General features: G+C 35.7%; 54 protein-coding genes and 3 pseudogenes (1 of these 57 running past the window's edge). 25 read left to right on the forward strand and 32 right to left on the reverse strand.

Going from position 1 to position 57,671, the window contains the following annotated elements; all coding sequences use genetic code 11:
* Positions 1-563 precede the first annotated feature (563 nt).
* Positions 564-1,343: pseudogene (locus GSY47_RS26355) on the forward strand (recombinase family protein); the annotation flags it as partial.
* The gene (locus tag GSY47_RS26295; protein WP_317197928.1) at positions 1,320-2,114 is read left to right on the forward strand and encodes a zinc ribbon domain-containing protein; all 795 of its coding nucleotides are present in this window, start codon (positions 1,320-1,322) and stop codon (positions 2,112-2,114) included. The pseudogene GSY47_RS26355 and the gene GSY47_RS26295, both read left to right, overlap by 24 nt.
* Before the next feature lie 300 nt (positions 2,115-2,414).
* On the opposite strand, the gene GSY47_RS12020 is transcribed toward GSY47_RS26295, so the two are convergent.
* Both GSY47_RS12020 and GSY47_RS12025 read right to left on the reverse strand, forming a co-directional pair.
* Positions 2,415-2,759 (reverse strand): MFS transporter, encoded by a 345-nt coding sequence (locus GSY47_RS12020; protein ID WP_179003763.1) that lies wholly within the window; start codon positions 2,757-2,759, stop codon positions 2,415-2,417.
* A gap of 270 nt (positions 2,760-3,029) precedes the next feature.
* The gene (locus GSY47_RS12025) at positions 3,030-3,314 is read right to left on the reverse strand and encodes a hypothetical protein (RefSeq protein WP_129022528.1); all 285 of its coding nucleotides are present in this window, start codon (positions 3,312-3,314) and stop codon (positions 3,030-3,032) included.
* Between the two features lie 348 nt (positions 3,315-3,662).
* Between GSY47_RS12025 and GSY47_RS12030 the strand changes: the two genes are divergently transcribed.
* Complete coding sequence (locus GSY47_RS12030) at positions 3,663-4,868, forward strand: hypothetical protein (protein ID WP_129022527.1); 1,206 nt, start codon at positions 3,663-3,665, stop codon at positions 4,866-4,868.
* Between the two features lie 386 nt (positions 4,869-5,254).
* Here the strand turns inward: GSY47_RS12030 and GSY47_RS26425 are convergent, their stop codons facing one another.
* Positions 5,255-5,485: an IS3 family transposase gene (locus GSY47_RS26425; RefSeq protein WP_129022539.1), complete on the reverse strand. Its 231-nt coding sequence runs from the start codon at positions 5,483-5,485 to the stop codon at positions 5,255-5,257.
* Between the two features lie 17 nt (positions 5,486-5,502).
* Here GSY47_RS26425 and GSY47_RS12040 point away from each other — a divergent pair, with 17 nt between their 5' ends.
* Positions 5,503-6,168, forward strand: coding sequence for an IS6 family transposase (locus GSY47_RS12040; protein ID WP_129022526.1), 666 nt, complete (start codon positions 5,503-5,505; stop codon positions 6,166-6,168).
* Between the two features lie 3 nt (positions 6,169-6,171).
* On the opposite strand, the gene GSY47_RS12045 is transcribed toward GSY47_RS12040, so the two are convergent.
* The 5 genes from GSY47_RS12045 to GSY47_RS12065 form a co-directional block, all read right to left on the reverse strand.
* Positions 6,172-6,633, reverse strand: coding sequence for an FAD-binding protein (locus tag GSY47_RS12045; protein ID WP_246611325.1), 462 nt, complete (start codon positions 6,631-6,633; stop codon positions 6,172-6,174).
* Positions 6,634-7,149: 516 nt separating this feature from the next.
* A complete protein-coding gene (locus GSY47_RS12050) occupies positions 7,150-9,384 on the reverse strand; it encodes a nitric-oxide reductase large subunit (RefSeq protein WP_179006578.1) in 2,235 nt (744 codons plus the stop codon).
* A 35-nt stretch (positions 9,385-9,419) separates the two neighbouring features.
* Positions 9,420-9,944, reverse strand: coding sequence for an azurin (azu, locus tag GSY47_RS12055; protein ID WP_179006579.1), 525 nt, complete (start codon positions 9,942-9,944; stop codon positions 9,420-9,422).
* A gap of 109 nt (positions 9,945-10,053) precedes the next feature.
* The gene (locus tag GSY47_RS12060; RefSeq protein WP_246611326.1) at positions 10,054-12,051 is read right to left on the reverse strand and encodes a TonB-copper family protein; all 1,998 of its coding nucleotides are present in this window, start codon (positions 12,049-12,051) and stop codon (positions 10,054-10,056) included.
* 58 nt (positions 12,052-12,109) lie between these two features.
* Positions 12,110-12,961, reverse strand: coding sequence for a FixH family protein (locus tag GSY47_RS12065; protein WP_056205597.1), 852 nt, complete (start codon positions 12,959-12,961; stop codon positions 12,110-12,112).
* A gap of 577 nt (positions 12,962-13,538) precedes the next feature.
* Between GSY47_RS12065 and GSY47_RS12070 the strand changes: the two genes are divergently transcribed.
* From GSY47_RS12070 to GSY47_RS12100, 7 genes are read left to right on the forward strand one after another with little or no spacing between them, the layout of a single operon-like run.
* On the forward strand, positions 13,539-14,015 hold the full coding sequence (locus GSY47_RS12070) for a c-type cytochrome (protein WP_056205596.1): 477 nt from the start codon (positions 13,539-13,541) through the stop codon (positions 14,013-14,015).
* A 35-nt stretch (positions 14,016-14,050) separates the two neighbouring features.
* Positions 14,051-16,024, forward strand: coding sequence for a Sec-dependent nitrous-oxide reductase (gene nosZ / locus GSY47_RS12075; RefSeq protein WP_131423942.1), 1,974 nt, complete (start codon positions 14,051-14,053; stop codon positions 16,022-16,024).
* A 56-nt stretch (positions 16,025-16,080) separates the two neighbouring features.
* The gene (locus GSY47_RS12080) at positions 16,081-17,085 is read left to right on the forward strand and encodes a nitrous oxide reductase accessory protein NosL (protein WP_056205592.1); all 1,005 of its coding nucleotides are present in this window, start codon (positions 16,081-16,083) and stop codon (positions 17,083-17,085) included.
* Positions 17,086-17,121: 36 nt separating this feature from the next.
* On the forward strand, positions 17,122-18,354 hold the full coding sequence (locus GSY47_RS12085) for a nitrous oxide reductase family maturation protein NosD (protein ID WP_179006581.1): 1,233 nt from the start codon (positions 17,122-17,124) through the stop codon (positions 18,352-18,354).
* The gene (locus GSY47_RS12090; protein ID WP_056205589.1) at positions 18,351-19,073 is read left to right on the forward strand and encodes an ABC transporter ATP-binding protein; all 723 of its coding nucleotides are present in this window, start codon (positions 18,351-18,353) and stop codon (positions 19,071-19,073) included. The genes GSY47_RS12085 and GSY47_RS12090 overlap by 4 nt, the downstream gene beginning before the upstream one ends.
* 10 nt (positions 19,074-19,083) lie before the next feature.
* Positions 19,084-19,824, forward strand: a complete 741-nt coding sequence (locus GSY47_RS12095; RefSeq protein ID WP_242412113.1) for an ABC transporter permease subunit — start codon at positions 19,084-19,086, stop codon at positions 19,822-19,824.
* A gap of 23 nt (positions 19,825-19,847) precedes the next feature.
* The gene (locus GSY47_RS12100; RefSeq protein WP_056205587.1) at positions 19,848-20,231 is read left to right on the forward strand and encodes a group III truncated hemoglobin; all 384 of its coding nucleotides are present in this window, start codon (positions 19,848-19,850) and stop codon (positions 20,229-20,231) included.
* A 157-nt stretch (positions 20,232-20,388) separates the two neighbouring features.
* Here the strand turns inward: GSY47_RS12100 and GSY47_RS12105 are convergent, their stop codons facing one another.
* Positions 20,389-20,985, reverse strand: coding sequence for a Crp/Fnr family transcriptional regulator (locus GSY47_RS12105; protein WP_056205585.1), 597 nt, complete (start codon positions 20,983-20,985; stop codon positions 20,389-20,391).
* A 403-nt stretch (positions 20,986-21,388) separates the two neighbouring features.
* Between GSY47_RS12105 and hemN the strand changes: the two genes are divergently transcribed.
* Complete coding sequence (gene hemN, locus GSY47_RS12110) at positions 21,389-22,753, forward strand: oxygen-independent coproporphyrinogen III oxidase (protein WP_179006583.1); 1,365 nt, start codon at positions 21,389-21,391, stop codon at positions 22,751-22,753.
* 246 nt (positions 22,754-22,999) lie between these two features.
* Positions 23,000-23,680 (forward strand): Crp/Fnr family transcriptional regulator, encoded by a 681-nt coding sequence (locus GSY47_RS12115; protein WP_179006585.1) that lies wholly within the window; start codon positions 23,000-23,002, stop codon positions 23,678-23,680.
* Positions 23,681-23,685: 5 nt separating this feature from the next.
* Here GSY47_RS12115 and nadA read toward each other — a convergent pair whose 3' ends face one another.
* The 9 genes and pseudogenes from nadA to ric form a co-directional block, all read right to left on the reverse strand.
* The gene (gene nadA / locus GSY47_RS12120; RefSeq protein WP_219071390.1) at positions 23,686-24,615 is read right to left on the reverse strand and encodes a quinolinate synthase NadA; all 930 of its coding nucleotides are present in this window, start codon (positions 24,613-24,615) and stop codon (positions 23,686-23,688) included.
* A 158-nt stretch (positions 24,616-24,773) separates the two neighbouring features.
* On the reverse strand, positions 24,774-25,208 hold the full coding sequence (locus GSY47_RS12125) for an RrF2 family transcriptional regulator (RefSeq protein ID WP_179006589.1): 435 nt from the start codon (positions 25,206-25,208) through the stop codon (positions 24,774-24,776).
* Positions 25,209-25,241: 33 nt separating this feature from the next.
* A complete protein-coding gene (locus tag GSY47_RS12130; RefSeq protein ID WP_179006591.1) occupies positions 25,242-25,691 on the reverse strand; it encodes a CopD family protein in 450 nt (149 codons plus the stop codon).
* The gene (locus GSY47_RS12135; protein ID WP_184161193.1) at positions 25,688-26,899 is read right to left on the reverse strand and encodes a hypothetical protein; all 1,212 of its coding nucleotides are present in this window, start codon (positions 26,897-26,899) and stop codon (positions 25,688-25,690) included. The genes GSY47_RS12130 and GSY47_RS12135 overlap by 4 nt, the downstream gene beginning before the upstream one ends.
* Before the next feature lie 48 nt (positions 26,900-26,947).
* A complete protein-coding gene (locus GSY47_RS12140) occupies positions 26,948-27,394 on the reverse strand; it encodes a hypothetical protein (RefSeq protein WP_179006595.1) in 447 nt (148 codons plus the stop codon).
* Positions 27,395-27,405: 11 nt separating this feature from the next.
* A complete protein-coding gene (locus tag GSY47_RS12145) occupies positions 27,406-27,870 on the reverse strand; it encodes a hemerythrin domain-containing protein (RefSeq protein WP_179006597.1) in 465 nt (154 codons plus the stop codon).
* A gap of 178 nt (positions 27,871-28,048) precedes the next feature.
* Positions 28,049-28,738, reverse strand: a complete 690-nt coding sequence (locus tag GSY47_RS12150; RefSeq protein ID WP_179006599.1) for an anaerobic ribonucleoside-triphosphate reductase activating protein — start codon at positions 28,736-28,738, stop codon at positions 28,049-28,051.
* Positions 28,722-31,043: pseudogene (locus GSY47_RS12160) on the reverse strand (ribonucleoside triphosphate reductase). The gene GSY47_RS12150 and the pseudogene GSY47_RS12160 overlap by 17 nt, the downstream one beginning before the upstream one ends.
* 33 nt (positions 31,044-31,076) lie before the next feature.
* Positions 31,077-31,805, reverse strand: coding sequence for an iron-sulfur cluster repair di-iron protein (gene ric / locus GSY47_RS12165; protein WP_179006603.1), 729 nt, complete (start codon positions 31,803-31,805; stop codon positions 31,077-31,079).
* A 384-nt stretch (positions 31,806-32,189) separates the two neighbouring features.
* Between ric and nirK the strand changes: the two genes are divergently transcribed.
* The 12 genes and pseudogenes from nirK to GSY47_RS12225 all read left to right on the forward strand — a co-directional run bounded on the left by nirK (position 32,190) and on the right by GSY47_RS12225 (position 46,205).
* On the forward strand, positions 32,190-33,674 hold the full coding sequence (nirK, locus tag GSY47_RS12170; RefSeq protein ID WP_179006606.1) for a copper-containing nitrite reductase: 1,485 nt from the start codon (positions 32,190-32,192) through the stop codon (positions 33,672-33,674).
* A 94-nt stretch (positions 33,675-33,768) separates the two neighbouring features.
* Entirely contained in the window at positions 33,769-34,467 is a 699-nt protein-coding gene (locus tag GSY47_RS12175; protein ID WP_379786626.1) for a formylglycine-generating enzyme family protein, read from the forward strand.
* Between the two features lie 24 nt (positions 34,468-34,491).
* Complete coding sequence (locus GSY47_RS12180) at positions 34,492-35,079, forward strand: SCO family protein (RefSeq protein WP_131423916.1); 588 nt, start codon at positions 34,492-34,494, stop codon at positions 35,077-35,079.
* A 23-nt stretch (positions 35,080-35,102) separates the two neighbouring features.
* On the forward strand, positions 35,103-36,380 hold the full coding sequence (locus GSY47_RS12185) for an alginate export family protein (protein ID WP_160372956.1): 1,278 nt from the start codon (positions 35,103-35,105) through the stop codon (positions 36,378-36,380).
* Positions 36,381-36,622: 242 nt separating this feature from the next.
* A complete protein-coding gene (locus GSY47_RS12190) occupies positions 36,623-38,104 on the forward strand; it encodes an MFS transporter (protein WP_110306883.1) in 1,482 nt (493 codons plus the stop codon).
* Positions 38,105-38,363: 259 nt separating this feature from the next.
* Positions 38,364-39,413: an MFS transporter gene (locus GSY47_RS12195; RefSeq protein WP_110306882.1), complete on the forward strand. Its 1,050-nt coding sequence runs from the start codon at positions 38,364-38,366 to the stop codon at positions 39,411-39,413.
* Between the two features lie 74 nt (positions 39,414-39,487).
* The gene (locus tag GSY47_RS12200; RefSeq protein WP_160372954.1) at positions 39,488-41,704 is read left to right on the forward strand and encodes a molybdopterin oxidoreductase family protein; all 2,217 of its coding nucleotides are present in this window, start codon (positions 39,488-39,490) and stop codon (positions 41,702-41,704) included.
* 17 nt (positions 41,705-41,721) lie between these two features.
* Entirely contained in the window at positions 41,722-42,291 is a 570-nt protein-coding gene (locus GSY47_RS12205) for a 4Fe-4S dicluster domain-containing protein (protein ID WP_056205550.1), read from the forward strand.
* A gap of 5 nt (positions 42,292-42,296) precedes the next feature.
* Positions 42,297-42,815 carry a Rieske (2Fe-2S) protein gene (locus GSY47_RS12210; protein WP_160372953.1) on the forward strand — a complete coding sequence of 173 codons (519 nt, stop codon included), beginning with the start codon at positions 42,297-42,299 and terminating at the stop codon, positions 42,813-42,815.
* Positions 42,816-42,834: 19 nt separating this feature from the next.
* Positions 42,835-43,089 (forward strand): DUF6755 family protein, encoded by a 255-nt coding sequence (locus GSY47_RS12215; protein WP_082577852.1) that lies wholly within the window; start codon positions 42,835-42,837, stop codon positions 43,087-43,089.
* A 51-nt stretch (positions 43,090-43,140) separates the two neighbouring features.
* Positions 43,141-43,700: pseudogene (locus GSY47_RS12220) on the forward strand (helix-turn-helix domain-containing protein).
* Positions 43,701-43,787: 87 nt separating this feature from the next.
* A complete protein-coding gene (locus GSY47_RS12225; protein WP_179006608.1) occupies positions 43,788-46,205 on the forward strand; it encodes a heavy metal translocating P-type ATPase in 2,418 nt (805 codons plus the stop codon).
* A gap of 583 nt (positions 46,206-46,788) precedes the next feature.
* Here the strand turns inward: GSY47_RS12225 and GSY47_RS12230 are convergent.
* From GSY47_RS12230 to GSY47_RS12290, 14 genes are all read right to left on the reverse strand, one after another.
* Positions 46,789-47,985, reverse strand: coding sequence for an alginate export family protein (locus GSY47_RS12230; RefSeq protein ID WP_073414691.1), 1,197 nt, complete (start codon positions 47,983-47,985; stop codon positions 46,789-46,791).
* Positions 47,986-48,449: 464 nt separating this feature from the next.
* The gene (locus GSY47_RS12235) at positions 48,450-49,238 is read right to left on the reverse strand and encodes a cation transporter (RefSeq protein ID WP_035691042.1); all 789 of its coding nucleotides are present in this window, start codon (positions 49,236-49,238) and stop codon (positions 48,450-48,452) included.
* A 4-nt stretch (positions 49,239-49,242) separates the two neighbouring features.
* A complete protein-coding gene (locus GSY47_RS12240; RefSeq protein WP_008463705.1) occupies positions 49,243-51,423 on the reverse strand; it encodes a TonB-dependent receptor in 2,181 nt (726 codons plus the stop codon).
* Positions 51,424-51,496: 73 nt separating this feature from the next.
* Complete coding sequence (locus GSY47_RS12245) at positions 51,497-51,820, reverse strand: DUF6660 family protein (RefSeq protein ID WP_012025079.1); 324 nt, start codon at positions 51,818-51,820, stop codon at positions 51,497-51,499.
* Between the two features lie 564 nt (positions 51,821-52,384).
* Positions 52,385-52,591, reverse strand: coding sequence for a GDCCVxC domain-containing (seleno)protein (locus GSY47_RS26195; protein ID WP_012025078.1), 207 nt, complete (start codon positions 52,589-52,591; stop codon positions 52,385-52,387).
* Positions 52,588-53,187: a mercuric transport protein MerTP gene (gene merTP / locus GSY47_RS12250; RefSeq protein ID WP_072953533.1), complete on the reverse strand. Its 600-nt coding sequence runs from the start codon at positions 53,185-53,187 to the stop codon at positions 52,588-52,590. Before merTP ends, GSY47_RS26195 begins: the two co-directional genes overlap by 4 nt.
* Entirely contained in the window at positions 53,184-53,558 is a 375-nt protein-coding gene (locus GSY47_RS12255; protein WP_008463711.1) for an ArsR/SmtB family transcription factor, read from the reverse strand. Before GSY47_RS12255 ends, merTP begins: the two co-directional genes overlap by 4 nt.
* 133 nt (positions 53,559-53,691) lie before the next feature.
* Positions 53,692-53,865: a hypothetical protein gene (locus GSY47_RS12260; protein WP_157498527.1), complete on the reverse strand. Its 174-nt coding sequence runs from the start codon at positions 53,863-53,865 to the stop codon at positions 53,692-53,694.
* A gap of 129 nt (positions 53,866-53,994) precedes the next feature.
* On the reverse strand, positions 53,995-54,558 hold the full coding sequence (gene sigZ / locus GSY47_RS12265) for an RNA polymerase sigma factor SigZ (protein ID WP_179006610.1): 564 nt from the start codon (positions 54,556-54,558) through the stop codon (positions 53,995-53,997).
* A gap of 33 nt (positions 54,559-54,591) precedes the next feature.
* Complete coding sequence (locus GSY47_RS12270; RefSeq protein WP_179006611.1) at positions 54,592-55,155, reverse strand: hypothetical protein; 564 nt, start codon at positions 55,153-55,155, stop codon at positions 54,592-54,594.
* Positions 55,156-55,228: 73 nt separating this feature from the next.
* Complete coding sequence (locus tag GSY47_RS12275; protein WP_179006613.1) at positions 55,229-55,801, reverse strand: Crp/Fnr family transcriptional regulator; 573 nt, start codon at positions 55,799-55,801, stop codon at positions 55,229-55,231.
* 21 nt (positions 55,802-55,822) lie between these two features.
* Positions 55,823-56,557: a metallophosphoesterase family protein gene (locus GSY47_RS12280; protein ID WP_179006615.1), complete on the reverse strand. Its 735-nt coding sequence runs from the start codon at positions 56,555-56,557 to the stop codon at positions 55,823-55,825.
* 7 nt (positions 56,558-56,564) lie between these two features.
* A complete protein-coding gene (gene arsB / locus GSY47_RS12285) occupies positions 56,565-57,650 on the reverse strand; it encodes an ACR3 family arsenite efflux transporter (RefSeq protein ID WP_129053268.1) in 1,086 nt (361 codons plus the stop codon).
* A 1-nt stretch (position 57,651) separates the two neighbouring features.
* Positions 57,652-57,671 carry the end of an arsenate-mycothiol transferase ArsC gene (locus GSY47_RS12290; RefSeq protein WP_219071072.1) on the reverse strand. Its footprint extends 595 nt past the window's final position, so the window shows 20 of its 615 coding nt (coding positions 596-615); its start codon lies beyond the right edge, outside the window; its stop codon occupies positions 57,652-57,654.

Below are 57,671 nucleotides of genomic sequence, written 5' to 3' on the forward strand. Positions count from 1 at the left end.
TTCTCGAATTATGGTTTTCCGTAATAAGGAATGAAAGTTATTAAGAATATTTGTGATGAGTACAAACAAATTATTTAATAATCTAAAACAGTTTGCTATGGAAATTCAAGCCATTAAACCGGGACCGAAACCTAAAAAGAGGACGGTACTCCCGATAGAAGACCGCGTGTCAATCCACCCAATAAGGAAAAGCATCCGGAGCTTAAGCCACATAAGCATAAGCCCAGGTGCTTAAAAGAGGTTGTTTTAGCCCTCTAAACCGACTAAATGGTTTAGAGGGCTGTATTTAAGACAAAATCTGAGGTATAATTGCACCCACTGCCAGGATCTTTCCTGTATTGTACGAAGCAATGTTGCGTAATATATTTAGCAGTTTTTCAAGAATCACACATTAAAATATAAGATTATTTTAATGCTGGCGGGCAGATTTTTATTTTTCAAAATACAATTTACTGATAAACTTGTAAGTACAGGTAGTTTATATTTAGCATTTTACACATCTAATAATTTCCTAAATTTTACGTTTTAAATAATAATGATTTCCCCGTAAAATCTACCTGCTTATGCCTGTGGTTTATCTGTACATACGAGTAAGTACCGATGAGCAGGCTGTAAAAGGATATTCCCAGCGCAGCCAGTTAGAACGGCTTGTGCATTACTGTAAATATAACAGTCTCGTTATTGCTGAAACGATATTTGAGGATTTTTCGGCTAAAACATTTAACCGTCCGGCGTGGAATAAATTAATGACAAAGATCAAATATCTTAAAAATTCTCCTGCAACTATTCTTTTTACATACTGAGACAGATTTAGCCGTAATATTACAGATGCCTACATAATGCTTGAGAAACTTCAAAAATTAGGAGTATCGCTCCAAGCCATAGATCAGCCGATTGATTTTTCCATACCCGAAAGCAAGATCATACTTGCAGTATATCTGGCCACATCTGAAGTTGAAAATGATAAGAAAAGCCGGAACGTAAGTCTAGGTCTTCAGAAAGCGAGACTGGAGGGACGCTGGATAAATAAGGCTCCTTTAGGATATAGGAATAAAATAATAGCAGATGGAAAAAAGTATATTGCTGTCTATGCTCCTGAAGCTTTTATAATTAGGGAAGTGTTTGAAGAAATAATTAAGGCAAAAAGAGTTACGCTGTCAGAGATATATAAAGAGGCTTTGGCTAAAGGCTTAAAATGCAGCAGAAGTGCCTTTTATATATTAGTGCGAAATCCTATTTATTGCGGACAGATCAAAATTCCTGAAACTGGAGATGAAAAGAGCAGGATTATTGACGGACTGCATGCAGGAATTGTATCAGTGGCACTTTTTGAACAAGTACAAAAAAAATTAAGAAATCTAATAAACTCTAGACTTGTTAAAAAGAAAAGAGTTCTTAATGAAAACTATTTATTAAGAGGAATTCTGCTATGCCCTGATTGCGGAAAAACACTGACAGGAAGTTCTTCACAGGGAAGGAGCAGGAAATACTATTACTATTATTGTACCGGAAAATGCAAATATAGAATCAGGGCTGACTATATTAATGCGGGCTTTCAGATGTTTCTTCAGGATATCAAGATTGATGTTTCTTTCTGCAAAAGAGCAAATGATTTATTGAAAGAGATTGATAAGGGAAGACAGCAGGACTATCAAATAAAAAAGCGTGAGATTGGAAAAGCAATGGACGGATCAATTGATAGAAGCTTAAATGCGCATAAGCTTTTTTCAGAAGGAAAAATTGATTATGATGATTATTTTCTGATAAAGGAAAACTGTAAAGCTTATTTGAAAAAATATGCTTCGGAATTGCGTGAGCTGGCCTTAAATGCAGGGGCAGGGATTTATGGAAAGAATGCAGGAGATAGTATATTCTATCGCTTAGCAGAGGTTTATAAGCTGTCAGATGTTTTAATGAAACAAAGAATCGCGAGGCTTTTTTTTCCTGAAAAAGTAATTGCTGACGAAAATATTCTCAATATGCTTCCAGAATTTATAAAGAAAATATTCGGGTTAGAATTAGTTAAAGATAGCCCAATGAAAGAGCGGGATTTTAATAATGATGAGATAGAAATGAATCAATTTTTATCCTCAGTTGGACAACAAAAGGCTTAAAAAATCTACACATTAGTGCATAAAAAAAGAGACAACTATTATATAGTTGTCTCTTTAAGTGACCGACGGGATAAATTCAACATTTTTTTGGATGATTTGAAGAAATTGGCTTATTATATGTAGATATTTGTCTTTCAGTGGTTTTGGTGATTTGGTTTAGATGTGGCTTAAGCATTTGTTTAAAAATAGAATCAAGTCCATCCTGAGTATGCTATACAAAAGAATCAAATTATATACACTTTTCTCAAAAAAAATGCGGTCTTCAAAGACTTCAATTTTGAATAATATTTTTTACAAATCTTAAAGGTACTCAGCTTTAATAGCTCTATCCAGCGAGGCTCTCCAAAAAATTACAATTACAGCCAGTGCACCGAAAGCCAGACCAATCCATGGCGTAATTGATATTCCGTAATGATTAATAAACCACCCGTCTATAGAAGTACCTAGGGAAACACCAAGATTTCCAAACGAAGTCTGAAGACTGTTCGCAAATTCTTTTGCATCAGATGCAGCCGATACCATATGGCCGACGCCAATTAGGAAGCATGGTCCATACATAATACCCCAAAATCCCACCACAATTGAAATGCTGAGCAGTGAACTGCCGGTATATTGAAATGCAAATGGAAGCAGAAATGTGCCCAATGTTTCGTTATCATAATCATAAGGCTGGCAGCCGTACCCAGACAGCTCAAAGCCGCAGTGCCGCCATCGAAGATTCCGTCTTTAAGGTCAGGTAAATTTGTGGGGATGGTCGCAGATAATCCCGACTGTAAGATCGAGCTCAAAACCTTTCGTTCTTCTATTGTCAATGACCATGAGGCTCAATCTGGTGGTAAAAAAAAGAAGGGTTGACCGCGTAGCGTTTCATTCCAATTAAAGGAAAATGAGCTGGGCAGCTGCATCATTCTGAAGTTAATTGCATAAAATACTATTATGGATTTTAAGCAGTCCTTTTATTGTAATCACGCTTCTGTCTGTAGCGGAATCTAAAAAGATTAAACCTCGATCGTGGAGCAGGATGAGAGTTTCCAGTATTAATGCCTGTTTTTCCTTTTCAGCCGGATTGCCGCTCGAGGTTTGCTTGGAGGTGTCAACGGCCGGGCCAATTAATTGTGACAGTTCTTCCAGAGAACAGCTCATCCCATATCTGACAGAAAGAATTTGAAGGATTTCTTGTATAATAGATGAGGTTCCCATGATGCGGAGTCTTTATTTTAAATATACGTAAAATTATGCCTTCTGGTTCAATTTAGGTTTCATTTTCTGTTTTTTGATGCTGCTTCTGCCAAGATAGATTTTTTTAGTGATGATTTTGCACTCTGTAAATCGGAATGTTTTGTTTTTTGTATTTGGGATCCGGCAGACTTTGCCGCTTTGAATAAAAATAAATGTTTTTTTTTCTTTTTTTTAGTACAAAAATACGTATAAATACTCGTTGAATCATTATCTTAAAAGTATATATTTGAACTGTAAACCAGTGCTATAGCTCCTTATGGACTAATGCATAATACTACGAGCAAGTAACCCTTAAATAACCAAAATAACATGAGAAAAAATTACATTTCTGCTGTACTTCTCATCTGCTTTGCTTTAAAGCTGCAGGCCCAGACACCTTCCATTAATGAAGCACAGCGCGTGTCTTATTTCAGCGATTCCTACACCAAAAAAATTGATGATAAGGTAGAAACATTGAAGGCAAAAAATGATGCGCTGGACGCGGAAGCTAAGAATGAGAAAGACATAAATAAAATAGCCGCCATCACAGCCGAAAAACAGGTAAACACCGATCTGATTAATGCCCTTCAGATTTACGGAAATGTAGATGCGAAAAAAGATTATAGCGAACTTTTCAATAAATTGATCAATCAGAAAAGGGATACCATCAATAATGTATACGCCCAAGGCCTGAAAAGCGACAAGCTTACGCTTGGACAGATAGATTCCATTTACAATCTGATAGCAAAAAAGAGAAAGGAAATAGCGGCCCTTGAGATTGAAAGGGATGAAACAGTGGCTGCTTTCGGTAAATTTCCATGGTTTTTTCCTTCATGGAAAAAAATTAACCGTAAAAAGTTTTTTCACGATATGTACAGCAATAAGACTGATAAAACCATACTGCTGAACTCTTTTGCCTTAAACGCCAACAGTGATGCTTCCGCAGTACAGACAGAAGTGGTAACAGATAATATGTGGGCGCTGCGCGTATCCTTTGGCAGTGTGCTTTCGATTTCCAACAGCAAGAGCGCCGATACGCAAGAAGCGCCAGATGAACAGACAAAGAAGAAAACCGAACAGGAAGCTTTCAGCCGCCTGATAAACGGAGGGGGCAACTTTTATCTCGACGTAATCCTGCCAGTTTTTACAACAAACCAGAATAACGGTGACCAGATCACATTTTATGGATATGCCAATTTAAGAGGAGCGATGGATCTGGAAGGGTTTAGCAGCAATGTCAATACGTCTACAGGAAATGGCACAGCTGGGCTGAATGCCTATCTTGGTATTTCTTCCGATAATAAGAAGTTCAATTTTTTTCTGCAGGGAAATGCAAATTATACCGTAGGAACAAATGAATTTTATAATAATCTGGGACTCCATAACGAAAAGCCATTTCTCAACGGGAAGATAATAGCAGGAGTGACGATGCTCAACCAGTTCCGAATATCGGCAATAGTGAATGCTTTCGGAAGCGATGAGAAAATCAGAAGCAGCAAAGTGGTGGTCGGTGTTCAGGTGCTGCCTGGATTTTAGAAAAATGGGACCGATAAATGTATATGCATTTTTAGATTTTTGTAGACATGCCAGACAGATACCTTGATATTATTGCGTCAGAAAAGGCTGCACTCAAAGCAAGACTGGCTCAGATTAGGCGACGGCATAAAAGAGAGCTTTTTGTGCTGTTTGCCATTTACGGCCTGATTATGTTATGCGTTATACTGTTTTTGCCGCCGCTTTAATTACTGCGATTTTGCTGCACAAGGAAAGAACATTGTTTTTTTTGAACGTGTTCTTTTCTTTCTTTCTTTCTTTCTTTCTTTCTTTCTTTCTTTCTTTCTTTCTTTCTTTTGCAGCTTTCGGCTTGAGGGGCACATGTGATAAACGCATTCGCTATAGGGATGTTGCACTGCTGATAAAATTCAATGCCCGCTCAGATTCCTTACAGATATTTGATATGCCGGATTTCCTTTAATTTTTTTTGTCTTGACAGGCAGATCCAGTTCGTGCATGTATTTGTAGACTGTCGTGGATGATATTTTATATCCCATAAATTGGAGTTCTGCAGCAATACGTTTGGAACCGTAACGCTTTTTGTACTTATGATAGATAGTGGTTCTGTCGCATCTGGGAATAACTTTTATCTTTAGAATTTTAAACCGATCAAAAGATGAATACTAAAGGTCATTGTTATCCAAAATACATAATTCTTCAGGCAGTATATTTCAAGCTAAGATTTACACTTAGTTACCGTGATGTTGAAGAACTAATGAAGATTAGAGGAGTCATTGTGGATCATGCGACGATTCAGCGTTGGGTTTACAAGTTTGCACCTTTGCTTGAGGCAGAAATGAAGAAGAGAAAAGGCAGAGTGGGGGAGAGTTGGAGATTGGATGAGACCTACATCAAAGTAAAAGGTATTTGGTGTTATTTATATAGGGCAGTAGATAAATTAGGCAATACGGTTGATTTTCTTTTGACCAGAAAAAGACAAAGAATGAGTGCGCAGTCATTTCTAATTAAAGCAATTAGTAATAACTACAGACCAAGAGTAGTAAACATTGATAAAAGCGGTTCTAATACTGCCGCTATCAAAGTCTATAACAAACGTTCATTCACAAAGATTAAAATCCGGCAGTGTAAATATCTCAACAATATTGTCGAACAGGACCATCGATTTATAAAATGGAGGATACAAAATGGGTTAGGCTTTAAAAGTTTTGAATCGGCAAGACGAACATTGAGCGGAATTGAAGTTGTGCATATGCTGAGAAAGAATCAAATGGTTAGACCAGGGATGACTATGTTTAAATCATTCTGTAAATTGGCGGGCTAACTTTTAAATTACTTCAATTTTTATATTTGATTCTGACAGATGCGACAGAACCTTTTTTTCAATTTCTAATCCTGAACTGTCTTTATGATGTAGAATTCGATGTTGTGAATGGCCACCTTCTAGACCTAAATCCCATTGGCCTTCCTGATTTTTATCAAATGTGGCACCAAGTTCTATTAGTTCTTCTAATCTTTCGGGAGCTTGTTGAATAACCATTTTAACAATTTCTTCATCACAAAGTCCAGCGCCAGATTTCAGCGTATCTTTTATATGCTGTTCAAAACTATCCTTCAATTGATTGGTGACTACAGCTATTCCTCCTTGCGCAAGTTGCGTATTGGTGTTGTTAGCTTTTTCTTTTGTCATGATACAAATAGATAAATCGGGGCGTTTTCTTGCCGTTTTAATGGCAAAAAATAGACCTGAAATACCAGAACCTACTATTAGAATATCAGTTTTAGGCATGTTATTTGGTTTAAGAAAGTTTATGCATTTTTTATGGATTTGAGCATTTTAAGCTTCACTTATTATGTATCTTTTAAAATATAAATAAGTTTTCCCTGTATTTGTTTTAATAAAGATGTATTTACTACGTATCAGTCTTTGTGGAAAGGAGTCGGAATCAGCTTTTTATAAAATACTGCTTTTAAAGACTCGCACACGATTCCGACTTCTGTAGCCACAATGAAAACGGTAGTAGGGGCCCGTTTTAATAAATTAAATAATGACTTATGTCAACCAATATCAAGCTACCTTTAAAATATGAATTCATATTCTTGATGTGCAACATTTTTAGAGGTTCGGTATTTTTTGAATTTTCAAACATCTAAAGCACTAATAATACCGAGTTTTTTTTGAACATCACTCCTTAAATGTTCGCCAAAGATCATTTTTTATTTTAAGTACAAAACAAGTTGCTCAAGGCTTTGATTGAAAGAACATCTGGGAGTATATTCTCCCAGATGTTTCTATTTTAGTTTACTAACTTTTTTTTCTAAGGGTAAGGTCAAAGACAAACCAGCACAATGCCAATACTCCAAATCCGAAAATAGTATCGCCGATAGCCCTAAGCCATTTCAAGGTTACCATCGCTGGCTGCTGCATTAGTTCGGCCGAACGTGCATACCACATTCCGTGCTCGATACTTTCTATAGCTTGCCAAATTCCAACAGGAAGAAGACTCAATAAAGCCATAGCCAGCAATCCAATATTGGTAGACCAGAATATGAATTTCATTGCTTTTTCATTCCATATCTCATGTCTGTACAAACTGCGGAGCACAAATAGCATCAAACCAATTCCGAGCATTCCATAGACTCCAAATAAGGCAGTATGTCCATGCAAAGGCGTTGTGTTTAAGCCCTGAACGTAATATAAAGCAATAGGCGGATTAATGATAAAACCAAATACTCCGGCTCCTAAGAAATTCCAGAAAGCAACAGCAATCATAAAATAGATAGGCCATTTATAATCCTTGATCCATTGTGTTGATTTTGAAAGTTTGTAGTTATGGTAGGCTTCATACCCAATTAAAACCAGAGGCACAATCTCCAAAGCGCTAAAGGTTGCCCCAAGAGCCATCACAGCAGTTGGCGTTCCTGAGAAATAAAGATGATGAAATGTTCCTAAAATTCCTCCAGACATAAAAATGATAGTAGAGAAAATAACATTCAGCGTTGCTGTTTTTGTTTTTAACAGACCTAAACGAACAAATAAGAAAGCAATTACTACAGTAGCAAACACTTCAAAAAAGCCTTCTACCCATAGATGCACAACCCACCATCTCCAATATTCAGCAATTGCCAGATTGGTCTGTCTTCCCCACATTAGGCCAGCTGCATAGAAAGTAGCAATAGCGGTACATGAGATTAGGAACATTATGATAAGATTTCTTTCGCCTGTTTTTTTCTTCAGTACCGGAAGTAAAGGACGAACCATTAATGCCAGCCAAAGAAACAATCCTACAAGAAGGAATATTTGCCAGAATCGACCTAAATCTACATATTCGTAACCTTGATGACCAAACCAGAAGTTTTCTACCAAATTAAGTTTCTGCATTACCCCAAACCATTGTCCGGCCATTGAGCCTAATACAATTAGAATTAAAGCATAGAATAAAAAATCAACACCAAATGTTTGAAATTTTGGGTCTTTCCCTGCAACAGCCGGTGCAATGTATAATCCAGTTGCAAGCCAAGCGGTTGCTATCCAGAATATAGCCAGTTGAGTATGCCAGGTTCTTGTTACTGCGTAAGGCAGAATCTGATCCAGAGGAATACCAAAGAATCCGTTTCCTTCTACGCCGTAGTGTGCAGTAATGACCCCCATTACAACTTGCAATACAATTAAAAGACTTACGACCCAAAGATATTTTTTTATTCGAAACATCGAAGGTGTCATTCCTTGTTTTAATAGTGGATCCTGAACTGGTATTTCGAAATGCTCATCTTCGCCTGATCGCACATGATAAAAAATTAGAACACCGATGCAAAATAACAGCAGTATGATACTAACTCCTGACCATACAAGAAGATCTTTGGTAGCCACATTTCCAACTAATTCATCAGATGGCCAGTTGTGTGTGTATGAAATTTTCTGATTTGGTCTTTCTGTTACAGTTGCCCAGGTTGCCCAAAAGAAAAAAGCGTTCATTTTATGCATTCTTTCCGGATCTTTTATAGACATTTTTGGAATCGCATAATTATGGCGTAGTGTCTCAAATTTGGGATCATCCATAAACAACCCTTCATAATACTTACTCAAATAGGCTATGGCTTCAATCCTGTTTTGAGAAATGGTTATGATGCCAGTACTACTGTCGTAGGTGTTTTTGCGAACATCATTTTGTAGCCTGATTTTCATTGTGGCCTGCTGCTCTTCTGTCAGTTCTGCAAAAGTTTTTGCATATTCCTTCTCGGATAATTTATCCAAAATAAACACGGCTTCTCTATGCAGCCAGTCTGCAGTCCAGTCTGGCGCTACATAAGCACCATGTCCCCAAATAGTACCAACTTCCTGTCCACCCATACTTTGCCATACATTCTGCCCATCCTTAATTTCCTCAGCGGTAAAGATTACGTTGTTGTTTGGCCCGACTATTTCGGTTGGAATAGGAGGTGCTTCCTGATAGATCTCGTATCCGTAATATCCTAAGACAGAAAAAGAGATACTCATCACAAGTGCAAAACCTATCCACAGTTTTTTTTCCTTGCTCATTATAATGATTTTAGTTTTTTTATTAAAAAAATGCTTTATTCTACAATTAATTTTCCTTTCATCATCGATACATGTCCAGGGAAAGAACAGATAAAATCGTAAGTTCCTGGTTCGTCTATTGTAAACTCGATAACATCACTTTCGCCGCCGCCAATTATTTTTGTATGGGCAATTACTTTTGCTTTTTCAGATGCTGGTATGTAATCTGTGTCTTTAGCCTCTACAGCTTTAAGTGCAAAATCAGAAATATCAGTTCCAGGTTTTAGAATTACTAAATTATGTCCCATTGCGATTTTTTCCATCTTGCCGACATGTTTTAGTGTAAGGGTAATTTTTCCTGCGGGAGCTCTTAATTCAGTTACAGAATATTGCATTTGATCATTGCTCTCAATCTGAAGATCATTTGTAGCGACTGGGGTTTCGATCGGATTTTCTTCGTAAGTTTCTTCAGTTGTGGGTGTTGCAACTGTTTCTATGTCTTTTGAATCTTTTTTTCCGCATGAGAATAAACTGAAAATTGCAAAGGCTGCTACGAGGGTAATCTTGAAAGACTTTTTCATTGTTTTTGGTTTTTAAATGTTATTGAAATTTAATACTGTAAAAGTATGGCTAACGTTTTTTTTGGTTTATGATTCTAATCATAAAGGCGGATTAATTTTGCTTCAAATCTTAGTGAAAACTATAAGTAAGATTTATAAAAGCATTGCGTCCCATTCGTGGTATTTTGTTCCAGTCTGAAAAAGTAGCGTAATATTTATCAAAAATATTTTCAATACCTGTTTGCGCTTTTATTTTGCTTTGATTCCAATTAAAGCTATAACCTGCATTGATATTAAATATCAGGTAATCGGGTGTTTTGGTTTGCCCGTATACTTTTGCGAAGTCATTTTGTGCAAGATTTCCAGAGGCAAATATTCCCGCATTGATTTTTTCTTTTTTAAACTCTATTCCGGCATTATATCGGAGCGGACTTATAAATGGAAGGTTGTTTTCCTGATCATCTTTCCCCAGACTGTAGGCGATCTGTGTTTTTAAATTCCAGTTTTGCAAAAAGGAGTATTCAAGATTAAAATCAGTATTAAAAATTATAGCATAATTAATATCGTCGTAGATTTTTATACCCGATGCTCCAATCGTCATAGGCAGCGTGCCTGGGTCAATTTTTCCGATGATATAATCTGAGATATAGAAATACGAAGCCGTAATTTTAGACGTTAGCCTGCCATTTTTATAACCAAAAAAAAAGTTTCCTTCTACTGCTTTTTCATTTTTTAAATTTGGATTTCCTATATAATCGTAAAAATCATTGCTGTTATACAGATAAAAGCCATAGCCTTCAGAAACAGAAGGTGCTCTTTCGGCATAAGCCAAACCAAATCCAAATTCAAACTTACCAGTATTTTTGGTATAATTTCCGGAGAGGCTTTTTAAGGATCGGTTTTTTGTGGCATCCATTTCAGGATAAAAAATACGAAGGCTTTGTAGTCCAAAATCATTGGCTACTGTATTAGAATGAAAACCTAGATTAATGCTGATTCTAAGAATGGTTTCGGGTGAGATTGTAATAATATCTTCTAATGATAATCCGTTATATAGCGTTCGAACATCAGGCCAGGTGTACATAAACATCAGATTTTCAGTTGGATCAACAGGATACATTGTCATCTCGGCTACAGCCTTATTATAAAAAGAATTCAAATCGGCTAGAAATTCATGATTTTCGTGTTTTCCTTTTATTTTAGAATAAAAACCATAGGTGTCAGACCAGCCCGGCATATCCATATGAATAGAAATTGCTGGTCTTTTAGTATCATCCATTTTATGGGTAATGGTATTAAAATATCCTTTTGTTTCCCAACCAGAAATAACAGCAGAATCTGGAATGTACTTGTAACTCAATGAAATGATTTTAGCTTCTGCCAATAAAACATCCATTGGAAGCGCCGGATAGCCAACATTCACAGCTTTATCATAAATAATCGAAGTTTCGAGTACATTCTTCTTATCGATAAAATAGCCAGCATTTGCCGAAATATTGTACTTGGTAAATTGAGAAAAATTAATTTCTTTTTCGTTTCCCGCTTTGTAGTTTTCGGCATCACGATGCATAAAATCAACATACGCAAAAAAGGTACTGTCAGTATAACCTAAAGCGGCACCAATAATCTTTTGCTGGTTATTGCTTTCATAACCAGAAGATAAACTGCCATTCCAGCCGTTTTTTCTGTGTTTATATTGATTTCGTTTTAGATCTATCGAACCTCCAATCGTAGCGCCATGACAGCTGGCCTGCTGACCTGAGGCAACTGTTGCCTCAGATAAATTTGAAATCTCGACATAAGAAGTCACGGGATCCATTTTATCGGTACAGGCACCAAAAATCCGCATACCATCAATGGTAATTACAGTACGCTCGGTTGACATATTGTTAATCGTAGGTTCCCATGCATATGCACCTCTTTTAATCATATTCATTTTTGAAGAACCCATCAGATAATCTTCTACAGACGTTAACGATTTGGGCTGTTTAAGATGTAAAGGTGTTTTTCTTCCTATAACTATAATTTCATGGAGATTTTCAGCTGCAAGACTATCATTCTTTTTTTCCTGTGCCCAGCAAGCTGTCGAAAAGATAGCTAAAAGGACTACGGTTATATTTTTCATCATAAGATAATTGTAAGAAAGAGCCAGTCAAAACCATCTCTTTCTTGTTAGTATTCAATATTTAGAATTCGATTTCTAAGAAAAGACTGCTTGCAGGATTTTCTGTCGTTACAGGCTCTCCTTTAAGTACATTATCTGAAGCATTTAAAAGTTGAAGATTAATTTTCCAATAGCCAGTCATTGTCAAAGAAAGTTTTCCGTTGTAAAAGCCATCGGTTGTAGATTGTGTTAAATCGGTATTATTAGGCGAACCGTGATTACCCATGCTGGGCATTCTTGGATCCATTTTTATTTTGAAATTATTCACGACAGGAAACGTCATCATATCCTGCATTTTATAAACACCAACGCTAATAGCGTTCGTGGCTACTTTAGGATTTTGGGGAGCGACATAGGCAACCAAATAACGAATGCCATCAGTACCTGTAAAAGTACTTACAGTTTTTTTTGCAGATACCAGAACTTTAATAGTATCAGCAGCTGTGTAAGAAAAGGTATTTACAGTATATGTAATTGTAAGATCCCAGTATTCAGTATCATTTTGAGCCATTTGAAAGATAATGTCACCTTCATATAATGTTTGTTTGCCAGAAGTTTTCATTACTTCGGATTTTGGGCAAGAATGCTTCATTGTAACCATATGCATAAGAGGTGTCCAGTTTATTTTGGCATCCTGAATATAGCTGTTCGTCTTTTTGTCCTTAATTCTAAGTGTGATATGATTGTAACCCTGGAGTAAAATACCGCTTTGAGAATAAAGCTCTATAGTATGATTGTCATTGGATATTTCCTGAATTTTTTGCAGCCCGGTGATTTCATCAATTGGAATCTGAGTGGAGGTATTATCATCTGAGGAGCATGAGAACAGAGAAATGGACAGCACTAAAATGGCTATGTGTTTTAAAATTTTCATTTGAATATTAATTTAAATTATGGATGTAAGGCTTCTGTCGAATGCAAATCCGAAGGAGAAGAAATTAGATAAGCGAAAAATTAATACTTGAAAATGGGGGGATGGAATACAAAGTAAGTGTTCAGATAAACGTAAAGATTTTTATATCGTGAGTTTATTTCTAAGATGACTTTTTGGTTGTTTTGAAAATTAAAAACGGGAATGTTTTCAAAGTATAGCAAAATAGTTTCAGTGATTTCAACTTTTTTCTCACTCGAGGAAGGTGTTTCATTTTTTAAGGCTTTTGCCAGCTCTTTCTTCAAATGGCATTTGCCATTACACTCTAGTTTAGGAGTATCCCTGTTTTCGCATAATTCTGCAGAAATATAATTGTAATTCAGTGCGTAATCCAAGATTGGAAATAGCGGTCTGAACAATACTGCAAAAAGGAATATGTAAATACAAAATTTCATTACCTGTATTTTGAAAGTACGAAGGTATCATGATCTTTTTTTTCATGTTATGATTGTGATCATACTTTATGTAATACAAGTTTTGGAATTTTGCTCTAAAGTTTAACAAATTAAAAACCTTAGTAATGAACAGATTATTTTTATTAACGATGTTTGGTTCTTTCTTGCTCGTATCGTGTGGGAAAGAAAAATCGAATACAGATCAGGATTTTTCAACTCCTACAGCTACAGAAAAAACAGCCGACGCCGAATCATACGATCCTAAACGAGGCTTGGGAAAATTTTCTACAGTTGAAGTTGGTACTTCCTTAGATCAGCCACTGGCTGAAAAAGGATTAAAAGTGGCCGAAGTAAAATGTACATCCTGTCACAAAACTACAGATGAAAAATTGGTAGGGCCTGGATGGAAAGGCGTTACAGGACGCAGAACTCCTCAATGGATTATGAATTTTATTACCAATCCTGATCCTATGATTGATAAAGATCCTGAATTGCAGGCTCAATTAGAACTCTGTATGATTCGTATGCCTAATCAAGGTCTGACCGATGATGAGGCCAGAAGTATTCTTGAATACATGCGCCAGAACGACGGCGTGAAATAACCAGAATAAAAAATTCAAATTCAAATGAGAATGTTATGAAAAATAAATTATTAAAATCAGTTTTTGCCGTTGCGTTAGGCTGTGCCTTCTTTGTTTCCTGCAAGCCCAAGGATTCCAGCGATACTGTCGATGGAGATGCTGCGCAAAAAGTTTACGTTGCTCCAGGTAAGTATGATGAGTTCTACAATTTTGTATCTGGTGGTTTCAGCGGTCAGGTAAGTGTTTATGGACTTCCTAGCGGTAGATTGTTAAGGGTTATGCCGGTGTTCTCAGAAGATCCACAAAGTGGCTATGGTTACAGTGAAGAAACAAAAGCCATGTTGAATACTTCGCATGGTTATGTGCCATGGGATGATCAGCATCATTTAGATTTATCTCAAACCAATGGAGAAGTTGACGGGCGCTGGCTTTTTGCCAATGCCAATAATACGCCAAGGATTGCACGTATTGACCTGAAAACTTTTAAAACAGCTGAGATAATCGAGCTTCCAAATTGTGGAGGAAACCATTCTTCTCCTTTTATCACGCAAAACACAGAGTATATTGTGGGGGCAAGCCGTTTTAGCGTTCCCGCAGATAATGACGATGGAGATGTACCCATTAATACATATAAGAAAAACTTTAAAGGACACCTTAGTTTTGTAAAAGTGGGTAAAGAAGGAGAGTTGGATCTTGCTTTTCAGATCGTAACTCCGGGTGTTAATTTTGATCTTAGTCATCCGGGGAAAAAAGAATCTCACGGTTGGTTCTTTTTCTCCTGTTACAACACTGAGCAGGCCAATACCCTGCTTGAGGTAAACGCTTCTAAAAATGATAAGGATTTTATCATGGCCGTCAATTGGAAAAAAGCTGAAGAGTATATTAAAGCTGGAAAAGGAAAACGTGTACCGGCAAATTATGTTCATAATACCTGGGATGAGAAAACCCAAACGGCTAAATCTGAAATCAAGAAAGAAGTATTGATTCTGGATGCTGCTGAACTGAAAGATATCTGTTATATGATTCCCTGTCCTAAATCTCCACACGGGTGTGATATTGATCCAACTGGTGAATATATTGTTGGAAGTGGAAAACTAGCAGCCCTTATTCCTGTATTTAGTTTTACGAAACTGAAAAATGCTATTGCCAAAAAACAATTTGATGGTAGTTATGCAGGAATTCCTGTGATTAAGTATGAGGCCGCTCTTCATGGCGAAGTTCAAAAACCGGGTTTAGGACCACTACATACCGAATTTGACGGAAAAGGGAATGCCTATACTACAATGTTTGTTTCTTCTGAAGTAGTAAAATGGAGCATAAAAGATTTAAAAGTTTTAGATAGAAAAGCCACCTATTATTCTCCAGGGCATTTAATGATTCCGGGAGGCAATACAGAGAAACCATTTGGAAAATATATGGTGGTTTATAATAAAATCACTAAAGACCGCTTTTTACCAACTGGCCCGGAATTAGCGCAAAGTGCACAATTATTTGACATTAGCGGGGATAAAATGAAGCTTTTATTGGATTATCCAACCATTGGAGAACCTCATTATGCGCAAGGTATTCCAGCTGATAAAATACGCAATAACGGTCAATTGAAATATTACAAAATGGCAGATAATCTGCATCCTTACGTTGCCAGAGGTGAAAAAGAAACCAAAGTGGTCCGAGAGGGAAAAAAAGTACATGTTTATATGACTTGTATACGTTCGCATTTTGCTCCCGATAATATTGAAGGTATACGAGTAGGGGATGAAGTTTATTTCCACGTTACCAATTTGGAACAGGATTGGGACGTTCCTCACGGATTTGCTATTAAAGGGGCAAATACTGCTGAGTTGCTGATCATGCCCGGAGAAACGATTACACTAAAATGGGTTCCTCAGAAAAAAGGAATTTTTCCATTTTATTGCACGGATTTCTGCAGTGCACTTCATCAGGAAATGCAGGGTTATGTTAGAGTTTCACCTGCAGGAAGTAATGTGCCAATTACGTATAGTTTGGGTACGAATTTACCAAAGGAATAACTAATAACCAGTGAAGGGGACAAAGTTTTCTTTGTTCCCTTTTTATTTGAATCATCATGAAAAATAAAATACTTTCAATTTTTTCAAGAGCAGTACTTTTTGTGTGTGGCTTTCTGTTAATAGGGTCCATTTTTGTTCCCATGTGGAAAATTGAACTGACAGCTCCACAATATCCTGAAGGTTTGGTTTTAAAACTTCATGCCACAAAAATTGCAGGAGATGTAGATATTATCAACGGATTGAATCATTATATAGGTATGAAAACACTTCATACCGAAGATTTTATCGAGTTTAAAATCCTGCCTTACATTTTAGGATTGTTTGGCATCATTGCTTTAAGCTGCTCTTTTTATGCTAAGCGAAATTCCTTGTATATATTGTTTTGTTCTTTTGTGCTTTTCGGAGTTTTAGCTGCTATTGATTTTTACCGGTGGAATTACGACTATGGCCATAATTTAGACCCGAATGCTGCCATACGGGTTCCAGGTATGGCATACCAGCCTCCATTACTGGGCTATAAACAGTTGCTGAATTTTGGCGCTTATTCTATACCTGATATAGGTGGATGGATGCTCATTACAGTTGGTGTCTTGCTTTTTCTGGCTATAATTAAAGAGAGGAAATCAGCTTTAGGATTTAATAAATTTTTTAGCGTTTTAATTATTGCTTCTTTTCTTTTTTCATGTTCAGGAGATAGACCAATTTCCATCAAAATAAATACAGACAATTGTGATTATTGTAAAATGGGAATAAGTGACGGTAAATATGGCTCAGAAATTATTACCCAAAAAGGCCGGGCATATAAGTTTGATGATATTGCCTGTATGGTCAACTATTGTAAAGAACATTCAGATATGAAGGTTAAGAGTTATTATGTACATGATTATACAAAGGAAAATGAACTAATTCAGGCAGAAAAAGCTTTTTTTATTTCAGGCGGCACAATAAAAAGTCCGATGCATGGTAACATTGCGGCATTCTCGACTGAAAGCCAATCACAAGCATTTGGAGCAGAATCAAAGGGAACAGAGATACAATGGGCGTCAATTTTAGAAAAATAATTTTGGGACGAAAATGCTAATTACAATCAATTAAACATGAAAATACTTCTCTGTCTTTGCTTCTCATTTTTTTTTACCTGTCTTCATTCTCAAAAGATTGAAGTAGGAAAAAATAGAGCCATAAAAACCATAAAAAAAGCTATACAACTGGCCAATCCCGGCGATACGGTGTTGGTTTACAAAGGTGTTTATAGAGAAGGAAACATAGTGATAGATAAAAAAATAATACTGCAGGGAATTGGCTTTCCTATCCTCGATGGCCAAAAAAAATATGAAGTGGTTTCTATCAAAGCTGATAGTGTAACCATTGAAGGTTTTAAAGTCATAAATTCAGGGTATGCCTCCCTGAATGATCCCTGCGGTATTAAAATATATAACAAAACAGGGGTTACCATAAAAGAAAATATTCTGGAGAATAATTTTTTTGGTATTTATGTTCAAAAAGGAATTGGCTGTATTATAAAAAATAACACAATAAAAGCCCATCAAAAACAAGAGCAGCGTATTGGGAATGGCATTCATTGCTGGAAAAGTGAAAACCTGCAAATTGTCGGAAACCAAGTCTCAGGACATCGGGACGGGATTTACTTTGAATTTGTGTCTAATTCTATTATTTGGAGGAACATCTCAAAGAGTAATATTCGATACGGACTTCATTTTATGTTTTCTAATGATGATTCGTACATCTCCAATGTGTTTAAAAATAATGGGGCAGGAGTGGCAGTCATGTTTACCAAAAATGTAAAAATGTTCCATAATTATTTTGCAGAAAACTGGGGAGATGCCGCGTATGGTTTATTGCTAAAAGAAATTTCTGATAGTTACATCATAGGAAACAAATTCATCAGAAATACTTCGGGAATTTATATGGAAGGAACCAGCCGGGTAGCCCTCTCAAAAAATATTTTTAGAGATAACGGGTGGGGAATGAAAATTCAGGCAAGCTGTATGGAAAACGAAATTTCCTTTAATAATTTTATCGCCAATACATTTGATATAAGCACCAATGGCAGTTTAGTTCTTAACCATTTCAATAATAATTATTGGGATAAATATGAAGGTTATGACCTTAATAAGGACGGAATTGGAGATGTACCTTTTCACCCTTTGAGCCTTTTTGCAGTGCTTACAGAAAACAATCCCTCTGCAATGTTATTATTCAGGAGCTTTATGATTACGCTTCTTGATAAGTCAGAAAAGATTCTGCCAAGTATTACCCCGGATAATTTTGTTGACCAAACCCCCGAAATGAAATCTCTTGTGTTATGATTACTTTACAAAATATAAACAAAAAATTTGGCAAGCTTCAGGTATTGCAAAATGTAAACCTGAAATTTAACGCAGGTGAGTGCATTGCACTTATTGGTCCAAATGGTTGCGGAAAAACGACCTTGATAAAATCCATCCTGGGAATGGTTTTACCGGACAGCGGTGATATTTTATTCAATAAAGAATCTATTCTTAGAAAGTTTGAATATAGAAATAATATTGGCTATATGCCTCAGATAGGCCGCTATCCAGATCATATGACTATTGGACAAATTATTGCCATGATCAAGCAAATCAGGAATTCGAAAGACATTCTGGATGAAGATTTAGTTAAAGCTTTTAAACTTGATAAGATGGATGATAAACAAATGCGCACGCTTTCCGGCGGAACAACCCAAAAAGTAAGTGCAACATTAGCCTTTCTTTTTAACCCTGACGTCCTTATACTTGATGAGCCAACTGCAGGATTGGATCCCCTGGCATCAGAAATCCTGAAGGAGAAAATTATTAAAGAAAAGGAAAAAGGAAAATTAATTTTGATTACCTCTCATTTGTTAAGCGAACTTGACGATATGATTACCCAGATTATTTTTATGCAGGATGGTAAAGTGCATTTTCATAGAAATATAAACGAACTGCTTGAATCAACGGGTGAAATCAAAATTTCAAAAGCCATATCTAAAATTTTAAAGCAAAAGAGTCATGAACAGGATCATTAAAATTGTATTGTTGGATATTCTTAAAAATAAAATCGTTCTGAGTTACACTTTTGTTTTGGCCTTGCTCTCCTGGGGATCTTTTGGCCTTGAAGACAATTCTGCTAAAGGGCTGTTGACAATTTTGAATGTAATTTTATTTACAGTTCCATTAGTTTCGATACTTTTTTCGACGATATATATTTATAACAGTTCTGAATTTATTGAACTGTTACTCAGCCAGCCATTAAGGCGAAAAAAAATATGGATCAGTTTATTTGCCGGGCTTTCCATTGCAATGATTTTGGCTTTTTTGCTGGGTGCGGGAATCCCCCTTGTAATTAATGCGCCTGATGCTTCAGGTGTTATGATGCTTTTGTCAGGATGTTTAATCTCGGCTGTTTTTGTGTCTTTAGCTTTTTTGAGCTGTATTTTGACTCGTGATAAAGCAAAAGGAATTGGTGTAGCGATTATGTTTTGGATGTATTTTGCAATACTATTTGACGCTTTGGTTTTATTTCTGTTGTTTCAGTTTGCCGAGTATCCTATTGAAGAGGCAATGGTGGGGGTAACGGCCCTGAGCCCAATAGATCTTGCACGTATTCAGATTCTCTTACATCTTGATCAGTCAGCTATGATGGGTTACACAGGCGCAATTTTTAAAGATTTTTTTGGGACAACTATTGGATTGATTATCTCTTTTTTTCTATTGATTTTATGGATTGCGATACCTTTTTTTATTTCAGTCAGAAAATTTAATAAAAAAGATCTTTAACAATTAATATTTAATACTCAATTATGAAGGAGAAGATAAAAACAGATATTAAAAACAGACAGGATATCAAAATATTGGTTGATGCTTTTTATGGTAAGGTTCAGACAGATGCTACTATCGGATATTTATTTACCAAAGTGGCGAATGTTAATTGGGAAAAACATCTTCCAATTATGTATGATTTTTGGGATAATATCCTTTTTCATTCCGGAAATTTTGAAGGAAACCCGATGATGAAGCATCGGATTTTAAATCAGAAAAGCCCCTTAACTGAAACTCATTTTAAACATTGGAATAAGTTGTGGAAAAAAACTGTTGATGATTTATTTGAAGGACCAAAAGCATCAGAAGTAAAGATTAGGGCTCAGAGTATTTCGAAAATGATGATGAATAAAGTAGTAAAATAAAGTGATAAAGTAAAAAACGGGCGCTCGAAGAGCGCCCGTTTTTAAATTAAATGCTATTAGAGCTGAATTAATAATTTTCATTTAACCTCCACAAAGAAAGAAAAATATTTAAAAAAGATATATGATCTGAATCATATATTAAAGTATTTAAGAAATTTCAATAAAATATTTTATGATCTATAATTTCTATTTTTTTTTTCTTGTTCATAATAGAAATTGTCCGAATGACCGTCTCAACGCGCAAACCAGTAAAATCTGCAATTTCCTGACGGGTATACTGAATTTTCAGTCTTTGATTTGGGGGAATATTCTGCTGTTTTTTTAAATTATCGAGAAAATACTGTACCCGGTACTCAGGTTTATGATTAATTATATTTTTTGAAAATACTATTTTATTGTAAATTCTCCAGGCAAAGACTTTTAATATTTTCGATTGGATTTTTGGATTTTCTTCAAGAAGTAAAAAGAAGTTGGCTTTTGAAAGTTTTAAGAGCACACAATCGGTCTGTGCTACTGCTGAGGCTGGATAAGGCTGATCAATAAAGAGGGGCGGTTCGCCAAAACTGCTTCCATTTTCAAAAATTCCTACTGTCAGGTCTTTTCCGTCTTCATTGGTATAGGTCATTTTTACAGTCCCTTCAAGAATCTGATAGAAGTATAGGGGAGGATCATTTTCGTAAAATATGATACAGTTTTTGGGTGTTTTTTTTGCAACAGCGCCCCAAGTGAATAGCAAATCTGTATCAATATCCATTTTTTCTAAAGTTATATGTATTTATAAATGATGCGAAATATTTCATCGCTTGAAGACAGCGCCTGCGGTTATTATTGATTTTCATGAAAGCGGAGGTATATGTTTTAAGCAAAGAAAAGAAATCAGGTATAAAAAAAACATGATAAATATTAGGTTTTGAAAGTTTTGTTGAAGCTAGAATAGGTGTTAAATTAAAGATTTATAAAAAGATATTTTTAATTTAAACTGGTAGCTAATCTTTTGGAAGTCATTGTGTAATCTGAAGTGTTATGATATTTATCATATTACAAAAGCAGTATACTTCGGATATTTGTAATGCATTAGAATGGTAATAGCTAAAAAGATTCATTTCAATTAAAAAAAGTTCTATTTCATTTTCTTCCTAATTTCTAAAATTAAAATTATGTCAAAGTCTTTAATTCAAAAATATAATGTTCCAGGTCCCAGATATACCAGTTATCCAACTGTTCCGTACTGGAATGAAATACTTTTTTCAATAGAGGCATGGAAGATTTCTTTTCAAAAATCATTCTTGGAGAGCAATTCACAAAATGGGATTAGCCTATATATTCATTTGCCTTTTTGTGAAAGTTTGTGCACTTTTTGCGGATGCAACAAACGAATTACTAAAAATCATTCAGTAGAAGAAAAATACATCATGGCTGTTTTAAAAGAATGGAGTATTTACTGTGGACTGTCTTCTGAAAGACCAATCATAAAAGAAATTCATCTGGGAGGTGGAACTCCGACTTTTTTCTCATCAGAAAATTTAGAAAATCTTATAAACGGTATTTTTAGGTTAGCTGATAAAGCTGAAAATCATGAGTTCAGTTTTGAAGGACATCCCAACAATACGACTTATGAGCAGCTTAAAAAATTATATAATCTAGGGTTTCGCAGAGTAAGTTTTGGTGTTCAGGACTATGCGGAAAAAGTCCAGAAAGCCATTCACAGGATTCAGCCATTTCACAATGTGGCAAAAGTCACCTTTTGGGCAAAAGAAATTGGTTATACCTCAATAGGACACGATATTATTTTTGGATTGCCTTTTCAAACAATTGAAAACATTGTGGACACCATCGAAAAAACAAATTCTTTAAAACCAGATCGATTGGCTTTTTACAGCTATGCGCATACGCCCTGGATCAAAGGAAATGGACAACGTGGATTCAATGAGGCAGATCTTCCAAAAGATGTAGAAAAAAGAAAATTATATGAGACAGGAAAAAACCTGCTTTCTCAAAACGGATATCACGAAATTGGGATGGATCACTTTGCTTTAGCTTCGGATAGTTTATATAAGGCTGGTCATACTGGGGAATTGCATCGCAATTTTATGGGATATAGCTCGTCAAAAACCCAGTTAATGATTGGATTGGGAGTTTCAGCTATCAGTGATAGTTGGTACAGTTTTGCTCAAAATACAAAGAGATTGGAAGAATATTATCAACTTTTGGAGTGCGACAAACTGCCTGTTGTCAAAGGACATATTCTTGATAATGAGGATTTAATTATTCGAAAACATATTCTCAATTTAACCTGTCAATTTGAAACTTCGTGGAATGATAAAGCTTTTTATTTTGACGAATTACCAAGTGTTTTGTCCGATTTAAAGGAAATGGTAAATGATGATCTGGTAACTATTGAAGAAAATAGAATCAAGATCACAGATGCAGGGAGACCTTTCGTCCGTAATATTTGTATGGCTTTCGATTTGCATTTGAAAAGAAAATCTCCCGAAACTAATCTTTTTTCAATGACAGTCTAAACGATTAATAGAATTCCTTGCACAAATTGACTCTGAAATTTTCTAGGTATGCTAATTATTAAACATGATATCCTGGCAGGGTTGATTCTTTTAACTACTTTCTGGATTTAAGATCACATCGATATGCCAGTAGCCACTGTATCAATCTTTCAAGAATAATTTTGCTGGAAAAGAAAATTATTCAAATTTTTCAAGTAATGTAGTGTAGTAACTCTAATTATTCTACTTTTGCAGCAAAAAATTACTATGAATAAATGCGATCAATGTATTGTAAGACAGCTTAGTGCATTGAAAGCACTAAACAAAGAGCAAATCATACAATTGGCAAATAGTAAAAGCACTCAGGTAATTAAAAAAGGGGAGGCTATAATAGAGGAAGGAGAAGTAATTAATGGGGTTTTCTGTATAAAAGATGGTATTGGAAAACTTTCTAAATTAAGTGCCAATGGAAGGGACCAAATTGTTAAACTTGTAAAGTCAGGTGAACTTCTGGGGCAACGTTCAATGATCAGCAATGAACCTGCAAACTTGTCGGCTACAGCAATTGCTGATATGGAAGTTTGTTTCATTCCAAAATCTGAAATCATTCAATTTTTTAATAATAACAATCAGTTTTCAATGAACTTAATGCAGTCTGTTTGTGATGATTTGAAACATGCTGATGATCATACTGTGGATATGGTCCAGAAAACTGTTAAGGAAAGACTGGCTGAAAAGTTATTATATCTTAGTGACACCTTTGGTGTAAATGCTGATCAATCCTTAAAAGTGCAATTATCAAGAGAGGAACTGGCCGGAATGATCGGTACAGCCACCGAGAGTTGCATCCGATTGCTTTCTGAGTTTAAAAAATCAGGGTTGATCGAATTAAAAGGAAAGCTGATTTTTTTAAAGGATATTAAGGGATTAAAAAGAGAAGCCAGCTAACATCATCATTTGGATAATTCCAGCATTCTTTCAATAGGGACAAACGCTTTTTTCATTATATCAGCAGGAACTTTAATTTCAGGCGTTTCATTAAGCAAACAGTCATGTAATTTTTGTAACGTATTTACTTTCATGTAGCCACATTGGCTGCAGGCACAAGTGTTGTCTTCGTTTGAAGGTGCCGGTATCAATATTTTATCAGGAACTTCCAGTTTCATTTTATGAAGAATTCCCACTTCTGTAGCCACAATAAATTTGGTGCCCGGATTGGTTTTAACATATTCAATCATTCCTGCTGTCGAACCAATATAGCTGGCTGTTTTTAAAATATGGGTTTCAGATTCAGGATGGGCAATAATTTGCGCATCTGGATTTTGTTTGTACAATTCAATTAATTTATCAAATGAAAATGCTTCATGAACCACACATGCACCGTCCCAAAGCAACATTTCCCTGCCTGTTTGTTCCATTACATATTTTCCCAAATTTTTATCGGGAGCAAAAATAATGGGTTTGTCTTTCGGTATAGAATTGACGATTTTAACGGCATTAGAAGAAGTTACCACAATGTCAGTTAAAGCTTTAACCTCTGCAGAACAATTCACATATGTAATAACAATGTGGTCTGGATGGGCTTGGGTAAATTGTTGAAATAAATTGGCGGGACAAGAGTCAGCCAACGAGCAGCCTGCATTCAAATCAGGAAGAATAACTTTTTTACCTGGATTTAAAATTTTTGCAGTCTCAGCCATAAAATGTACTCCTGCAAAAACAATTATATCAGCATGCACCTGCATTGCTTCTTGTGACAATCCCAGGCTGTCGCCCACATAATCTGAAACATCCTGAATATCGGATTCCTGATAGTAATGTGCCAGAATAACTGCATTCTTCTCTTTTTTTAGTTTCAGTATTCGCTCTTTAAGGTTTTTCATTATTAAATTATTTTTAATTATTCTCTTTTGTTTTAAAACAAAAGATTTGATGCTGATACTTATGTTGGGTTTTTAAAATCGGTAAGTTTTTTGAAAATTAAGTTTTGTTCGTTTTTCGGAAAATCCAATCAAACAAAGCTTTTATTATGACACTAAAATTAATACCTAAGGAAGGTCTCTCCCGATTTAATACCCAAAGCCAATTCTTCAAGATTGGTATTTTCAAGCGTGAAAACCAAATCGTTTCGAATAGATATAAATTTATCGTGCATCGGACAAGGATGGTCTTCAGAACAATTACTTAATCCTAATGCGCAACCGGTCAAAATGCGATCGCCATCCAAAGAATTGACTATTTGCGCTAATGTAATTTCTTTCATATTCTCTTTGGAAATTTCAAAACCTCCGCCCACTCCTTTTATAGATTTAATAATATTGTCTCTCGATAGGATTTGAAGAATTTTGGCTGTAAAAGCCTCCGGAGAATCGATTTTTTTGGCAATTTCTTTCAAGCCGATGCGATTGTCCTGATAGGATTGAAAAGCAATAAAAATAGCTGCACGAATGCCATATTCACATGTTTTAGAGAACATAATCTTTTTTTTGTAATGTATAAATCATATAAATCAAAGCCCGCCATAACGCACAAAAGATCCAAAAACAACCATCAAAACCCCAATTATGGTAACTGATAGAATATGAAAGGTCATTTCAGGCAACTTCTCAGCACCTTTTTCTAGCTTTGGCAACACTCTAAATTGCGCACTCAAAGCAAAAAGAACCGTCAATAATAACAGAGCTAATTTTGTTGAAACAACTTTTTCTATAGGTGTCTCGAACTGAAACCAATATTCGATGCTAACACCATATTTATAGGCCATTAAAATTCCGGTAATGACCAGCAAAACCAGAGCAGTCATGCCAACAGGTTCATACTTTCTTTCATAATCGAGAATTATATTCTGATTTTTTTCTTTTAATGCTTGTGGCAAAAAACCAAAGACAAGCAACAAATGACCACCAACCCAAATGGTGGCACTCAAAAGATGGATGATTAACAATAAATGGTGGCTCATATAGTTTTAGGTTTTAGTTTCACAATTTTAACAGATAGCATTATAAGGCCTGCTGGCATAAAAATACTGGATAAGAATAGATTTTGATAATAATTCGGTAAACTACCTTTACCCAAGAAAAACCAAATGCCCTGAAGAAACAAAAGAATTTCAGTTGTAAAAAATCCGAATAAAAAAATTGCGATTCCCCATGTTTGAATACGGTTTCTCGAATTTAAAAAATCATTTTGTAATGCAAATCCAAACAGGAAACCTGTAATAATTCCCAACATGGTCAAGTGAATGTATCCAATGACAAAATTACGAATCTGATGGGATACATGTGCCAATTCCGGAAACAAAACCACCAGTTGAATAAAGACTTTTAAAGCCAATGAAAACAAAGCAAAACCATAAACTATTTTTGTGATCGTTGGTAAAACAGCAAAAAAGGACTGAAACTGCGGGCGGATAAATTGTATAAAAAGTACCGCAGCATATAGCTGAAGCATTACTCCAAGAGCATTTAACCAATAAAAAATCGGGTTAGGCAAATACCAACTTACCGGCAAAGCCAATGTTAAAAAAGTAGAAGCAACAAATAAATTATAAAATATCCTGAATTTTTTAGCTTCAATAATAAGTTTTGCCTGTTTGAAAAACAAAGCCAAAATGGCAAACAGGAACCAGCCATTAAATTGAAAATGAAGAAAAAACTGAATCGCAATTTGATAAAGAGCGCTTGCTTTACCTAACAATGAAACTGCAGGACCCAGGCACCAGACACCCAAAGTAGAAAAAATCATGAAAAACAAAGCCGCACGAAGCAGCTTTCTTTCAGCCAGAGTTGTTGGATTGGCATCCTTTATAATTAAATAACAAAAATAGTAGCTGCAAAAAATATGCAAAGTCGAAAAAAGAATAGAAACAAAAGCATATCCTTGAGCAGGAAAATCAATCATCATTCCGACTACGGCCAGTTCTGTTGTCCAAAATAATTGGTTGTAGATGGGTTTTTGCTGTTTTTCTTTTGGAACAAAAAAATGAAAAATCAAACAGTACAACATCATATAGACCCAGCCTAACATCGCCACGTGTGAATGGCCGTGCATTAAAAACTGAAAATTGACTCCGGTGATCGGTGAAACATACATCCATCGAAGCAACAGTCCCATCAATGAAGCGATGAAAAAATTAGAAAAAGTACAGAGTAACCAACTCTTCTTCATGATTTTATAAAGGATTTAATTCTTGATGCTTAAAAGTGTGTTCATACTTTAAATGAAAAAAAGCTTATATTGCTCTAAATGAGCCAGGATCTCTTTTTTAATTTCAGCTTTATTGGAATCCTCAAGATTATCGATTTTTAATTTTAACGGAATCAAATAGTTGTGTAACTGATTGTGGGCTTCACCTTTCATTGTACATTTTTTAAAAATCATGGCAAACTCAGATTTCAGTTTCTCTTTCAAAATCAATGCGCTTTCTTCTTCGCCTGATTCCAGAATTATTTTTTGTAAAGTAGTAATCCCTTCAGTAGTTTCTGGGTTGGCTTCCCATAATTGTCCTTTGTTCAGGCTCACTTCCGCGGCTGTTTCGGTATTTTTTTCCGAAACTGAATTTATTTCATTTGCTTCTTTAGATGTTTGATCTTCTTTGTTTTTTTGGCATGATCCGATAAATACAATGGCCAATAAAAATAATATTAGTTTTATTTTTTTCATTTTGTTAAATTTTAGCTCCAAAAATCAGCATCTTCATTTTCTATAAAAGCTTCCTTTGAATGTATTTCTTCTATTTTTTTTAATTGTTCCTCTGTGGCTGCTTTTTGAATTTCAGCAAATAAAACACGCTCTTCAAAGCGGATATGAGAGTCTAACTCTTTTTCGATTCTTTTTAAATTTATTTCCAGATCCGAAGTACTTTCGAATAATTCGTTTAACGTTCTGTGTTCTTTCAAAGCCTGCTCAATGAGCGCGTTATCTGCTTCTAAGATCGTGAAAACGTATTTTTCCTCCAGCTCAAAATGCGTCTTTAAATAAATTTCATAAAACCAATCGACGTATTTTTTGATGCGCTGCAGGTCAATATTTTTCGCCATTCCAGTTTTAATTTTCCAGCAAAGCAGCAGACCATGATGGTGGTCGTGGCTTAAAGGTCTTAATTCCGGAGCTCTTTTGATGGGAGTAGTTGATTTCATTTGATTAAAATTGATTGATTGATTAAAAAAACATTTAAAAATATTCGATTAAGTAACCAACATAGTATAATGTCGTGTTTTTAAATTAAACGAAAATACACAACAGGTTGATTTAAAAAGTGTTATTTGTAATATTACTTCTTTTGACTTTACGACTTTTAAACTTTCGACTTACTTACTATCCTCTAAAATGAATTTTAATTTTCTCTGTACCAATATTTTGGTTTTCCAATTCTTTAAAAGAATGCCCCAGTTTTTCTATTGTTGAGGATCCATTAATAAAATGCTGAATGTAATAATTTCCTGAATATCCCAAATTTTCCAGAAAAAACACCATTTCCTGAATATCTCTTTTGTTTAATAAATCAGAGTGCACTGTTGTACGAACTTCAAAAGGTACTGTATGATGAAGCAATAAAAGTAATGATTTTGCAAAGGGAATGAAAAGTTTTGATTGGGTTATCTTTGCAAATTTCGCAGGCATTGCTTTAAAATCAAGTGCTACATAATTAATGAGTTCTTTTTGAATCAGTTCTTCCAATATGTCCGGTTGTGAGCCATTGGTGTCAATTTTGATCAAAAAACCCATTTTTTTGACTTCTTTAATAAACGAAACAGCCTTTTTATGTAACAGACATTCGCCTCCGCTAAAAACTACGGCGTCCAATAGATTAACCCTGCTTTTGAGGAATTGAAGTGCTTTATCAAAAGTAATACGTCCTTTTCCGTATACAATTTCTGGATTATAGCAATACAAACACCGCATATTACAGCCTGCAAACCAAAAAATGCAAGCTGATTGGTGCGGATAATCTAATAAAGTAAACGGTGTAATACTGTAAATAGGGGCACTAACATTTTGCTTCATTGAAATGGGTTCGCTGTTTGTGTTCACCTTTTTTTCCGATATTAAAACTTTCTACGGGTCTGTGGTAGCCCATTACTCTTGTGTACACCAGGCATTTGGTGCGAACTTCTTGATTTTGTTCTAAAATCGCGTTGGTTGTTAGTTTCATATTTGCTGTTTTTTTAGTTATGAATTGTGTAAAATTTGCGGTGTGGTTTTTTCAAATCTCTATAAGCTTTGTTTTTTCTTCAATGATAATTTCATCGCATTTTGGGCAATATTCATGCTCTCCGTTTAGATAGCCATGAACAGGGCAAACACTAAATACAGGTGTTACTGTGATGTAAGGCAATTTAAAATTAGTAATCACTTTTTTTACAAAATTTTTGCAAGCTTCAGGTGAGCTTATTCTTTCGCTCATATACAAATGCAAGACGGTTCCTCCTGTGTATTTGCATTGCAATTGGTCCTGAAGCATCAAAGCTTCAAATGGATCCTGGGTAAAATCGACAGGGATTTGGGAACTATTTGTGTAGTAAATATTTTTTTCTGCTCCCGCCTGAATAATATCATCAAAACGTTTTTTATCCTCTTTGGCAAATCGGTATGTGGTTCCTTCTGCCGGAGTGGCTTCTAAATTATAAAGATTTCCAGTTTCTTCCTGATATTGCTTCATTCTGTCCCGGATGTGTTCCAGAATTTCAGAAGCGAGTTCAATACCAGTTTCAGATGTTATGTCGTCTTCATTATGGGTAAAATTCTGAATCATTTCGTTCATTCCGTTTACACCAATAGTTGAAAAGTGATTTCTGAAATGTTGTAAATACCGTTTGGTGTAGGGATACAATCCACGATCGTACATTCCCTGAATAAAAGTTCTTTTTTTCTCTAAAGTTGATTTGGAAATCAATAAAAGCTTGTCCAATTGTTGAAATAAAGCTGCTTTGTTTCCTTTGAATAAATAACCTAAGCGAGCCATATTAATAGTTACCACGCCAATACTTCCTGTCATTTCAGCGCTTCCAAAAAGTCCGTTTCCACGTTTTAATAGTTCTCGCAAATCGAGTTGTAAACGGCAGCACATACTGCGAACGGCATTGGGCTTGTAGGCATTTTCATTTTCTATTTGATTGCCATTTTCGTCCAAAACATATTGGCTTCCAATGAAATTTTGAAAATAAGAAGAACCAATTTTCGCTGTGTTTTCAAAAAGCAGGTTTGTGTTCTCTCCATCCCATTCAAATTCCTCGGTAATATTAACCGTTGGAATAGGGAAGGTAAAGGGCTGCCCATTGGCATCACCTTCTGTCATTACGGTATAATACGCTTTATTGATTAGATTCATTTCTTTTTGAAAATGCTCGTATCGTAAATTAGTAACTTCAGAAACTCCTCTGCTTTTAGCCCTTGTCAATAGGTCTGTACTATTGTTCTTTTCAAAAATATGACAATCATTTTTAGTCGGAATTTGTGCTTTTAAATCCTCAGGAACAACCCAGTCTAAAGTGATATTGGTAAACGGAGATTGTCCCCAGCGTGCGGGAACATTCAGGTTGTATACAAAACTTCGTACCGCTTTTAAAACGTCATCATAAAGGAGATCGTCTTTGAATACATAAGGAGCCAAATAGGTGTCAAAAGAACTAAAGGCTTGTGCACCCGCCCATTCGCTTTGCAAAATACCCAGAAAATTGGCCATTTGTCCCAAAGCTTCCCTAAAATGAGAAGGTGGTTTGCTTTCCACCCGGCCTCTTACTCCATTGAAACCTTCATTGAGCAACACACGTAAACTCCAACCCGCACAATAGCCCGTTAGGCAATCCAAATCGTGAATGTGAATATCACCATTGCGGTGTGCATAGCCTTCTTCTTTAGAGTACACTTTATCCAGCCAATAATTAGCGATAACTTTTCCTGCTACGTTGCTAACCAATCCTGCGTTCGAATAAGAGGTGTTTGCGTTGGCGTTGATTCGCCAATCTGTTTGTTGAATGTATTCTTCAATCGTTTGGGTGCTGTCAACATACGTTGTATCATCATTCAATCCTTCAAGATGTTCACGTTGCAGCTTTCTGGTGTGTCTGTATAGCATAAAGGAGCGCATGGCATCAAAATGTTTTTTTTCGAATAATTTTTTTTCGATTACATCCTGAATTTCTTCAACGAACCATACTTCTTTGTTTTCGAGTTGTATAGCCACACTTTCAAAAACACTTTCGTCAACAACTATAGAGACGCTCTGAAAAGTTTTTTCAATTGCATCTTTGATCTTATAGCTTTCGAATGGCTGATAATTTCCACTTCTTTTGATGACATAATTTTCCATAGTTGTTGGTTCTTAGTGATTGAAAGGTACTTATTATTGAGCTGTAAAGTCTTTTTCAAGTTTGGCAGCTTTTGGAAATAAAATATTATTCTCCAAATGAATGTGTTTATGCAAATCCTGCTCAAATTCTTCTAGCATTGCAAACGTAACTTTATACGTATTACAGCCATCGGCTGGCGGCGTATAATTGTTACTTAGTTCTGCTATTTTTCTAAAACGGACACCTTCGGCATCGTGCTCGTGCATCATCATAGCAATTGGATTTTGAATGGTTTCAAAATGAGGCAGCTCAATTAATTCATCAGATAAGGTAGCATGAACCAATTTTTTTATAAATGGGAACAAAATCAGCTCTTCTTTTTTCATATGTTGTGCTAATTCTCCTGCACAGCCTTTAAAAAGCTCATTTATTAATAATAGTTCAGGATGTTTTGCACCATGCACTCTGCTGAGCTTATCTAAAAACTGCAGTAGTACTGGTGTTTTTTCTGATACATATCTGTGATGCGTTTTTTCAATATAATCAGCCAATAAATCAATCGGCCAGGCATTGTAATCAATTCCTGAATCGCTTTTTGATGATAGAACTGTTTCAATTTCCTGCAATAAAATATCTGCAGTCACTGCTTTTTTCTGGCAGGCTTCTTCAATGCTTCTGTTTCCGTTACAGCAAAAATCTATTCCGTATTTTGAGAATAAGGCTGCTGTTCTAAAATCTTTTGCCACGTATTCTCCGATTGTAATTTGTTCTAAAGTTTCCATAATTTTTATTTAAATTAAAATTTGTAATGATTAAACGATGATGATTTTAATAAAAGAGTATTTTGTCTTTTAATTAAACACACTTCATCATTTTTTTGTTATCCAATTCTCTTATTATTATTTAGTGTATTATTTGATATTGTAAAATTCGTATAATTATAAAATGCAGTATATGATTTAAATCATAAGACTGCATTTTTTAATTTTTTTTTTAAAAGTATTTTAATCGCTTTTGTTTTTTAAGGACAAGTATCCAGTTTTAAATTCACCTTCTTTTGAAGATTTATGAAAGAAAGCAGTGAATATGACAAATATCATAATAAAGGATGTTTTTATCTTTTATTTTTACATCATAAATTTAAACAATTTCAAAACCAAGATAATATGGAAACCAAAGCTAAATTAAACACACAAATAAGGGAGTTTTTTATAATCTTAGTTGTTTTAATCGGACTTTTTTCTTGCAAAAGAGGAAGCGACGAAGCAAAAAACTATGAAAATATTGAGGTCAAAGGGCAGCAAACAGCCGAACTCACGGCACCTCCGTTTGTTCCGAAAGCAGTAGGAGACCGCGAAGCTACAAAATTGGTGGTCAACATGGAAATCAAAGAAATTGAAGGAGAAATGGTAGATGGGGTAAAATATATCTATTGGACTTTTGGCGGCTCTGTTCCCGGAAGTTTTATCAGAACAAGAGTGGGTGATGAAGTAGAATTTCACCTAAAAAACCATCCGGATAACAAAATGCCTCATAATATTGATTTACATGCTGTTACCGGACCCGGCGGAGGAGCTACTTCATCGTTGGTTGCGCCAGGTCACGAAAAAGTGTTTAGTTTCAAAACCTTAAATCCCGGTTTATACGTGTATCATTGTGCTACAGCACCAGTTGGAATGCATATTGCTAACGGAATGTATGGGTTGATTTTGGTTGAACCAGAAGGAGGCTTGCCACCAGTAGATAAAGAATATTACATCATGCAAGGTGATTTTTACACCAAGGGCAGTTATGGGGAACAAGGTTCTCAACCTTTTGATATGGATAAAGCCATTAAGGAACAAGCTGATTATGTGGTCTTCAATGGGAAAGTTGGAGCTCTCGCCGGAGATAAGTCTTTAACGGCCAAAGTTGGTGAAACTGTCCGTATTTATATGGGAAATGGAGGTCCTAATTTGGTCTCATCTTTCCATGTTATTGGAGAAATTTTCGACAAAGTGCATATTGAAGGAGGGGATATGATCAACGAAAACGTACAAACTACCTTAATACCTGCAGGTGGTTCGGCCATTGTGGAGTTTAAAGTAGATGTTCCGGGAACTTTTATACTGGTAGACCACTCGATTTTTAGGGCCTTTAATAAAGGAGCACTTGGAATGCTGAAAGTTGAAGGCGAGGAAAATAAAAAATTGTATTCTGGAACCATACAAGATGGAATTTATTTACCAGAAGGTGGGACAATTCAAGGTATGCCAAAAGGCAAAGCAGTTCCTAAAACTACTGTTGCAAAAACTGTTCCTGAACAAATTAAAGCCGGTAAAGATTTATTTGACCGTACCTGTTATGCCTGTCACCAATCTGAAGGACAAGGTATTCCGAATGCTTTTCCTCCATTGGCAAAATCAGATTACCTGAATGCGAATCCAGATAGAGCTATTGGCGCGGTATTGCACGGATTAAGTGGAGAGATCACCGTTAATGGCAAGAAATTCAATAACGTGATGACCAGTCAGAACCTAACTGACGAGCAAGCTGCTGATGTTCTGACATACATATACAACAGTTGGGGCAATAATAAAACAGTAATAACTCCGGCAAAAGTAAAAGCTGTTAGAGCCAAACCTGCTCCAAAAGTAGCCCAGGAACATTAGAATAAATCAAAAAAAGTAACAGATGGCAGTATTTAAAACAATATCAATCCTATTTATATTCTGTGTAAGTTCTCTTTTTGCTCAACAAGAAAAAATGGCATCCATAAAGGGCGGTAGTTTTGTGCCCCTTTATGGTGCTACTTCTGAAAAACCGGTCAACATACCTTCTTTTACTATTGATGTGTATCCAGTTACCAATATACAATTTCTTGCTTTTATCAAAAAATACCCAGAGTATAGTCGTTCTAAAATCAAAGGTATTTTTGCAGATAAAAGTTATCTGGCACAATGGACAAGTGATTTCGATTATGGTTTAAAGAATTTAAACAATGTCCCGGTTACCAATGTTTCCTGGTTTGCTGCCAAAAAATATTGCGAATGTCAAGGCAAAAGACTGCCAACAATGGACGAATGGGAATATGTAGCCATGGCCGATGAAAAACGTATTGATGCACGTTCTAAAAAAGAATTCAATAAATACATTTTGTCGTGGTATGAGAAGCCAAAAACCTATTTAAACCCTGTAGGTCAAACCTTCAGGAATTACTGGGGCGTTTATGACATGCACGGTTTGGTGTGGGAATGGACAGGCGATTTCAATAGTATCTTTCTTTCTGGCGAGTCCAGAAAAGATAAAGCTACAGATAAAAATCTTTTTTGCGGCAGCGGATCCGTAAATGCCACCGATTTAATGGATTATGCGGCTTTTATGCGCTATGCTTTCAGAAGCAGCCTGAAAGCAAATTATACCACCAAAAACTTAGGTTTTCGCTGTGCCAAAGATTTAAAATAGGTTCTAAACTATTTATATAAAAAAATGAAAAAACTGTTCCTGGGATTAACATTAGTCCTTTTAGTTTTACAGGGATGTAATACTAATAAAAAATCCGAAGATAAACCGATTTCAGATTTATCCATATACAATCTGCCTTCAAAATGGACCAATCAAAATGGGCAAAATCTTGAAATGAAGGATTTAAAAGGCAAAGTGCTCGTTATGGTAATGATTTATACTTCCTGCAAGGCAGCTTGTCCCAGAATAGTGGCCGATATGCGAAATATAGAATCTCGTTTGTCTGAGAACATCAAACCCGATGTAAAGTTCCTATTGGTAAGCATAGATCCGGAAGTTGATACTCCGGCACGATTAAAAGAATTTGCTATTGCTAATAAAATGGATGGGGAACAATGGGAATTTTTGAGATCCACAGAAGAAAATACCCGAGAGTTTGCAGCGGTTTTGGCAGTCAACTACAAGAAAATTGCTCCTTTAGATTTTTCGCATTCTAACATAATAAGTGTTTTTAATGCCGAAGGGGAATTAACATTTCAGCAAGAAGGTTTGGGTGTAAATTCTGAAGCAACGATTAAAAAAATTACTGAAGAAGCTGAAAAGATAGAGTAAACTTCTTTCTTAAAACTTACAAAATGAAAATCTTGAAAATTATTGTTATAACACTTTTACCAGTGTTCAGCTGTATTGCTTTTGCTCAGGAACTGGATGCAAATTTACAGATCAGACCTCGTTATGAGTTTAGAAATGGTTATAAAGCCCCAATTCCTTATGGAGAAACGGCAGCTCAATTTGTTTCATCCAGAACTCGTTTGAATCTGAACTTCAGGCAAGATCAATTTATTACCAGACTTACTATGCAAAATGTTCGTGTTTGGGGAGATGTGCCCACAAATACCAAATCAGATGTAAACGGGATTCAGTTATATGAAGCCTGGGTGCAATATAACTTTAGTGAAAAATGGAGTGCGCGTTTAGGCCGTCAGGTGATTTCGTATGACAATCAACGCATTTTTGGTGAAGTCGATTGGGCACAACAAGCGCAAAGTCACGATGCTGCGATAGCAACTTTTAAAAGTAACAAAAATCATCTGGATGTAGCGATTGCATATAATGCAAATGCTGAAACCGAACTTACAACACCTTATACCGTGCTAAATTACAAATCGATGCAATATGCTTGGTACCATACTGAGTTATTGAAAATAAATATGAGTTTCTTGTTTTTAAATACAGGTTATGAAAATAAATTAACAGATCCAGTTCCAACACCAACACCCGAATTGAAAGTAGATTACATGCAGACTTTTGGAACGTATTGGAAAACCAAAGGGAAATCCTGGGATGTAGACTTATGGTTTTATGGGCAAACAGGAAAAAATGCAACTAATACAGTAAATGCTTTTGACGTAGCTCTTAATTTTAATTATGACCTGACCGATAAGTTTAAAGCTGGTTTTGGATACGAATATCTTTCCGGAAAGAGCCAGGAAAATACTAGTTCAGCAATAAAATCCTTTCATCCTGTTTTTGGAACCAATCATGCCTTTAATGGATATATGGATTATTTCTATGTGGGAAATCATAAAAATTCGGTTGGTTTAAAGGATGCTTTTTTGAAATTTGCATACAATGTCAACAAATGGCAATTTGCGTTATTTCCCCATGCTTTTAATACTGCGAATACCGTTTTGGATGCTAATGGAAATGAAATGAAGAACTATCTTGGTACGGAAATCGATTTTACATTTGGCTATTCAGCGCATAAATTTGTGAATGTAACGGGAGGTTATTCCCAAATGTTTGCTACCGATACCATGCAAAGATTGAAAGATGGCCACGTTGATCACGTTAACAATTGGGCGTGGGTAATGATTAATGTAAATCCTCAGATTTTTTCGCATAAAAAATAATTTTTAATTCACTTGAAAGCTGTCTAAAATGCTATATTCTAGAAAGTTTTGCATAACCCCAATGGGCTGATTGGATTAGTATTTGTTTTTTTCATTTTGTGAAATACTGGGTTTTATAGCTTATTTTTATTAATTTCATCTTTATTTTCTGGTTATTTTGACTTGAAAACAATAAATGATTTATATCATGTTTTAGGATTACGGACTATTTTATCTTTGTTTAAGAATTAATTAAAGTAAGTATGAGCAATTTATCACAATCACACAGAATATTATTTTTAAACACACTTGCTTTTGCAGTCTGTTTTGCTTGTTGGACTTTAAATGGTGTTTTAGTCACTTTTTTAGTTGACCAGGAAATATTTGATTGGAATGTAGTTCAAATCGGATGGTTATTGGGAATTCCAATACTTACAGGCTCGCTCATGCGGTTACCAATGGGTATTTTAACAGATAAATATGGAGGTCGAGTGGTGTATTCTGCTTTGCTGATTTTGGCATCTATTCCATTGTTTTTGCTTCCTTTTGCTGCCAATTTTTGGATGTTCGCACTATTGAGTTTTATGTTCGGAATGGTAGGAACAAGTTTTGCTGTTGGTGTGGCCTATACTTCACTATGGTATCCTAAAGAATGGCAAGGACGTGCCTTAGGAATTTTCGGAATGGGTACTGCAGGAGCTTCTATTACTCCCTTTATAGCACCCAGTATGCTAAAATACTTTTCAGAGTCAGATCCAGTAAATGGGTGGAAATATTTGCCTGTTATTTACGGTGTAGTATTGTTGACGATGGGTATTGTTTTTATTCTTTTTTCGAAAACTAAAAAAATAGAAGCAAAAGCAAAAACAGTTAAAGAACTTTTACAACCGCTTAAAGAGGTGCGTGTTTGGCGCTTTGGAACCTATTACTTTTTGCTGTTTGGTTCGTTTGTGTCATTTTCCCAATGGTTGTTGCCTAATTTTATGAATGTTTATCATACAACTTTAATTTTAGGAGGGCTGTTTACTACTTGTTTTAGTTTACCAGCTGGTATTATTCGTGCTTTTGGAGGATTTTTATCCGATAAATTTGGAGCAAGAAAAGTGATGTATTGGGTATTGAGTACTTCGGTAGTGTTGAGTTTTTTACTTTTGTTTCCAAAAATGAATATTACTACTTCCGGTAGCGGCTTGATGGCAGCAAAAGCAGGAACGGTTACACAAGTTTCACCATCTAAAATAGTTATTGGAGAAAAAGAATATTTAGTTACTTCAAAAGATGTTAATGCAGAGCACAATCCGTTTTTTCCATCTAAAAAAACATGGCAGGAAGTTGTTGTAGCAGAAAATCAAAAAGTTCAGAAAAAAGAATTAATTGCAGACGGAATCACGCAAATTCATTTTGAAGCGAATATGTGGGTTTATCTTGTCTTGGTTATTTTAATTGGGACTTGTTGGGGAATTGGTTCGGCAGCAGTTTACAAACACATTCCTGAATATTTTCCAAATCAGGTAGGGGTTATAGGAGGAATGGTTGGAATGATTGGTGGTTTGGGAGGATTTATTGGTCCGATAGTTTTTGGATACCTGCTTGCTTTTACTGGTTTTTGGACCAGTTCATGGCTCTTTATCTTTGTCTTATCCATTATTTGTTTGATTTGGATGCACCGTGTAATTGTAAAAGTGACTAAAGAAAAACTACCTGAATTTGCTCAGGATATGGATAGAAAAGATGTTTCAGAATAGCCAATGAATATAAAATATTATTAATTTTTATTATAAATTAGAACGAAATTAATCAATTGATCTTGCAATCGATTAGCCTCTTGCTTTTTTTTTGTAAATTAACCTTCTTTAGTAGTACAACATTTTTAAAAGCTGTTTTTATAAATAGTCAGAAAATGAAAGCTATTTCATGTATTTGGTTCGGATTGTAATTTGTAAATTAACAGTTATTCTTTAATAATTAGGGTTTAAAAGTGACTTGAAGTAATGATAATTTAAAATGAAAAATAGAAACTACAATATAAAGGCTTTACTAATTGCCGCTTCCATGTCCGTGCTAATGATCATATTAGTATTTTATGGATCCAGAAAACTGCAAAATTTTGATGCGGCATTAATTACGTATTTATTTGGGACAGTATTTGCTTTTTTTGGTATTGTATACCGTTATTCTGTTTGGCTGCAAAGGCCGCCAACGTGGATTTATTTCAAAAGAGGAGTTAGTTACTTATTTACGGGAAAAGTGTTTTCACACTTTTGGTTTGCTTCAAAAGAAACCATCGAAAATATTGCATTTCAAAAATTTATTTATCCCAGGGGAAAATACCGATGGATGGCGCATTTTTTAATAGCTATTGGCTGTACATCCGCTTTTTTAATTACGATTCCACTGACTTTTGGATGGATTCATTTTACTATGGCCCCCGATTCAATATCGGTCTATGAAGCACACTTTTTCGGTTTCAAGGTCATGGAATTTAAATTGGGTTCCATTATGGCCTTCCTGACTTTTCATGCCCTGAACTGGTCTTCTTACTTGGTTATTTTCGGTTCGTTATACTACTTAAGAAGACGTTTGACCAATCCTGGTTTAATTGCTACTCAAACTTTTGAAGGCGATTTATTACCCCTAATTTTATTAATTGCTATTTCCGCTACAGGATTGGGGCTAACCTATTCCTATCAGTTTATGAAAGGTTTTGCATTTGATTTCCTAGCTGTTCTGCATGCAGTAACGGTAATTATGTTTTTAATCTGGATTCCGTTTGGAAAGTTTTTTCATATCATTCAGCGTCCGGCACAAATTGGGGCACATATATATAAAAAGCAGGGGATGAAAATGGGAATGGCAGTTTGTGAGCACACCGGAGAGGAATTCGCTACCAATTTGCATATAAAAGATCTTAAAACAGTAACTAAGGAATTAGGTTTCAATTTTGACAGACCGGATGGAACATCGCATTTAGATTTAAGCCCTGAAGGTAAAAGATCCCGTTTGGCACAAGCCCACTTAAAAGCACGACTGGAAGGCGGAAATTTATTTGGCTAATTTTTTTTAGTTGAATTGAAAATTAAAAACAACACTGGTGATTTTTTTATCGCATCGGTTAAAAAATATAAAACATGGCAAAATTACCTGTTTCGGAACAAAACATTATCACGCAATTTGGACCTCATAAAAACTACACACCGAAAGATGGTTATGAGGGCAGGGATGAGCCAGATGAATTGGTAAAAACACATTGTTGTTTTTGTGGAATGCAGTGTGGTATTCAATTGTCGGTTAAAGACAACAAAGTAGTAGGTTTTGAACCCTGGATGGAATTTCCGTTCAACGAAGGGCGATTGTGCCCTAAAGGGGTCCAGCGCTATTTACAGAACAATCATCCGGACCGTCTCTTGTCCCCGCTAAAAAGAGTAGAAGGGCAAGGATTTGTACCAACGTCCTGGGATGATGCGATGGGTAAAACAGTTTCTGAAATTAAAAGGATTCAGGCGCAATATGGAAACGATGCCTTCTCAGTCCTTTCGGGTGTTTCGCTAACCAATGAAAAAAGTTATTTGATGGGTAAGTTCGCCCGTGTCGCTCTAAAAACAAAAAATTTAGATTATAATGGACGCTTGTGTATGGTAAGTGCAGGAGCAGGAAATAAAAAAGCATTTGGTCTGGACCGGGGCTCTAATAACTATTCGGATCTGGAATATGCGGAAGTAATTATTGTGGCTGGTGCTAATGTTAGTGAAACTTTCCCAACATTAACCCACTGGATTTGGAAAGCCAGAGACCGTGGTGCAAAATTGATAGTTATTGACCCAAGAATGATTCCATTAGCCAGAACAGCCGATCTTCATTTGGATGTCCGCCCGGGAACAGATTCGGCTTTGTATGGTGCAATGCTGAAATATTTGGTGGATCATGACATGCTGGATCACGATTTTATTGCCAACCATACCTCAGGTTTTCAGCAGACTATAGATTCCGTAAAAGATTATACCCTGGAATGGGCAGAGCAAGTTACAGGGATTAAAAAAGAAAAAATTCAACAGGCAGCCGAATTATGGGGCAGAGCCAAAACAAGCTTTTTACTTCATGCCCGTGGTATTGAGCATCATTCTAAAGGCGTAGATAATGTGTTGGGATGCATTAATTTGGTACTCGCAACAGGAAGAATTGGTAAGCCATATTGCGGTTATGCCACTATTACCGGACAGGGAAATGGGCAAGGCGGTAGAGAGCACGGTCATAAATGCGATCAGCTGCCAGGAAATAGGGATATTGAAAATCCGGAACATCGTAAATATATTTCAGAAGTTTGGGGTATTAATGAGAAAGATATGCCCGGAAAAGGGTTGTCGGCTTATGAAATAATCGAAGCCATTCATCGTGGGGAGATTAAAGGGCTATTATCGATTTGTTTTAATCCGCTAGTTTCCCTGCCTAACAGCAATTATGTTCGGGAGGCTTTAGAAAAGTTAGAATTTTATGTTTGTATTGACTTTTTCTTAAACGAAACGGCCCGTCATGCCGATATTGTTTTGGCAGGATCATTACAGGAGGAAGAAGAAGGTACAACCACTTCAGCCGAAGGGCGTGTTATCCGAATCCGTCAGGCAGTTACTCCTCCGGGAGATGCCAGAACCGATACTTCGATTATTTTGGAATTAGCCAAACGCTTAGGGGTGGAGGATAAATTTACGTATGATAGCAGCGAAGCCGTTTTTAACGAATTGCGGGTAGCCTCAAAAGGAGGAACTGCTGATTATTATGGAATTACCTACCAAAGAATTGAAGACGAAATGGGTGTTTTTTGGCCTTGTCCTGAAATAGGACATCCGGGAACACCGCGTTTATGGGAAGATAAAAAATTTAAAACCTCAGATGAAAGGGCTCATTTTAATCCGGCACCGTACAAAGTTCCAGGTGAGGTGCCAGATGCCGATTATCCAATAATTTTGACGACAGGACGTGTGGTTTCTCAATATTTGAGTGGTACACAAACACGAAGAATTGGAAAATTGGTTGATCAGTATCCGGAGCCTTTATTGGAAATTCATCCAAATTTAGCCCAACAATACGGCATCAAACAAAGGGAATTAATAAAAGTTACTACCCGGCGTGGTGAAGGCATTTTTCCTGCAAACATTGTAGAAACGATTCGCGAAGACACGGTTTTTATACCGTACCACTGGTCTGGAAAAAAATCAGCAAACCAATTAACTCCCGGAACATTAGATCCTATTTCTAAAATTCCGGAATTCAAAGTTTGTGCCTGTCATCTGGAACCTTTGCGTGAAATAGCACCACCTTCGAGCGAATCTATGGCTTACGCTAGTGTTTAACAACTAAAAAACAAAAAATGAATTATACCAATTTTAATAAAAATGAAGAGTTTTTTGTAGATATGCAACGTTGCATTGGCTGTAAAGCCTGCGAAATGGCTTGTGCTGAATGCGAAACCAATGGTCAGGAATCTTTAATTCACGTAAATTATGTCGATAGGGCATCAACTGTGCAAACTACTGTACAGGTGTGTATGCATTGTGACGATCCTGTTTGTGCAAATGTATGTCCTGCTGATGCTATTTCAAAAGACGAATTCGGAATTGTTCATACTGCCAATACGGAAAGATGTATTGGTTGTTCGAATTGTGTGATGGCCTGTCCATTTGGCGTGCCTAAAAAAGAAGAGTCCTACGATTTGATGATGAAATGTACGATGTGCTACGACAGAACAAGCGTGGGCAAAAAACCTATGTGTGCTACGGTTTGTCCAAGTGGGGCTTTGTTTTACGGCACCAGAGAGGAAATACAGGAAATGCGTCCAAATAGTTCGCCAGTAAATACTTTCCTTTTTGGAGAAGAGGTAGTGAATACAAAAGTTAATATTATGATGCCAAAAGGCAGTAATCAATTAATAATTTATTAGAATTCATGTCTAAAGAAGATAATTTAAATAAAAACTGGAAAAAAGATTTTCCAATCGAAAAACAACAGGCAACCAATGTGAGCCGTCGCGATTTTGCTAAATTCCTTACACTAGTATCAGGCGGGTTAATGGTTGGGAGTGGTCTGGTGGCAGCCAAAGCGCACCTATTTCCAAAAGATGAGCTGGATGGAGAGCACTTTGTATGTAAAAAAGAAGAGGTGCCTGTAGGGGGTACACGTGCTTTTGTTATCGAAGGAAGTACAATCCCTTATATATTGATTCATCTGGAGACGGGAGAATTCAAAGCGTATGAACAAAAATGCACCCATCTTTCCTGCTCTGTTTTTTATAAGCCTGGCACGGGAGTTATTCATTGTCCTTGTCACGAAGGTTCTTTTGACGCTCAAACCGGAGATGTTATCGCTGGCCCCCCGCCCAGAGCTTTGCCTAAATTGGAAGTGCTTTTTAAAGAGAATGCCATTTATGTAAGAGCATCAGAGAATCTGGAAGAGAAACCAGGATAAATCCCTAAAATAAAAAACCATGAGTACTTTTAGAACTAGTCAGAATCAAGCCAATCCAAATAAATTAAACGCGATACTTTCTACTATTATTTTTATATTAATACTAAATGTGACTATTCAAATTTGGTTATTATATGCCGCCTTGAACAATGCTTTGGATAATAATAAAGAAATCCTTATTCCTGCATTTATAGCTTCATTGATATTATTTCTGATAGGAATCGGTTTACTTTATTACTTACCAATTGGAAATTTGAAGAATAAACGGTTATAAATTTATTTTAGAGTTTCAAATTAATATTTTCTTTAGATGTGAAGCAAAGTGATGTTGCTTATTATAAAAAATATGGTTTGTGACCGCTGTATTATGGTGGTGCAGAATGAATTGGGAAAGTTAGGCTTAAACCTAAAGAGCATAAAGCTGGGGGAGATTACACTTAGCAGCGAACCTACGACTCAAGAATTATTTAAATTGGAAAAAACGCTGCTTACATTAGGATTTGAAATCATTGACGATAAGAGAAACAGAACTGTAGAAAGAATAAAAATATAATTATTGATTTAGTACATCATCAAAAAAATGGTGTAAAAACCAATCTTTCCGATGTATTAAGCGACAAACTTCAACATGATTACAATTATTTGTCCAACCTGTTTTCCGAAGCGCAAGACACCACCATTGAAAAGTACTTCATCGCCCAAAAAATAGAAAAGATAAAAGAACTATTGGTTTATGACGAATTGTCCCTCAGTGAAATTGCATTTCACCTTAATTACTCCAGTGTTGCTTATCTAAGCAACCAGTTCAAAAAGGTAACCGGGCTTACTCCGAGCTATTTCAAGCAAAGACGGGAGGATAAAAGAAAACCATCGGATAAGGTCTAAGTAAATCTTACAAATCCATTTCATAATTCCACAACGCTTCCCACCCATATTATCCCAATTTTGTATTGTTAATTAAAGCAAAAAAAAATGGCAACAGATAAAAAGAAGCAAGTCATTTATCTTCCCTTGGAAGATGTAGAAAGCGAACATTGTGCACTCATCGTTGAAAAGGGACTGGCAAGATTGAAAAGCATAGAAACACACCAGGTAGAGCTGAACAACCGCAGGGCTGTTATCACGGTTGACAACACACAAGCGGTAGCGGAAGCGATCAAAGCAATCAAGGACTTGGGGTATGGCGTTTCGACCGTAAAAAACACGTTTCCAGTATTGGGCATGACGTGCGCCTCTTGCGCGGGCAGTGCTGAGAGCATTGTTACATACGAGCCAGGAGTGGTAAGCGCTGCTGTAAATTTTGCAACGGGTAATCTTACCGTTGAATACCTGCCCAATATGACCGATGCGGCCAAACTGCAAAAAGCGGTACAATCTATCGGTTACGATTTATTGATTGAGGATGAAACCAAACAACAGGAAACTTTAGAAGTAATCCATGCTCAAAAATTCCAGAATCTAAAAATCAAAACCATTTGGGCAACTATCTTGTCTTTTCCTGTGGTTGTTATTGGGATGTTCTTTATGAATATGCCCTACGCAGACCCTATAATGTGGCTGTTTTCTACACCTGTTGTCTTATGGTTAGGCAAAGATTTTTTCATCAATGCATGGAAACAAGCTATACACCGTTCAGCCAATATGGATACACTGGTGGCACTCAGTACAGGCATTGCATATCTGTTCAGTGTATTCAATATGTTGCTGCCTGAATTTTGGCACAGGCGCGGATTACACGCCCATGTTTATTTTGAAGCGGCGTCTGTTATTATTGCATTCATTCTGCTGGGAAAATTACTGGAAGAAAAAGCCAAAGGGAATACCTCTTCAGCAATTAAAAAGCTGATGGGCCTACAGTCCAAAACCGTCATCGTGATACTACCGGACGGAACCCAAAAACAGACTGCTATTGAAGAGGTAGCTACAGGTGACGTTATTCTTGTAAAGCCGGGCGAAAAAATTGCAGTGGATGGTATAGTAACCTCAGGGAGTTCCTATGTTGATGAGAGTATGCTTAGCGGCGAGCCGATACCAGTACTAAAAAAAGGAAGTGAAAAAGTATTTGCAGGAACGATTAACCAAAAAGGGAGCTTTCAATTTAAGGCCGTTAAAGTAGGAAAAGAAACGATGCTTGCCCAAATTATCAAAACCGTACAGGATGCGCAGGGAAGCAAAGCACCTGTACAGAAATTGGTAGATAAGATTGCCGGTATATTTGTTCCTGTTGTGATAGGAATTGCCATCCTGACATTTATGTTGTGGTTTGTTTTGGATGGCGATAACGGAGTGGTACATGGATTGCTCGCAGCCGTTACGGTATTGGTTATCGCCTGTCCCTGTGCCTTGGGTTTAGCAACACCAACCGCTATTATGGTAGGTGTTGGTAAAGGTGCTGAGAATGGCATCCTGATTAAAGATGCTGAAAGCCTTGAACTGGCAAAGAAAGTTGACGCTATTGTTTTAGACAAAACCGGAACCATTACTGAGGGGCGGCCAGAGGTTACGGGTTTCAAATGGCTGAACAATGATGATGCAGCCAGCAATGTTTTATTGAGCATTGAAAAACAATCGGAGCACCCATTGGCAGAAGCCGTAGTGAAACATTTTGACGGCATACCGACACCCGCATTGTCCGGTTTTGAAAGTATAACCGGTAAAGGTGCAAAAGCCGGCCATGACAATGACACCTATTATGTGGGCAATAAAAAGTTATTGGCAGAAAACAATATCATTATTGATGACCAATTACAAATCCAGGCCGAACAATGGGGCAGCCAGTCCAAAACTGTTATTTGGTTTTTAAACAGCAGACAAGCTCTTGCTGTAATTGCAATATCTGACAATATAAAAGAAAAATCAGCACAGGCTATCCAGGAAATGCAGGCTATGGGCATTGACCTTTATATGCTTACCGGAGATAATGAAGCCACTGCGAAAGCCATTGCTGAGCAAACAGGTATCAGACATTATAAGGCAGAGGTGCTGCCCCAGCATAAAGCCGCTTTTATAAAAGAACTCCAGCAACAAGGAAAAATCGTTGCAATGGTGGGCGATGGAATCAATGACAGTACCGCCCTTGCAACTGCCGATGTTAGTATAGCAATGGGAAAAGGAAGTGATATTGCAATGGATGTAGCCAAGATGACCATTATATCATCGGATCTTACCAAAATTCCACAGGCAATAAGATTATCCAAACAGACAGTAGCTACCATAAAACAAAATCTGTTTTGGGCATTTGTCTATAATCTGATTGGTATTCCCATTGCAGCGGGCATTCTCTATCCGATAAACGGCTTTTTGCTTAACCCTATGATTGCAGGCGCTGCAATGGCATTCAGCAGTATAAGTGTGGTAAGTAACAGCTTGCGTTTAAAATGGAAAAAGTAAAACAGTAAATCTCACAAATCAATAAATAAAACAATACATGGGGCATCATACCGAAATTTGTATTTATAAATAACTTTCTAAAAAAGTAAAAAATGGAGAATAATAATCTTCAATTAAACAAATATCAATTGGCTGCTGAGTAGCCCGGATCTTTAAACTAATAAAAATAAAGTGAGATTATAAAAAAAATTGGCGTCTATTGTCTTCAATTGACGCCATTTGGCTTGTTGTGACCCTTACTGAACAATTTACAAACCATTTTATGAACGATTTAAAGAAATTGGCTTATTTTCAAGTGAATTTGTAAGATAATTTTTTGATTTTTTGTTTTGAAGCGGTTTGCATGTATCGTTAGGGTATGTATTGAAAAACGTTAAATAACTTTATGCTTTTATCTTTTAGCTGTAATAATTATTTGTTGGGTAGATACTTGCATATCCAGATAAAATATAGTGATTAAAAATAAAATATTTATTTAAGAAAATGAATATCAAAATTTGTTGATGATATAATTCAACCTTTCAGATAAAACAAACTTTAGATTTTTTAATTGTGTAAGATTTAATACAGGATATTATTTTATTTAATTTTTATAATGCTTTAAATTGATCGCGTTAAAAGAATATGAAATCATTAAGTAGCTCCAAATAGCAAGTTTATTTTCATCTTGTATTTTTGGCAGATATTGCATTGCGTTTGTTGATTTATAAAAAGAAAAGGCATAATTAATTTCCAGTTCTTTGACAGGTAAGTACTTCAAAGAAAAATCATTTTCATATCCAAGAAACTTTGTCATTTTTTGACCCAAATTATTTAAAAGCGGGTATCGAGTATAAAAAAGGTGAAAATCAGAACGAAGAGATAGTTTACTATTTAAGGGAATTACGGTAAATAGATAAGGATTTACTAAACCTTTTCCGTTAACGTCGGAGGGAAAACGGGTAAAGACATTCATATTTCCATTGAACTTCCATGTCACGCCATATAAGACATCAAAATCTCCCGAACTATTATCTGATAGATTAGGACTGCTGCCACTAATTATTTCTGCACCTAAACGCCAAGTAGATTTCAATAGAGATAATTTAACTTCAGGTTGAAAATAGTAAGCAAATAATTTTTGACCTTTTGAATTACGTCCAAACTGCCAATATGAATTTAAAGTATAATACCATTGTTTCGTTTTAAATTCTATTCTTCCGCCTGCTGTTGCACGAGTATACAATTTCCCTGAACTTGAGTTTTCTAAAAAATCAACAGCATTCAATGAATTAAATGAAAATCCATGATTGTTATTGTAATTGAGACTATTTACCAACAGGTATTTATACCTATTTGATGCAACAGGAGAGTAGGCTGACTCAAATTCAGTGCTGTAGTTTCTGGTAAACAAAAAGAAAAAATCATTAGAGAAATATTTTGAGTATTTCATTATCCGTATTCCTTCATGGGCTCTCCCTTGCTGTGCCCAAGGAGCATCAGAAAATAATCTGCCATTATCTAATAAAACACTTTGCCTTCCCAATCGTACATTTAGAGATTTAATCTTAGTCTCAAAATACAATTGATAAAAATTAATGCTTCCAACTTTGGAAGCTTTGCTGTTTTCATCCCAAAGATGAATTTCCTGTAAATCGGATTTAATAAGCCATTTTTCTCTAGCATACTGCATAGAAATTCTGTTTCTCTGGGTAATAATAAAATAAGGATCAATTGAATCGTTGGGAGGAAGAAAATAATTTGAAGTATATTCGACTCTTGGTCTGATTTCAATATTCATTAGAAACTGTTGGGATAAGCTATTTTTTTGCTGTGCGTATAATTGAAATACACATAAATTAATAAAAAGTAATAAGATTTTTTTACTCGCAAGTATTTTGACTATCATACTTCTAATATCCTATAGAATTAGTGTATAAAAGTAATAATAGTATTCATATTTACAATATTATAATTACGTTTGATAATCCGCATTTATAATTTGTTCTGTTAAATCAGTAATGCGATTAGAGCCGGCACTTCTACCAAAGAATCTATGACAAATGCAAAAGCCTGAACGATGATTATTACCAATACTCCATGCATGCAGCAATGTTAAGCTGGAAAATACTGCCCGTCGCTGTTAAAGAAGATCAAAATCTGTCTCACAATTTGTGTGAAACAGATTTTTTTTGGTTTCTCTATTGGTGCAGCGATAAAAAAAATAATTTTGAAGAACATTCTATACTTTTAAATTACCAAATATCATAACTGTAATATTTTTAATGCTCCTCTAGCGACTATGAAAAACACACAAACACCAATAATAAGATCGGGTACCATTGAATTAGTAAAGTATACTAATATACCAGCAATTATGACTCCCATATTAATTACAATATCATTCGAAGTAAAAATCATACTAGCTTCCATATGTGCCTCTTTACTTTTAGATTTTTGAAGCAGGTAAAGGCATAACGAATTACCTACAAGTGCAAATAATGAAACTATTATCATAGTTCCGTATGCAGGAATATGGTCTGAGTCTACAAATCTTCTTAAAACTTCAATAAGTCCCAAAACTGCAAGACCAATCTGAAAATAACCACTTATTTTTGCTACACTTCCTTTTCTTGAAGCTGTGCTCCCGACAGCAAACAGAGCTAAACCATATACAATGCTATCGGCGAACATATCCAAACTGTCGGCAACCAATCCCATCGAATTGGATATAAAACCTGTAATTATCTCTATTAGAAAGAATGAAAAGTTTACAATGAGAACCTGCCATAATAACTTACTTTGCTGTGAGTCACTGTTTGTCTCTACATGTTCTGATGTATGTTCTGATGCCAGCAGAGTGCTGTCCAGATTAAGAGTATCAATTGCATTTGTTATAAGAGTGTCGTCGTCCGTATGATAGATCTTTAATCTTCTGTTTGCAATGTCAAAATCAAGCTGTTTGATTTGTTCTAAACCAGCGAGCTTCATTCGTATTAATTGTTCCTCACTGGGACAATCCATTTTTCTTATATTATATATACTTTTTTTCATAAGACTATATTTTAATCTTAATACCTGCATTTACAACAAATCCGTCTAACGGTGCATAAATATCTTTGAAAACAGGATTTGAAATTGGTCCTGTGTAGATACTTCCAAATTTTGTCTGTCTGGTATCAGTAAAATTTTCAAAATTGGCAAAAATTGAAAAATTTTCCCAAAGCTTTTCTACCATGAAGCCGAAAATCCAATATTCCCTTCCAGTTGTACCATCACTTAACTTTTGAGGACTGTAATAATAAGCTTCTAAACCAGCTTTCCATTTATCTTCGACTTCATACATCAAAACATTATTTAATCTGTGTTTAGCAGTTAAAGGATTTTGAGATTTTATGCCATTGTTGTCTATCGAAGCATCAGTAAAAGTGTACCCAACAAATAGTTTAAAATCTTTATAGCCTAATTTCACATTTGTTTCTGTTCCTTTTGTATCTAAATATCCATTAATATTTACAAATTGGTAAAGGTCATTAGGAAGCGAAGTTAAAATCAGTGGATTATCAACATTTGTATAAAAGAATAATTGATTCAATGATAATGAAATATCTTCGGTAATTTTAGTTTTATAATTCACATCAAAGTTAAGTCCGTAACTTTTTTCAAGTTTATTGAAATCACTATTAATAGGGAGTACATTTTGATATTGAATACGCTCGCTTTCTTCGGTAAAAATAGTTGGTGTTTTGTAGCCTAAACCGCCACCAAGTCGTGAAGTAAGTTTGGAATTAATTTTAAATAAAGCTGAGATTCTAGGTAATAATGAGAATCCGTAATCAACAACATAATCACCTCGAAGACCAGTCTCGATATCCAGCCATTCTTTAGCTTTGACGGTATTCTGAACAAAAGCACCATAAGTGATCTGATTATAGTTTCTTAATGGAAAAGCTGTCTGGCTGTTTTCAGTAAACTTGTCAGTATATAAATTTCCACCAGCAACCCATTCTGCAATTTCTCCATTTTTAGAATAGCTGATTTCTGAGAAAGTACTGTTCTGCAGGCCATCAAAAATATAGTCAGGAATAGTTATAATGCGGCTGAAATTATTAAAACTGTTTTTAATGGTAATAGATTCCTGATCATTAAATTTATGAGTAAGGGTGAACTGAGTGCTTATTCTCTGCGTTTTATTTTTTTCGAAATAACTGTCAGGGTATTTATTTTCGTCTTTTATATAGTCAATATTCCCGCCGATACGATTTTCAAAAACTGTATTAATGCCAAAATTTAGTTTAGTGTTTTCATTAAAATTGACAAAAAGTTTTGGATTAAAATTAAAGCGTTCGAATTTTGGAATCGCAGTAAGCTGTATATCAGCAGGGTCATAAGGAGCGTTTCGGTCATGAGATGCAAAAACAGTCAATCCAATTTTATCAAACTGCTGGGAATAAAAACCATTAATATTCAAACCAAGAGCGGAAGTCCCATTAATTAGAAATCGCAATTCTCTTTCTTCGGTAGGGGTTTTAGATACAAGATTAACCAAACCTGCAATTGCACCACCTCCGTAAAGGGTAGAGGCAGAACCTTTAATTATCTCAACCTGTTTTAAATCTAACGGAGGAGTCTGCAGCAATCCCAGTCCGCTTGATGCACCTGAGTATACAGGAAAACCATCTTTTAAGATTTGTGTATATCGTCCGTCTAGTCCCTGAATTCTGATTGAAGAATTTCCAGAAGTAGCTGAAGTCTGCTGGGTCTGGATTCCGGTACTTTCATTAAGCATCATACGGATATCCCCCGGTTTCATATTTGCTTTTTCTTCAAGTTCTTCTCCTGCTATAAACTCAACTCTGGTTGGAATATTGCTGATTGTTCTTGTACCTCTTGTAGAAGTTACCACTATTTCTTTCATTTCTTCGGCTTCTTCTTCCATTTCACTTTGCAATGCAATTTCTATAAAATTGACAGCTGCAGGCACTTTAAAAAGTGTTTTATTGGGAGCATAACCCTCTATTGAGATCGATAATGTGTAGTCTCCATTTTTAAGGTTTTCGATAATGATGTTACCATTATTATCTGATGACAAAACTTCATTGGTTTCTTCAATTTTAGCTGAAGCACCTTTTACAGGTTCATTGGTTGATGTATTTTTTATATGGAATGTGATTTTATTCTGTGCCTGTACAGTGCCAATAGATGCTATTGCCACAATCAATAAAATATATTTAAACATTTGTGATTTCTTAATGTTAATAAAGGTGATAAGCCCGCTTAATTGAAGTTAAGCAGGTAAAAGCGGTATTTTATTAAGAAATTTTAGGAGGCTGCCAGATTTTGCAGATGAAAGAAGAATCGACAAATTTATAGTATGATAGTGTCTGTGAAGCTTCTTCAATTGTGAATTCTAATTTTTCGGTAATAATTGAAGAATTAAAGTTTATTGTAAAACCAATACAGGTTCCACAGGAATAAAATGGCGAACATTTTCCATTGCATTCATCACCGCAGTCATGAGACTCACCCTTGCAGTTTTTTTCCACTCTACACTCAGAGTGTTTAGCAAACGCAGAGCAAGGTACTGTCGAAAGAAACAGTACAATGAACGATAATATTGTTACCCATATTTTCACGCGTCAAAATTATAAATATTTTACTTAGTAATTTCATGTAATTGTTTTTCTTTCGGCTAAGTTTTCTGTTTTTTTGTTAATATAAATATAAAATTATTGTGCTAGTCTTATATAACAAGGATTAAAGTGGTTTGTATTCTGTCAAGTCACCTTTTAAAATATTCAAACCATATATATTTATAGGTAAAAGTCTGGTTAAATACAATTTAAAAGCATAAAAAAAACGCTAATTCCTCGGAATTAACGTTTTTTTAAGAAGTGACGTTTAGTTCACAATTTACAAATCATTTTATGAACGATTTAAAGAAATTAGCTTATTTTTCAAGTGAATTTGTAAGATAATTATTTTAAAAGTTTGTTGATAAGCGGTTTGTATGTATCGTAAGGGTTAAATGTTAAAAATCGTTAATTCAGTAATAGATGTGATTTCTGTCATAATAACTTATAGATTTAAGTTGAAGAGAGCGAAAAAAAATGTCATCAGTAAATTTAAATTATTATTCTTAAAATTTTATAATCAAAATTTGTATATGATAATCTATTGTCCATTAGAAATTATTCAATTTAGCAACATTTTTTATCTTGCTGAATTGGTGGACATGGCACAGTTCCATAACTGCAATATACACAGCAATCACCTTGATTTGGTTTAAGAGTTTGTTTGCAGTTCTCACATTCGTAAAAAAATTGGCATGCATCAGTTGGCATAGTTTCTTCTTTACTGTGGGAGCAAAGGGGGCAGGTTATTATTGATTGTAGAACGATTTTCATTTTAATTTTTTGTTAGTTACTGTATAGCCTGTTGAATTTATTGCTTTTTCAATTTCATTAATAGTAGTTTTGGAATTATCAAATTCTACAATTGCGTTACCATTAGTATAATTTACATTTGAATTTATTATTCCAATCAATTTATTCACTTCGTGATTCACGTGTTTTTCACAGCTGGCACAAGTCATTCCGCTTATTCTAAACTCAGCTTTTTGAGTGCTGGTCTTTTTCACGACCAAGACTTTCTTTTCTGTATTTGGATAAAAAATGCTTGAGTAGTAAGGAAACGAAAGCATGAGGGCTGCAATTACTGTAATTATTCCTAAAAACATTTTTGAATTAACGAATTTCGGATTTTCTTCTCTATCGCAGTTACAGTCTATCAGCTTTTTAGTTTTCAGCTTTTGATACCAAGATAAACCAATAATTATAACAGTCAGGCCGATGAAATAAGGCCTCATTGGTTCAAGCCATGAAAAAGCAGAAGCAATCCCGCTTGTTCCGGCAACTAATGCTAATATGGGAGTAATGCAGCACAATGAAGCAGCTAATGCTGTGAAAAATCCGGCTCCGATCATTTTATTCTCTGTTTTCATATTTTTTCTAAAATTTCATTTTGTGCTAAAATTTCGAAGAAAGGTTTCAGCATTTTTTCATATTCCTTTGTCAATGAATAGAAAATGGTCTGCGCTTCCCGTTTAGTTTCAATAAGTTTTCTGTCTTTTAGTTTCCGTAAGTGCTGTGAAATTGCAGAAATACTCATTTCAAGAATATCACTTATGTCACAGACACAGAGCTGTTTTTCTTCATAAAGTAAAAAGAGAATTCTTAATCTCACATTATTGCCAGCCAATTCAAGCCCACTTGATAAATAGTCAAATGAGGTATTGAGTTCTGATACTCTGTCTTTACAGCGGATTATTTGTTTAATATCTGCTTGCTGTCGTATACAAATTATATCTTCCATAATGCAAATTTATACTTTTTGCTTATTTAAGCAAATGCTAAAATACAAAATAATTGAATTAAAATTTTGAATGATTCCTGCCCATAAAAAAAGACAACTTTTTGAGTTGTCTTTTAAACAGTAAAGCGAAATATTACTTTTTGCAATCTTTCGGAGCACAAGTTCCCGAATCGTCACTACAGCAATGCGTAGAACATTTTTCAGTGCAGTTTTTCTTTGCATCAGTTTTTGATAAGTTCGCATAAGCGAAGATACTTCCAGCAGACAATACCAATGCTGCAAGAGTAATGTACATTTTGTTTTTCATAATTTTAATTTTAATGATTAATATTACTTAAGACGCACTAATCTAAAAATGATGCAGGCTTTGCTGATTTTTTTTTTTTAACAGCCTGAATTTTCTATATATGAAGTTTTCAAAAATGATTCGGTGTTATCAGCATTTTCCTCCGCTGCATGATTTTTTAGAGGTAACGTTCATAATATTTCCACGGCGGTCTAATTCAATACTGCAGCAATCCAGAAGCATTTCCTTTAATTTGGATCTGCCTCTTTGCACTCTAGAACGGATGGAAGGGTAGGCAAGGCTGTATTTTTCTGTTAAGTCTTTCTGTTTAATTCCATGTATTTCGCTATCCATGATAATGTCCCGATAGTCTTCCGGCAGCCGCTCAATGAATTTTATTAAACAGCAGTCCAGACTTTCCGAAGTATCAAAATCTGTTTCATGCATAATCTTTTGCATCATACAATCGGTCAGCTCTGATTTCTTATGATTGGAATCTTTTCGGTAATAATCAATAATGGAATTTCTTGTGATTGTGAAAATCCAGCTTTTTAGTTTGCCTTCGTCAGTTAGTGATCCTAAATTCTCGTTTATCTTTATAAAAACTTCCTGCAAAACATCGGATGCATCGTCGGTATCATTAATATGAGCCTTAATATACCTGCCCAAAATGATATAAAACTGATTGTGAATAGTATTTATTTCCAAACTCATAGATTTTATCTTCTGCTTATGCAATAAGATGGATTAACAACAATTGATTTTACTTCTGAAATTATTCCATAAGTTGGCCGTTTTTGGAATGCATAAGAAAAGATGAAGAATTGCCATTAGGATAGCTCCCGGCAAAAGATTTACAATTAACAGATTAAAGAAGCCTGGAGATTGATTGATATTAGAAATCATTATTTCCCCATTTTGAAAAGTAAGTCTGATGGAGAGGTAAACTGCAATTGACGCAAAATGAAACCCATTTACGAATAAATGGACAATATATTCCCAGCGCGGAAGCCCTCCCATAAACTGCCTGCTGTCTTTCTCTATAAAAGCGTCGTACCCTAGCACCATTATATCCAGAATGACAATGGTCAAGCCTATTACAAAACTAGTATGATTATCCTGTTTCAAGAACAGAAAATAAAGGATTGCCGGAAAGAAGACAGCTCTCAAAGTATGGGTAATGTGCTCGGTTTTACTTTCTTCTCGATCGTGAAGCTGGTATTTGAAAATATGCAGATAAAAGCCGTCATATAAGGCCAAGACCGCAAATAGGACAAGAAAGAAGGATGAAATGATAATTGCTGTTTCCATTTTATTTTTGATTGATTATAAAAGCAAAACTATTGGAAAGTATAATCAGCAAAAAGGACAAATGTCCTCGAATTTACTGGGTAATTTCTTTTCTGATCCTGCTCAGCGTCCTGCGTGTTATTCCTAGATAGCTTGCAATATCATTTACTGAAGCTTTGTTTATAACGGCAGGCTGTTCCTCAAGCATGCGCATGTATTTTTCCTTTGCGCTTTCATTGCACAAAACACTGGCATACTGCTCCATCACCATATACTGCCGCTCGGCAATTGACCTTCCGATATTCTGCCAGAGAGCACTCTTCTGATAGAGAATCTGCAGGTCATTGTAACTGATTGTTATAAGTTCGGTATCTTCTACAGCCTGAATGGAAAGTTCCGAAGGCAGCTGCGAAATAAAGCTTTTATATGAAGCTGTCAGATTATTTTCTGCGCAGAAGCAGGAAGTCACTTCTTCGGATTTTTCATTTATGTAATATGTCCTGAGGAGCCCTTTTTTTATAAAAGCGGCTTCATGTGAGGTTTTGCCGATCTCTGCAAAATAACTGTTTCGGGCTAATGTCCTTGTTTTGAAATACGGACTGTACTTTTCAAATTCCTGATCGCTGAGAGGGACAATGCTCTTTAAAAATAATTTAAAACTTTCCATAGCGGGTTTTATTTCAATACATTAATATGCTTTTCTAAGCATAAACGCGTAAACGTCCGGAAGAGGACTCTCTTCAATAGCGCGGGCTGCTTTTTCAATATCATACGGAACTCTTATGAATTCTACTTTAATGCCGTCTTTTTTGGAAATATTGCTGCTTTTTTCAATTGTTATCACAGCATAACAGCAGTGTGGATTTCTATCTTTAGGTTTTCCAACCGACCCTGCATTAATGGCGTGAAAATAAGTGCCTTTTTTATTTGGATTTTCCAATATGCGATGATACGGCAGATGAGAATGTCCGCAGATAAGAATGTCCGTATTGGAATCAAGAAAGATGTCGGTAAAATCTTTCTCATTTTTATCCTCAAGCAAATATTCCCTGTTGCTGTAAGGACTCCCATGGACCATCAAAATTTTTATAAGTCTGCTGGCCGTCTGGTATTCAAGTTTAATATGGGCAGGAAGAGCAGAAAGATATTTGATCTGCTCTTTGCCCACAATCTGATATGCGTAGCTTTGAATGTCATTTGAACCGTCATTATGTATCTCGACAGCTTTGACATCGTGATTTCCTGCAAGGGTAGGGATATGCTTTTTACGGATCTCATTGATCACGGCATTGGGGCATAAATTGTAGCCTACTAAATCTCCTAAGCAGTAAACGGCATCAATATTCTGCTCTTCAATACTTTTTAGGGTCTGCTCCAATGCGGGGAAGTTCGCATGTATATCCGATATTATTGCAATTCTCATATTTCTTTTAAGCAGTTTCTGCAGGCAGTTGTTTTGTAAAATACTTTTTTCTAAACCAAAATGCAAGGTTTACCAGTGCTATAAGAGCAGGTACTTCTACCAAAGGACCAATAACACCTGCAAATGCCTGTCCGCTGTTTATTCCGAATACTCCAATTGCCACGGCAATAGCCAATTCAAAATTATTGCCGGTGGCTGTAAACGCAATAGATGTAGCCTTTGAATAGTCAGCCCCAAAATATTTTCCTGTAAAAAAGCTGATGACAAACATTAAAGTAAAGTATATGACAAGCGGTATTGCAATACGCACGACATCCATCGGGATTTGAACAATAAGTTCCCCTTTCAGGCTGAACATTACAATGATCGTAAAGAGCAGTGAAATAAGAGTAATCGGTGAGATAAACGGCACGTACTTATCCTCAAACCATTCAGAGCCTTTTAAAGCTATCAAAGCATAGCGGCTTATGATTCCCAGAGCAAATGGAATACCTAGATAGATACCCACACTCTCGGCAATCTGTGCAATGATGATATTGACTTCAAAACCATCATATCCAAAATAGGGAGGTAGAATGGTTATAAAAATGTAAGCGTATACACTATAAAGCAGTACCTGAAAAATACTGTTTAGGGCAATTAGTCCTGCAGCATATTCGCGGTTTCCGTCTGCCAGATCGTTCCATACCACAACCATTGCGATACAGCGTGCCAGGCCAATCAGGATCACCCCGATCATGTATTCAGGATATCCGCTTAAAAACAGGAGCGCCAACAAAAACATCAAGACAGGGCCTACAATCCAGTTCAGGAATAAAGAGGCGCCCAAGACTTTAGTGTTCTTGAAAACCTGTCCCATCTGTTCGTATTTTACTTTTGCCAGTGGCGGGTACATCATCAGGATAAGTCCTATTGCCAATGGAATGTTTGTTGTTCCGCTGGAGAAAGAATTGATGAAATCTCCGCTGGAAGGAATAAAGTATCCTATAGCCACGCCTATAGCCATAGCAAGGAAAATCCAAAGGGTCAAGAAGCGGTCAAGGAAGCTTAACTTTTTGCGTCCGACAGCTGGTGCACAGTTATTTGCTGACATTTTATTTTTTTATTTGTGAGA

Origin of the sequence: Flavobacterium quisquiliarum, from assembly GCF_019308285.1 — a bacterium.
GTDB classification, from domain to species: Bacteria; Bacteroidota; Bacteroidia; order Flavobacteriales; family Flavobacteriaceae; genus Flavobacterium; species Flavobacterium quisquiliarum.

Excerpts from the sequence above, each read along its gene's own strand:
- GSY47_RS12025 (WP_129022528.1), bottom strand. The coding sequence starts at position 3,314 with ATGGGAACCTCATCTATTATACAAGAAATCCTTCAAATTCTTTCTGTC.
- GSY47_RS12030 (WP_129022527.1), top strand. The coding sequence starts at position 3,663 with ATGAGAAAAAATTACATTTCTGCTGTACTTCTCATCTGCTTTGCTTTA.
- GSY47_RS12040 (WP_129022526.1), top strand. The coding sequence starts at position 5,503 with ATGAATACTAAAGGTCATTGTTATCCAAAATACATAATTCTTCAGGCA.
- GSY47_RS12045 (WP_246611325.1), bottom strand. The coding sequence starts at position 6,633 with ATGCCTAAAACTGATATTCTAATAGTAGGTTCTGGTATTTCAGGTCTA.
- GSY47_RS12050 (WP_179006578.1), bottom strand. The coding sequence starts at position 9,384 with ATGAGCAAGGAAAAAAAACTGTGGATAGGTTTTGCACTTGTGATGAGT.
- azu (WP_179006579.1), bottom strand. The coding sequence starts at position 9,944 with ATGAAAAAGTCTTTCAAGATTACCCTCGTAGCAGCCTTTGCAATTTTC.
- GSY47_RS12060 (WP_246611326.1), bottom strand. The coding sequence starts at position 12,051 with ATGATGAAAAATATAACCGTAGTCCTTTTAGCTATCTTTTCGACAGCT.
- GSY47_RS12065 (WP_056205597.1), bottom strand. The coding sequence starts at position 12,961 with ATGAAAATTTTAAAACACATAGCCATTTTAGTGCTGTCCATTTCTCTG.
- GSY47_RS12070 (WP_056205596.1), top strand. The coding sequence starts at position 13,539 with ATGAACAGATTATTTTTATTAACGATGTTTGGTTCTTTCTTGCTCGTA.
- nosZ (WP_131423942.1), top strand. The coding sequence starts at position 14,051 with ATGAAAAATAAATTATTAAAATCAGTTTTTGCCGTTGCGTTAGGCTGT.
- GSY47_RS12080 (WP_056205592.1), top strand. The coding sequence starts at position 16,081 with ATGAAAAATAAAATACTTTCAATTTTTTCAAGAGCAGTACTTTTTGTG.
- GSY47_RS12085 (WP_179006581.1), top strand. The coding sequence starts at position 17,122 with ATGAAAATACTTCTCTGTCTTTGCTTCTCATTTTTTTTTACCTGTCTT.
- GSY47_RS12090 (WP_056205589.1), top strand. The coding sequence starts at position 18,351 with ATGATTACTTTACAAAATATAAACAAAAAATTTGGCAAGCTTCAGGTA.
- GSY47_RS12100 (WP_056205587.1), top strand. The coding sequence starts at position 19,848 with ATGAAGGAGAAGATAAAAACAGATATTAAAAACAGACAGGATATCAAA.
- GSY47_RS12105 (WP_056205585.1), bottom strand. The coding sequence starts at position 20,985 with ATGGATATTGATACAGATTTGCTATTCACTTGGGGCGCTGTTGCAAAA.
- hemN (WP_179006583.1), top strand. The coding sequence starts at position 21,389 with ATGTCAAAGTCTTTAATTCAAAAATATAATGTTCCAGGTCCCAGATAT.
- GSY47_RS12115 (WP_179006585.1), top strand. The coding sequence starts at position 23,000 with ATGAATAAATGCGATCAATGTATTGTAAGACAGCTTAGTGCATTGAAA.
- nadA (WP_219071390.1), bottom strand. The coding sequence starts at position 24,615 with ATGAAAAACCTTAAAGAGCGAATACTGAAACTAAAAAAAGAGAAGAAT.
- GSY47_RS12125 (WP_179006589.1), bottom strand. The coding sequence starts at position 25,208 with ATGTTCTCTAAAACATGTGAATATGGCATTCGTGCAGCTATTTTTATT.
- GSY47_RS12130 (WP_179006591.1), bottom strand. The coding sequence starts at position 25,691 with ATGAGCCACCATTTATTGTTAATCATCCATCTTTTGAGTGCCACCATT.
- GSY47_RS12135 (WP_184161193.1), bottom strand. The coding sequence starts at position 26,899 with ATGAAGAAGAGTTGGTTACTCTGTACTTTTTCTAATTTTTTCATCGCT.
- GSY47_RS12140 (WP_179006595.1), bottom strand. The coding sequence starts at position 27,394 with ATGAAAAAAATAAAACTAATATTATTTTTATTGGCCATTGTATTTATC.
- GSY47_RS12145 (WP_179006597.1), bottom strand. The coding sequence starts at position 27,870 with ATGAAATCAACTACTCCCATCAAAAGAGCTCCGGAATTAAGACCTTTA.
- GSY47_RS12150 (WP_179006599.1), bottom strand. The coding sequence starts at position 28,738 with ATGAAGCAAAATGTTAGTGCCCCTATTTACAGTATTACACCGTTTACT.
- ric (WP_179006603.1), bottom strand. The coding sequence starts at position 31,805 with ATGGAAACTTTAGAACAAATTACAATCGGAGAATACGTGGCAAAAGAT.
- nirK (WP_179006606.1), top strand. The coding sequence starts at position 32,190 with ATGGAAACCAAAGCTAAATTAAACACACAAATAAGGGAGTTTTTTATA.
- GSY47_RS12175 (WP_379786626.1), top strand. The coding sequence starts at position 33,769 with ATGGCATCCATAAAGGGCGGTAGTTTTGTGCCCCTTTATGGTGCTACT.
- GSY47_RS12180 (WP_131423916.1), top strand. The coding sequence starts at position 34,492 with ATGAAAAAACTGTTCCTGGGATTAACATTAGTCCTTTTAGTTTTACAG.
- GSY47_RS12185 (WP_160372956.1), top strand. The coding sequence starts at position 35,103 with ATGAAAATCTTGAAAATTATTGTTATAACACTTTTACCAGTGTTCAGC.
- GSY47_RS12190 (WP_110306883.1), top strand. The coding sequence starts at position 36,623 with ATGAGCAATTTATCACAATCACACAGAATATTATTTTTAAACACACTT.
- GSY47_RS12195 (WP_110306882.1), top strand. The coding sequence starts at position 38,364 with ATGAAAAATAGAAACTACAATATAAAGGCTTTACTAATTGCCGCTTCC.
- GSY47_RS12200 (WP_160372954.1), top strand. The coding sequence starts at position 39,488 with ATGGCAAAATTACCTGTTTCGGAACAAAACATTATCACGCAATTTGGA.
- GSY47_RS12205 (WP_056205550.1), top strand. The coding sequence starts at position 41,722 with ATGAATTATACCAATTTTAATAAAAATGAAGAGTTTTTTGTAGATATG.
- GSY47_RS12210 (WP_160372953.1), top strand. The coding sequence starts at position 42,297 with ATGTCTAAAGAAGATAATTTAAATAAAAACTGGAAAAAAGATTTTCCA.
- GSY47_RS12215 (WP_082577852.1), top strand. The coding sequence starts at position 42,835 with ATGAGTACTTTTAGAACTAGTCAGAATCAAGCCAATCCAAATAAATTA.
- GSY47_RS12225 (WP_179006608.1), top strand. The coding sequence starts at position 43,788 with ATGGCAACAGATAAAAAGAAGCAAGTCATTTATCTTCCCTTGGAAGAT.
- GSY47_RS12230 (WP_073414691.1), bottom strand. The coding sequence starts at position 47,985 with ATGAATATTGAAATCAGACCAAGAGTCGAATATACTTCAAATTATTTT.
- GSY47_RS12235 (WP_035691042.1), bottom strand. The coding sequence starts at position 49,238 with ATGAAAAAAAGTATATATAATATAAGAAAAATGGATTGTCCCAGTGAG.
- GSY47_RS12240 (WP_008463705.1), bottom strand. The coding sequence starts at position 51,423 with ATGTTTAAATATATTTTATTGATTGTGGCAATAGCATCTATTGGCACT.
- GSY47_RS26195 (WP_012025078.1), bottom strand. The coding sequence starts at position 52,591 with ATGAAAATCGTTCTACAATCAATAATAACCTGCCCCCTTTGCTCCCAC.
- merTP (WP_072953533.1), bottom strand. The coding sequence starts at position 53,187 with ATGAAAACAGAGAATAAAATGATCGGAGCCGGATTTTTCACAGCATTA.
- GSY47_RS12255 (WP_008463711.1), bottom strand. The coding sequence starts at position 53,558 with ATGGAAGATATAATTTGTATACGACAGCAAGCAGATATTAAACAAATA.
- GSY47_RS12260 (WP_157498527.1), bottom strand. The coding sequence starts at position 53,865 with ATGAAAAACAAAATGTACATTACTCTTGCAGCATTGGTATTGTCTGCT.
- sigZ (WP_179006610.1), bottom strand. The coding sequence starts at position 54,558 with ATGAGTTTGGAAATAAATACTATTCACAATCAGTTTTATATCATTTTG.
- GSY47_RS12270 (WP_179006611.1), bottom strand. The coding sequence starts at position 55,155 with ATGGAAACAGCAATTATCATTTCATCCTTCTTTCTTGTCCTATTTGCG.
- GSY47_RS12275 (WP_179006613.1), bottom strand. The coding sequence starts at position 55,801 with ATGGAAAGTTTTAAATTATTTTTAAAGAGCATTGTCCCTCTCAGCGAT.
- GSY47_RS12280 (WP_179006615.1), bottom strand. The coding sequence starts at position 56,557 with ATGAGAATTGCAATAATATCGGATATACATGCGAACTTCCCCGCATTG.
- arsB (WP_129053268.1), bottom strand. The coding sequence starts at position 57,650 with ATGTCAGCAAATAACTGTGCACCAGCTGTCGGACGCAAAAAGTTAAGC.